Genomic DNA, 57,671 nt, shown 5'->3' with positions numbered 1-57,671 from the left:
GATTTTCTCTACAATCCGCTTCCCTCTTCATGATCATATGCGAAAGAACCACGGCTGGTCTCCAACTCAGGTTCTGCTGAAATTCATGATGATGCAGATTCTTATTTCTATTATCTTATTAGGTATGTTCTTTAAAATCCGATAGTAGAAAAGAACTTAGTGGGGAACTCTGTTTTGTGTAGCATAGAAACGCTAGCAGAACGTTACCCATAAAAAAAACGCGGTAACGAATAAGGCTTTCTTATTCATACCGCGTTCCTGCATTTCTCGGCGGAACAAAACAGAGTTCCCCACGAAAGCATTTTTATTTTACCTATCTGAACATTTCTACAAGTGTCATAGCATCTGCAAGAAGATTTTCCACCTTGCAGTATTCATTAGGCTGATGAGCCTGATCATCAAGAGTACTCCATACGGCAGCATCAATTCCTTCACGGCGAAGTTCTGCAGCAACAGTTCCGCCACCAATACCAATGCACTTAGCATCAATTCCGTGAACCTTTTTAAGTGCTTCGGCAAGTTTTCTTACAACAGGAGCATCTGCAGGACTTGCAGGAGATTCTGATTTCTGAGGAACCTCGTATTCGATTTTTACCCCGTATTTCTTTTCAACTTCAGAACAGATTTCATCAACCTTTTCTTTTACCTGGGCAAGGGTATAACAAGGAAGAATTCTGCAGTCAAAGCAGCTTACATCTTCACCAGGAATAATATTGATGCCGTCTACATTCTTAAGGCGCATTGTCGGCTGGAAGGTTGAATATGGAGGCTCAAAAAGAGGATCCCGCTTATCAAAAACCTTTTCAAGACCGTTAATTTTAAGGGCAAGTTCACTGGCTGCAAGGCAGGCATTTGCTCCGCTGTCCGGGCGGGAACCATGAGTCTGCTTTCCAAATACATGAACTCTAAGCCACATAAGGTTCTTTTCTGCAATTTCGATTGTTTCGCCTTTAGGATCTCCTCCGTCCGGAATCAAAATTAAATCCTGCTTTTTGAAAAGCTCTGTATTTTTCAAAAGCCAGACCATACCAAGGTCACTACCGCATTCTTCATCGGCTGCAAAAAGAAGTTTTACAGTATAAGCCGGAGTAATTTTATTCTTAATAAAGTAGAGGGCAGCAAGAACGCCAGAAACCAGTCCCTGCTGGTTATCTTCTACACCACGTCCATACAAAAGGCCGTCTTTTTCAACACATTCCCATGGATTTGTATTCCAGAGTTTAAGATCGCCGGTAGGAACAACATCCATATGGGCAATACTCCATACTGTGTGCTCATCACTCTGTCCAGGAATTGTTGCAACAAGGTTAGGACGTACACCCGAGCTTACACGGCTGTCCGGTGCGTCATACTGTTCAAGATGTTCAAAACCGTGTAAAAAGAGCCATTTTTTGAGGGCAGCGCATTTTTCGCTTTCTCCGTCTCCACCGTTCTGAGGAGCCATAGCTTTAATTGAAGTTAAAAGTTTTTCAAGTTCAATCGCAAGACCGCGATTTTCATTCATAAAAGTTCTAATATCTGTCATTAATATCCCTTCGTTTTTAGTATTCGTAAAACACTCTCGTTAAGTCTTTTTTCAGAAATTTCACCATTCCGGCAGGCTTCAAGCATTCCGTCCCAGGCTTTGTAGAATTCAGCCGGCATAAGAATGATATCGTTTCCGGCATTAAAGGCCATTACCGCAGCATTGCCAGCACCGTAATGCTTTTTAATTGCCCCCATTCCCAGAGAATCTGTAAGAATAAGTCCCTTATAGCCAAGTTCACCGCGGAGTTTTCCAACAATCATCTCCGTAGAAAGAGATGCAGGAATTTCTTCGCCGGAAACAGCAGGAACCGTAACATGAGCCATCATCACACTGTCTGCCTTCTTTAAGTTCTTTACAAATGGAATAAGCTCACATTGTTTAAGTTCGTCCCAGTTTTTAGCAACGTAAACAAAATCCACGTGGGTATCATCCTTTGTGTCACCATGACCAGGAAAATGCTTTATACAGCCCATAACCTTATGAGAATGAAGTCCATCAAGATAAGCGCCTGCCATATCTGCTACAAGATTCGGGTCACTTCCAAAAGCCCGGTTTCCAATTACCCTGTTTTCAGGATTAGTATTTACATCAGTTACAGGAGCAAAATCCCAGTTAAAACCGTAATCGTAAAGATAAGAGCCAATGTATTGACCAGCCTGACGGGCTTTTTTTATATCTCCTGTCGAACCAATTTCTTCCATTGAATCGACATTTTTAAGCCCCAGAGACTTAGTTTTTGCAAGACGGGTAACCCTGCCACCTTCTTCATCAACAGCCATAAAAGGAGTGATTTTGCAGGCAGATTTAAGCTGGGCATTCAAGGCCTTAAGCTGTTTTTCTGATTTAATATTGCCGCCAAAAATTATAAAGCCGCCAACCGGATATTTTTGAAGATTTTTTTTCTGAGATGCAGGTAAAGATTTCCAGTATTTATAATTTTTTACGCTACCGAATTTCAAATCAAGCTGATCGGGTTGGATCACAAAAAGCTGGCCGACCTTTTCTTCCAGAGTCATTTCAGAAAGAAGCTCTTCTGCAGTTTTTGTGATTTTGCTGTCATAAGAGTTTTCTGACTTTGTATTTAATGTTGCACAAGCGGAAAAAAGAAAAAAACTAGATGATATCAGCAGGAATATATGCTTTTTCATACAGCTGCTTATTAATATCCCTGTTTTTTAGTAATTTTGTTTTCCGGAATCTTATCAAGGCCAATCTGAGCAAGCTTTTTATAAGCGCCAGGAAGCTGTCCCTGTGAATAACCGTAGATATCAAGAAGTTCAGTTAATGTATCATAAGCCTGCTGATACTGCTTTGATTTATAATAAACATTACCAAGCTCGTACTTAGCCTCTACATAAACAGCGGCATTTGTACCATAGCGTTCAAGAACAGTGTTGTAACAAAGTTCAGCCGATTTATAATCACCTGTATCAAGATAATTCTGTCCCATCTGAATAATCTGTGCTGCAGTTAAATCCTGTGGAACACTTTTTAATGATGCGCATGAAAATAAAAGAAAAAGTGATGCAATGCATGTAACGATAAAAATTTTTTTCATAATTTTAGTCTACCCGAAATTTAAACTTTTTTAAACCGTTAAGGTTACATATTTAAAATTACGGAAATAGCTTTGAGAATAGTATGGTCTAATTTTGAGTTTTAGCTAAAAGCGCATTAACAAGTCATTTTTTGTATGTTATTATAAAAGAGATGAAAAAAATTTGTTCTTCAATTGTAATCTTACTCACCATATTTTTGCTGGGCTGTGCTTCAAATTCGACTTCTGCAGCTGAACAGGAAAAGAAAGCAGCTCCGTCATATAAATCAGAAAAAAATAATTCCCGCTTTGACGACTGGAAGTACAAGGGATTCGGCATGCCTCTTCCGGAATGGGTAGAAGCTGCAATTGATGGAAAAACTGATAAGCTTTCCAGGGCTTTAGGGAAAACAGCAGACAAGCTGGAGGTTCTTACAGGCAGCGGAATCAATGTTGACCACTCGGAAGAACAGCTGAAATCACAGATTCCGGAAGGAAAAGAATTAATTGAAGGATTCTGGGTACGAATAAATACAGAATTAAAAAAGACTGATGAGCCGTACATTACGGTTTTAGTATACGAGAAATAAATTTGGAGGTCGTACATATGAAAGTATTAGTAATTGGTGGTGCCGGATATATCGGAAGCCACGTTGTAAAAGAGATGATGGCAGCAGGCCACAAGGTAACTGTATTTGATAACCTTTCTTCAGGATTGCGCGTAAACCTTTTCCCTGAAAATGACTTTATTTATGGAAACATTTTGATTCCAGCTGATTTGGATGCAGCTTTTGCACGCGGCTTTGACGCATTTGTTCACCTTGCAGCATTTAAGGCAGCAGGCGAATCTATGATTGCGCCAGAAAAATACAGCGTAAACAACATCACAGGTACTTTGAACATCATGAACGCAGCTGTTGCCCACAACTGTAAAAAAATGATTTTCTCTTCTTCTGCTGCAACTTTCGGAGAACCACAGTATCTTCCAATGGACGAAAATCATCCTCAGAATCCAATCAACTACTACGGATTCACAAAGCTTGAAATTGAACGCTTTATGGGCTGGTACGATCAGCTTAAGGGAATGCGCTTTGCAGCTCTCCGCTACTTCAACGCAGCAGGTTATGATCCTGAAGGAAAAATCCGCGGTCTTGAACAGAAACCTGAAAATCTTCTTCCACGTATTATGGAAGCAGCCCTTGGCCAGCGCGAACTCAAAGTATTTGGAACTGACTACGACACACGCGACGGAACCTGTATCCGCGATTATGTTCACGTAACAGACCTTGCCCGTGCTCACGTAATGGCTTTGGATTACATTGCAAAGAATGATAAAAGCATTAAATTGAACCTGGGAACAGAAAAGGGAACAACAGTAAAAGAGCTTCTTGACGCTGCCCGCAAAATCACAGGAAAGCCAATTCCTGCAGAAGACGCTCCACGCCGCCCTGGTGACCCTGCAAGCCTTTACACAAGTTCAAAACTTGCAAAAGAATTGCTCGGCTGGGAACCAAAATACAGCGATGTTGATACACTGGTTAAGACAACTTGGGAAGTTTACAAGTAGTATAGACTTTAACTAAAAGTTAGCTCCCGGACAGATAGCATGTGGCAAAACCGCTCGGTACCTCGCTACATGCTATTTTTGTTATGAAATAGTAACGGTAAAAAAATAGACAATTGTATTTTATATTTTTACCGTTACTAATTTTTGCCCCACGCTATCTGCCCTCGCGCCAGTTTCACCTAAACTTTCTAGTTAGATGGCAACAGAATTGTATGAACTTTAATACCTTTCTTTTCTGCTACACCCATTACATATTCTTTAGAATATTTTCCGCTCATACGCGGATAAGGATGCGGTTCTGCATCACCAATCAAAAGAATCTGACGGTCTGAATCCGGTCTCCATTCAAAGAATTCTGCACTTGCATAAAGAGCTTCATAAACAGCTTCAGGAACATCTCCACCTTCGCGGCCATTCATGCTTATAGACTTAAGGTTAGCACTAAAGCTTTCATAATTCTGAGTAAAGGCAAAAAGCTTAACCGGAAGATTCATATACTTGTAGTTGTCGCCGTAGTCACGGTAGAAAAGCAGACCAAAGCGGGCATCAGGACTTTCCCCGAATACCTTGCGGAGTTCAGGTTCAAGGCGGGCCTTCAGCTCATCAATATCATCCTTCATACTGCCTGTAGCATCAACAGCAAGAACCAAATCAAGAGGCTTTGTTTTATCAAATCCATCGATAACGCCCATAATATCTTCTACAATTGTTGCAGGACCTTTTGAATAAATCATTCCGTTATCAATTTCCTTAAAGGCTTCGCTGGCAACAGGGTTATAATCATTTGTAAGAATAACTTCCGGCTCAGGCTCTGGCTCCGGTTCAGGAAGAGGAGCTGGCTTTGGTCTTTTTTTAGTAACCAGATCAAACATATAAGGGTTATCCATATAGTCGCCAGTATAATCTGCATAAGGCTTTTCATAGGTTCTGATATTGATAAAGGTTCCTTTTCCAATTTCAATTTCACCGTGACGAGACCAGGGATATCCGTAAACAAGCTTCGGAGGAATATAAATATGGAAGGCAAGTCCAAAAAAGTCAGTTTCTTCAGGGGTAGAATCTACAAGACTGTAACGGGCATAATCTGTATCAAGCTTTTTTCCGTCCAGAATGCGGATTTCATCACCATTAACAGGATTATATTCAGGCGCACGATAAGCGTAATTATCAATTTTGCCGGCAGGGTCTTTTGTTGTTTCTGTAAGCAAAATCGACCCTACAAAAGGAGATTTTTTGACATAAAGATGATATCCGCCCTTGCTTTCATCAGCCTCTTTTACAAGCCGGATATTTTCCGGAGAAAGCATAAGCTGCTGCTGGCGTTCTGTGTAAATAATTTTCTGCCCGTCCCCCAGATTCTGCTCCTGGGCAGAAAGAGCGGTGATTGAAAATCCAACTGAAATAAACAGACAAAATAACAATTTCTTTATCATCATAGTTATTTTATCGGTTGAAAATACAAAAAAATGATTTATAATTTATAATATGATTTAATAAATACTTATTTTATTAAATCCACTTTAAAAAAGACTGATATTTGACTAAAATAACAGTCCACTCAAAAAACTATGGAAGATTTGGAAGCTCAGAATTTTGAGCAGGTAGACATAAGTACATTTTTCGGCTCAGAAGCAGAGGTCAGTAAAGAAGACTCCAAGGTAGTCATATTTACTAAAAAGCAGCATGACCTGGTAAATGAAATTATACCTATCGTTCAGAAAAACAATAAATCAACCGCAGAAAGCTTTATCAATCGTATTGTAGATCTGGAAGCACTGGCTTCGGCAATTAACCGCTTCCCTTCCCTACTGGAGCGCCACTCAATAATTGGTGACGTAAGAACCCCTACCTCCCTCATTGACTCTTTGATTGACCATATGAACAACGGAGATTCAACCCTTCAGCTTCCTTCAAAGGCAAATCTGGGTAAGGGACTTTTGATTGCAAAAATGCATACACTTTCCAGACTTGGCCGCGAAGCAAAATTTCTGGGAGAGGAAAAACTGGCAAAGGAACTTGAAACCGAAACAATTTCATCAATGTTCTCTCTGCTGGTAGAAGACGTATACCTGAATCTTATTAACGATACAAGTCAGCCTCTTGAGTTCCGCCGCGAATGGGCAATGTCCCTGCTGCTGCTTTGGGAACACTGGAGTGATCAGAATATCGAAGACGTTGCTCCCGTTTTACAGGCAGTATGGACAGCACGTCGCCGGCTTGCGCCTGCTTTCGGAACCATGATGGGAACCTCAGAGCTTATGATGATTTCCATGCAGATGGACGAGCAGTGGATTCACTTTATTAAAGAAAAAATGGGCGAACCTGGCGTTACCCAGGCAATGGAAGAGTTCCTCTTTGGAATTTCTTACGAGCAGATTAAAACGCTTAAAAATACGCTTAAAACACAGGGAATTTCAGCAATCGGACGAGATGAAGTTTCTAAATTCCTTGGTGAGCACGTAAAAGCCGATGCCGGACTGGACTACCGAGACTTCTATTCTCTGTATACAGTACGCCGCGATAATGCGCGCTCACGTGCACGATTTAAGGTAGAAGGCCCCTATAAAACTCTGGAAGATTATTATATCCAGTTTGTAACAGAACAGAACAAGGAGAAACAGAAAAATGACACCTTTGCAAAATGATGGCATTCAGGACAATTCACTTCACCCAAAAAAGGTGCCCTATCACTTTGGCGAAAAACTCCGCCAGGTGCGAGAACATAAGGGCTTTACCCTCAAAGTAGTTGCTCAGCAGGCTGGCGTAAGCGAAAGTCTTGTTTCGCAGATTGAAAGAAATCACGTTTCACCGGCAATCGATACTTTGCTAGCCCTTGCTGACGTTCTGGACATAAATCTTGAATTTTTGTTTGAAGAATACCGCAAGGAGCGCCCTGTAAAAATTATCCGCAGCGGCGAGCGCCCTACTTTGAACGAAGAAGAAATTATTTACGAAGAGATTTCCAAGCCGGATGATGTAGACAAGCAGAATTCCTTTGAATCTTACATGGTTCGTATTCCTGCTAATTCCCACACTCACCGCGGTTCTTACGGACATATCGGAAAGGAAATGGGTTACATTCTTCACGGAAAGGCAAAACTGACTTACGAAAATAAGGAATACATTCTGGAAGAAGGCGACAGTGCCACCTTCTCTTCCGGAGTCCCTCATACTTTGGAAAACATCGGCGAAGATGAGCTTAAGGCCATCTGGATTGTTACTCCACCACAGAGATTTGTAAACTAGGATTAAACTAAAAGAGATAACTCTTCATCATTTAGCTTCCGGTAATCGCCGGGAGCTAATTTTTTATCAAGAAGCAGCTGCCCCATGGCAAGGCGCTTTAAAAAGACAACCTTGTTTCCCGCAGCCGTAAACATTCTTTTTACCTGGTGGTATTTTCCTTCATAAATCGTAAGGATTGCAAAGCGGGCAGGACGACGCAGCATTTGGCAATCCCCCTGCCATAACCGCTGGCAGACTTCCTGGACAGAAGATTTTTCTAAAGCGGAGTCAATTTCCTCCTGAGAAGGAAAGCGTACACGGGCCGGTTCGCAGGTAAAACCCGGGTCATTGTCATCCGGGCCGACAGCAATGCCTTCTTCAAAGCGGCGTGTTACCTCAGCCTGTTCGTCCGTAGAAAACTCACGTTCCAGCATTACAAAATAAGTTTTATCGATATGAGATTTTGGCGAAATCAGGCGGTGAGTAAGACTGCCGTCAGTCGTAAAAAGAAGCAGGCCTTCCGTATCCATATCCAGGCGGCCTACAAGGTGAAGCTTTTCCTGCAGGTAAGGAGTTCTGTATTCCGGCGTAAGAAGGTCAAAGACGGTCTGATGTTCCCCGTCCTTATTGGCACTGACAGTATGGGCAATCTTATTCATCATCAGGGTGATATTTTTTTCGATTGTTACGATTTCGCCGTCTACGCTAAGCTCGTCAACCTCCGGGTCAATTCCAAGACTTGGATCATAAATGCGCTTACCGTTCAAAAGCACTTCTGCAGAACGGAGCAGGCGCTTAATATCCTTACGGGAACCAAAGCCCTGATGAGAAAGAAGTTTATCTATGCGTTCTTTTGGCATAAGGAAAGTATAATAGAAAATTGCAGGCTAGTAAAACTGCGCGAAGGAGTGCAGCGTGGGGCAAAAACACTCTGATTGTTGTGACCGCGTGAGCGGTCAATTCTATAGTTCCTTTGCAACAATCAGCGTGTAGCGCGATATCGCGCGGTTTTAAACCACACTGTGCGACTGGGAGCAGTTTTACGAACTGACATTTTTAAGTATAAGTCTATTTGCGCTCTGCAATAGGCACAAAAGGACGTTCCTCTGAAACGTTCTTGTATGCAGGACGGTAAATACGGCCGCCGCTTACAACTTCCTCAATTCGGTGAGCAGACCATCCGGCAATTCGGGAAATTGCGAAAATAGGAGTAAAGAGCTCGCGAGGAATATTAAGCATTGAATATACAAAACCAGAATACAAGTCAACGTTAGCGCAGACTTTCTTGTCTGAATGGTGAACATCACAGATAATGCCAGGAGCAACACGCTCGATGATGTCGTAAAGTCCGAACTCATCCATGCAGCCCTTTTCTTTTGCCAGCTGTTTAGCCTTTGCCTTCAAAAGCTTTTCACGAGGGTCGCTGATTGTATAAACAGCGTGTCCCATACCGTAAATCAAACCGCTGTGGTCAAAAGCATCCTTCTGGGCAATTTTTCTAAGGTAAGCAGAAACTTCCTGCTCGCTGCCCCAGTCTTTTACGTTTGCCTTGATTTCATCCATCATTTCTACTACGCGGATGTTGGCACCACCATGGCGGCTTCCCTTCAAGGAACCGATTGCGGCTGCCATTGAAGAATAAGTATCTGTATCAGCAGAAGAAACAACGTGAACTGTCAAAGAAGAGTTGTTACCACCACCGTGCTCTGCGTGAATGATAAGGGCCAGGTCGAGTACCTGTGCTTCGAGTGGACTGAATTCCTTGTTAGAACGGATAAGGCGGAGAAAGTTTTCTGCTGTAGAAAGTTCCGGCTTTGGATTGTGAATATACATACTTTCGCCGTCGTAATAGCGGCGTTTTGCCTGATAACCGTATGCCGCAAAAGTTGAGAAGCGGGCAATCAGCTGAACACTCTGCTTGATGATATTTCCAAGACTGCGGTTTTCAGGATCTTCATCATAAGAATAGCTTGCAAGTACACAACGAGCCATCTTATTCATAATGTCCTTTGAAGGAGCCTTCATAATCATGTCTTCGGTAAAGCTTGGAGGCAGGTTGCGGATTTCTCCAATGTAATTTGCAAAGCGGTCAAGCTGATCCTGACTTGGAAGTTCACCAAAAAGAAGAAGATAAGCACACTGCTCGTAACCGAACTGATGATTTTTTTCTGCATCGGCAATAAGGTCTTCAACGTTGTAGCCGCGGTAGACAAGGCGGCCAGGAACTGCAACCTTTTCGCCCTCGCGCATTTCATAACCAACTACATCACCAATTCTGGTAAGACCTACAAGAACACCAGTGCCGTTTGCATTACGGAGACCGCGTTTGACATCAAATTTTGAATATAAATCCGGGTTAATAGGGTCGTTGTGAACAGCAAGACTTTCAAATTTTTTCAGGATTTCTGATTCATCTTTGTAATCAATCATTTTGCGCTCCGTAAACTTTTAATACGTCGAGTCAAGGCACGCTGGCGCTTAAAGCCTTGACTTCGCCGTTTTCAGGATTTGAAATAAACCCTAAATATGCTATTTATGCTTAATTTTGCATAAATATGCAATTTATTTCAAGAGAAATTACATAATTATACAGATTTTACATATCGTGTGCAATTCTTACGGAAAATTACTTACGGAAAAATTTAGTTTACAAACTGATTTTTATATTCGCGCGGAGAAAGCCCTGTTGTCTTTTTAAAGATAAAACTGAAATAATGAGGGTCGCCGAAGCCGCACTCATAGGCAATATCAGAGCCCTTCATATCTGTTTCCTTAAGGAATTTTTTTGCAGCCTCTACCCGGACGTTTGTCAAAAACTCAATAAAAGTTATGCCGCATTCCTGAGAGAAAATCGTACTGAAGTGATTAGGGCTCAGATGTACTTCATCAGCAACAGTAGAAAGACAGGTATCCTGACTGGCGTAATTTTTTTCAATATAAGCCTTTGCCTTGATGATTACGTCTCCGTAGCGGCCCTGAATACGGGAATCACGATAATCCAGAAGACGGGTAAGAATGTCGCGGACATTTTCTATAAAAATCTGCTCATTCTGAACGGATTTTTCTACAAAGCTTCTCTGTAAAATTTCCGGCATGATTTCCTTTACGTCGCCATCCAGCTCTTCAATCAGTTTGGTAACTGCCATAATTACATCTACCAGAAGATAGGAAGCAATTACAGTAAAGCTCTGCGAGTTGTCATTCAAAATATCGCAGTAATGATTAATAATCGTATCAATTTCGTTTTTGCCAGCATACTTCAAGTTATCCACAAGCGGGTCTTTATCCTGAAGGGAAATCTGACCGTCGCTGGAATTTTTTACGTCGTCAGAACTCAAAATTCGGCTCTTGTTCCAGATTCGGGTCATCTGCAGAATCTTATCTGCATCGTTATAGCATTCCGGCAGCTGAGAAAAATGGTCTACCGTCTTACTGATAGAAGAAATTACGTTGCAGTCCAGGCGCTGGGTTACAATATGCTCGATAGCCTCGGCATAGTCAAAGCTTGTGTTATCAATATCATCCTGGGAATTACCCTTCAAGATACAGACATTACGCTCTGGCCCGATAAAAAAGGAAATTACGTCTGTCCAGTTTTTTACCAGGGAAATAAGGCGGCCCTTAGCTTCCTGAATGGCATTTCTGTTCTGATTTTCGCTTCTAAGCTCGTTGATAATTATCTTGTAGTAGTGGGAAATAAAATCCAGTCCCAGAGTTTCAGCCTTCTGCATTGCAGCTGCATGAGGCAGGTTTCCAAGCACAAGGTCTGTTAAGAACTTATTCTTCAAAAGCGCCGCGTTCGATTCCAGCTCTTCCTTAAGCTGAGAAATATCCGAAAGCTGTTTCTTTTCTTTATCCAGATTTGCGGCAACCTTGTTCAGGCTTTTTAATAAATCTTCATGGGTAAAGGGTTTAAGAATGTAGTCTTCAACGCCAATAGAAATTGCTGCTTTTGCATATTCAAATTCATCATGACCAGAAAGAATAATAATTCTGATCCAGGGTTGAATTTTCTTCAGGATGCGGGCAAGTTCAAGCCCATCCATAAAAGGCATTTTGATATCGGTGATAAGAATATCCGGCTTCATTTCGTGAATCATGGAAAGGGCAAGTTCCCCGTCGCTAGCCTCTCCTGCAAAGGTGAACTGTGAATTTTCCCAATCGATTGTACTTCTTATTCCTTCAAGAACAATATGCTCGTCATCAACAATAAAAACGCTGTACATGGGTTAAATCCTCCGCCCCCTAATTTTCCTTCACATCAACCAGGCAGGGAATTGTAAAAGAGACATTTGTACCCTGCATTTTTTCGCTGCTAATCTCAAGACCGCAAGTTTTATCATTATAATACAGAATCAATCTTTTATTAACATTATAGAGGCCATAAACTGAAGCAAGATTCTGACCTTTTTCTTTAGAAAGCTCCTGGCGTACCTGTTCCAGACGTTCAGGGGTAAAACCGGCGCCGTCATCAATTACACAGATGCGGATTTTTGTGTGAGTCTCGTCACTGAACTGGGCAGTAATATTAATATGACCGCGACCCCGTTTATTTTTAATTCCGTGATAAATTGCGTTTTCAATCAGAGGCTGAAGACTGAGCTTTAAAATCATGTAATTATTGAGCCGTTCATCCACAGTAAACTGATAGTTCAAAATTTCACCGTAACGAAGTTTCTGGATTGTAAGGTAGTTCTTTACGTGCTCAATTTCCTGTTCAAGGGTAATCCAGTCGTGGCCGCGGCTTAGGGAAATGCGCATGAAGTTTGAAAAAGCCCTGGTAATCTGAATGACATCGTCTTTTTTTCCGGCTTCAGCCAGCCAGATGATTGTATCGAAGGTATTGTACAAAAAGTGAGGAGTAATCTGAGCCTGAAGCTTTGAAAGCTCTTCCTTCTGAAGGTTTGTCTGCTCTTCAATATTCTGCTTCATCAGAAGATCAATCTGCCGCGCCATAGAGTTGAGGTTTTCTACCAGGTGATTGAATTCTGTGATTTTTGGAGAATCGATATGAGCCTGTAAGTTTCCTGCCGCAAGCTGGGTAGAAAAGTCTTCCATTTTGGAAATCGGCACCCTGATTTTTTTTGAAAGGGTTTTGAAGTTTGTAAAAATAAGAGCCGCAACCCCGATAAAAATCAGCGCCATAAAAGTAAAGATGAATACAGGCGAGTTCTGAATGTAATTGTTGGTTCGTTCTGCAGATTCAATTTCCGAAAGAATGTAATCCTGCATAATCTGGGCAAAAAGATTTGCAATACTGCGTATTTCATCCAGCATATGCTCAGTCTGCTCTACATCCGCGGTACTCTGGGCAATCTGCTGCTCAAAAAAGCCTATGTTGCGGGAGAGAGTCTGACAGGTGCGGTAAGCAAGTCCCAGTTTTGAAGTTGAATTATTATCATCACTTTTCTGAATAAGTTCCAGAACGCTGTCATTTATAATAGAAAGATAAACATTATGTCGGCTTTGATTTACATTATTGCGGCCGGATACGATGTTCCAGAGCTCGTCCGGAATGTCATCGCGGGCAATCTTCATAATTGCGTTGGCGTGGCTTACATTTTTGATGATATTGTTGTAACGGGAACGATTGTACTGCCACATAATCATAGTGTAGATTGTCGGAATCATCATAATCAAAATGATTACGGCATAAGATCTCATAATATAGTGGTAGAGACTTTCCCTTCCGAAGTGTTTTTTGAGTTTGGAAATCATTTAAAAGCCCTTGCCCGCAAATTTAGTAAAAGAGTCAAACTCTGTAAATACTTCGCCGTCAACATAGGTAACCGGCGGAATAGGCTTTCCTTCATGAAGCAGTTTTACAAGTTCACAGAGTTTAGGGCCTGTATTTGGGTTACATTCCACAACGCAGTTAATTGCGCCGTAAGTCAGGGCTTCTATAGATTTACGCTCGCCGTCAATTGTAACGATTGTAACGGTTGTGGCGTGAATATTATTTTCCCGAAGGGCATCAAGTACTCCCCAGGTCATGGCATCATTGTGAGAAAAAATTATATCAATCGGGTTCTGTCCTATTGAAAGTCCGCTGTTAAAAGAAATGATTTTATTTCCAATTTCGTGCCCCTTTGAGCGCAAAAAGTCCCCGCTCTCTGAATGAATTATGCGGAATTTCGGCTCTTTTTGAATTACACTCCTGAAGCCCCGGGCCCGCTCATAAGCAGGAGAAGAATTTTCTGTTCCGGAAATTTCCAGAATATTCAAAGGTTCATCCGGTTTTGAAGTTTTATATTTTTTTACAAGGAATTCCGCAGCCTTTTTTCCTTCAGAAAAGCTGTCTTCGCCAATAAGACCGGCATAAAGTGATTTATCGGCAGTCTTAATCATACGGTCAACGACAATTACAGGAATTCCTGCATCCTTTGCTTCCTGCAGCACATTATCCCAGCCGGTTTCTACAATAGGAACAAAGGCAATAACATCAACCTGAGAAATTATAAAAGAATGAATGGCCTGAAGCTGATTTTCCTGTTTCTGACGGGCATTTTCATAAATAATCTGGATTCCATTCTGAGCCGCTGCCTCAAGAATTGATTCTGTATTACGGATTCTCCATTCGCTTTCAGCTCCAATCTGCGAAAATCCCAGAATTATCTGACTTCCATCCTCTTCACTTTCTGTCTTTTTTTTACAGCCTGCAAGAAAACTGCACAGCACAGCCGATAAAAGAATTATTTTTCCTAACTTTTTTATGCGTGGACCTTCACTCATTCTTTTATTATAAACCGCTTCAGTTAAAAGTGCCAAGAATGAATTGTTATTGTAAGAAAAAAGGGGCTGCTCATTTTTTGAACAGCCCCGGAAGAAGGTTTATGAAAAAATTACATTAGTTTCTGTTTCTGTTCTTAATGATTACGAATACACTCTGCAATACGATGAAGAAACAAAGGATTGCAGAAAGTACGATTCTTGCCCACCAGCTTGAAAGTGTACCCTGGAAGCGGATAAGGCTTTCAATAGTTGCCTTAATCAGAACGCCGAATACAGTTCCAACTACAGTACCAACACCACCGGTAAGCATAGTTCCACCTATGACGGCAGACGAAATTGCTTCCATTTCAAAACCTCGTGCCTGCTCAACGAAGCCCGAAGTTGTGTTCAGACAGAATACAAGACCACCAAGGGAAGCCAGGAAGCCTTCCAGCATATAAGCCATGAACTTTGTCTTTTTAACGTTGATACCCATCAAAAGAGCGGACTGCTCGTTTCCACCAATTGCGAACAAGTTACGTCCAAAACGTGTATATTTAAGCATCCACCAGATAATCACAACTGTAATCAAAGCGATGATTACACTTGGGTGAACAAACGGGAACATCAGAACACCGCGTTTGTTGTGGTAAGGTGCAAACAATACACGAATATCTTTATTGGCAAGACCTAAGAAGAACTTACTCTTGGTAATTGCAATCTGCTGAGAGCTGATAATAGCAGTCAAACCACGGCAGAAGAAGAGTCCTGCAAGGGTGATTACGAAAGGCTGCAATTCCATGTAGGAAATAAGCCAGCCCTGAGCGGCACCAAACAAAACTCCGAAGGCAAGAACAATCAGAATTGCAATACCGGCAGGCATACCCATTTTTTCCATGTAATAAGCCAGAATCATACAGTCAAGACCAACTACAGAACCAACCGAAATATCAATACCGCCGGTAATCATTACAACAGTCATACCCGAAGCAACAATCAAAAGACCTGCGTTATCAATCAGCATGTTAAGGAAGGTCTGCATCTTATTAAAGCCCTGATCGCTGTAAAGAATAAGACCAGCAATATACATAAGAACAAAAAGTCCGATAGTTACCATCAAAAGGAAGTTGCTGGAATCGATTTTAAATCCTTTTTTTACAGCAGCTAAAATTCCGTGTTTTTCGTTTTTGTTTTCCATTTCTCCCCTCCTTATTTAGCAGTAACAGTACCCAAGGAATTGTTAGCAGTCTTGAGCTTTCTCTGAGCCATCCATTTTTTGAATGCCGGAGACTGGAATACAACAATCAGAACAACAACAACGGCCTTGTAAACCGGAAGCTGATCTGCACTAACACCAACTGCATACAAACTTGTTGTAAGCGCCTGAATTGTAATGGCACCGATTACAGAACCTGCAAGATTAAACTTACCACCGCCAAGGCTGTTACCACCAAGGGCAACCGCAAGAATGGCATCAAGTTCCATGTTCAAACCGATGTTGTTAGCATCACAGGAATAGATACGGCTTGAAGCAATCAAACCTGTTACACCAGAACAAAGTCCTGAGAATACATAACAGAAGAAAATAACCATTACAGAATTGATACCAACAAGGCGTCCTGCCTTAGGGTTAATTCCGACTGTCTGAATGTAAGTACTCATGGCAGTTTTTGTCGTAACAAGATAAGTGATTGCAACAAAGGCAACCGCAATAAAGATTGGGGTCGGTATGATACATCCAGGAATAAATCCACCGATATATTTGTAAGACTCCATGCGGACATAGAGAATTACACCGGTTGCAAGCTCTGTAGAGCTGATAAGCTGGGCAATACCACGTCCTGCAGTGTACATAATCAAAGTTGCAACCATAGGCTGAATGTTAAGCCCCGCAACAAGGAAACCGTTTACAGCACCACAAGCAAGGCCAAGAAGCAAACCAAAGAAGATTGCCAGAGCCGGATTCATCATATATCCGTCGTAGCTTGAACCAAGAAGACGTACAATCAAAGCGGCAGAAACTGCTGCAATTGTACCAACCGAAATATCGGTACCCCGCGAGCTGGCAGCAACAAAGGTCATACCAACTGCAAGAATAATAAGTTCGCTTGAACGGTTCAGAATATCAATCAAGAAGCCGTACAAAACGCCGTTATTAATAGAAATTTTAAAAAATCCCGGAGTAATGATTGCGTTAATTATCAGCATCAAAATCAACGCAGTAATCGGCAGCATAAGCTGACTTTTTCGGGCTTTATTCCACAACTGATACAAATTAGCCATTTGCTTTTCCTCCCGCAATTGCAACCATTACATCCTGCTGAGTAAGATTGTCGTTCTTAAGTTCTCCAACCTTTTCACCATCGCGCATTACGCAGAGGCGGTTTACAGTACGGAGCATTTCATCAATTTCAGAACTGATGAAGACAACAGTCAAACCTTCTTTTGCAAGCTGAATTACCAGCTTCTGGATTTCAGTCTTAGTACCAACGTCAATACCGCGGGTAGGCTCATCCAGAATCAGGAATTCAGGGTTGGTTACCAGCCAGCGTCCGATAATTACCTTCTGCTGGTTTCCGCCCGAAAGTGCCTTAATAGGAGTTTCCATGGAAACAGTTTTTACATTCAAAGCCTTAATGTATTTTTCAGTAAGCTCAATCTGCTTAGACATAGGAAGCTTTTTGAAAACACCAGTCTTTGCCTGCAGTGCAATCATCATATTATCGCGGATAGAAAGATCAGCAATGATACTTTCCGCCTTGCGGTCTTCCGGAAGATAAGCCATACCGCGCTTAATAGAATCAAGAGGAGAAAGCGCATTAAGAGGCTTTCCGTTGAATTCCAGAGTTCCCGCATCAGGGTGGTCAGCACCATAAAGTGTGCGGACAAGTTCTGAACGGCCAGAACCAAGCAGACCAGTCAAACCGATAACCTCACCCTTTTTAATGGTAAGCTCAAACGGCTTGATTGTACCCTTATGAGTAAGACCAACCGCCTTCAAAATTACAGGAACATCATCGCGCTCTTCAATAGAGTTATCCGCATGCAGGTTATCAAGTTCTGCAACTTCGTGACCAAGCATGGCCTGAACCAGCTCAAGACGAGGAAGTTCTTTTACAGTGTACTGACCTTCCAGTTCACCGTTTCGCAAAACAGTAATCTTATCGCAGACAGCATAAACCTGCTCCAGGAAGTGAGTTACGAAGATAATACCAACTCCGCGGCTCTTAAGACGGTTCATAACCTTAAAGAGCTCTTCTACTTCCTTATCATCAAGAGAAGAGGTAGGTTCATCAAGAATCAAAACCTTACAGTCAAAGTTTACGGCGCGCGCAATGGCAACCATCTGCTGAATGGCAACTGAATAGTCACCAAGACTTTTTGTTACATCTATATCGCCAAGACCGACTTCTTCAAGAACCTTCCTGGCTTCTTCATTCATTAATTTCCAGTCAATTGCAAAATGTCTTTTCGGCTCGTGACCCGCAAAAATATTTTCAGCAACAGAAATATTCGGACACAAGTTTACTTCCTGATACACAGTACTGATTCCGTTCAGCTGCGATTCCTCAGGAGAATGGTTATTGATTTCCTTTCCTTCAAGAAAAATCTCACCAGCATCTCTGGTATAAATACCAGTCAAAACTTTAATCAATGTTGATTTTCCGGCACCGTTTTCACCCATCAAAGCATGAATTTCACCCTTACAGAGAGTAAAATCAACATTCTGAAGCGCTTTTACACCCGGAAATATCATTGTAATGTTTTTCATTTGAAGCAAAACATCATTTGCCATTTTCTTTTTTTCCCTAAGTAAAAATTCTTAAAAAAAAGGCTGGAGAGTGCAGGTATTTACACCCTGTGCAGCTCCAGCCTTTCCAGCTAAATAACTAACTTATAATTAGTATTTACGTGTTGGAAGTTTTGCAGCAGCATTTTCCTGATCAAATACTTCTTCAACTACGTACTGGATCTTGCTCTTGATTCCTTTAGGACCTTTAGCTTCCAAAGTCTTGATGATTTCATCAACACGTGGACCGTGGAGTGGGTTACATTCTACAGCACAGTTGATTTCACCAGCGATCATCTTGTTGAATGTTTCGTGTACAGCATCGAAACAGATGATGATGATGTCTTTTCCAGGTTTTTTACCAGCAGCTTTGATAGCGTCGATTGCACCCCAAGCCATGTTGTCGTTTTCAGCAAATACTACATCGATTTTTGGAGTAGATTTGAGGATAGACTCCATAACTTCCTGTCCTTTAGACTGTGTGAATTCACCTGTCTGCTGAGCAACAAGTTTCCAGTTTTTGTGAGCAGCAATACCTTCTTCGATACCCTGTGTACGTCCGATCTGAGCAGAAGCACCAATTGTACCCTGAAGGTCTACGATATTAATTTCGTCCTTATCGCGGCCAATCTTCTTGAGGTAACCTTCAAGCCATTTAACGCCGTCGCGTCCTTCCTGAAGGAAGTTTCCGCCTACCCAGCAAAGATAAAGATCATCTACACCAGTCATCTGGCGGTCAGAAAGAATTACAGGGATACCAGCAGCCTTAGCTTCCTGAAGTACTGTTCCCCATCCTGTTTCTACTACAGGAGCAACTACGATGTAGTCAACATCCTGCTGAATAAAGCTACGGATAGCCTTAATCTGATTTTCCTGCTTCTGCTGAGCATCATCAAAAATCAATTTGTAGCCATTAGCTTCTGTGAATGTCTCTTTGAAAGAAGTTGTGTTAGCAAGACGCCAGTCAGATTCAGCACCTACCTGTGCATAACCAACTGTAATGAGCTTCTTAGCAGGAGCCTTCTTTTTTGCTGCGAACATACTGCTTGCAGCTGCAACCATAAGACCTGCGGCAACCAAAGTCTTAACTGTTTTTTTCATATCCATTTCCTCCTAACGATTTGGACAAGTTTTTATTATAATTAAATACTAAACCCGCCTCTGTCAGAAGTACATGTAATTTCTTACGGACTTTGTTCAATTTTTTGGGTGTTTTTTTTCGGAATTATAGAGAAAAGTTTGTATTTTTTACGAAAAGTTATGTTTTTTTCAGCAAAAAGTTAAGATTTTTTTTACAAGGAGGGCGGAGCCCCGCCCTACGGTCGCACTTCGTTGCGCCCTACCCCACCCAGCGGGGGAAGCCCCCGCAACGCCCCCTGCCGATAATCGAAGAAGCGTTAAAAACGACAGTCCATCGCGACTGTCGTTTAGCTTCATCGATAGAAACGGCTCGACAAGCTATGCTTGTCGTCGCGAGCGCACTGCTACAGACTAAATCTCAAGCTGAAAGCCGCACCCCAGATTGTAGAACTGAAGTCATAGCTTCCACTGAAGGTAAGATCAATAACTCCCAGGTCAAAGGCAAAGCCACCCTGAACGACAGGTCTGCATTTAAAGCCGTCAGCGCCGCCAGCGATATTTCTTGGAAGAAGACCACTATTTACAACCTGCGTCATAGTTAATGACGAGTCGCTTAAGACATCAGTCCAGTCAATATTCTTAACATACCAGTCAACCTTAGAATTAGTAAACATAAGTCTGAAGCCCACAAATGGTCTGAAGAAGAGCAGCTTTGTAGAAATCTGACTGTTCAAAGTAAAGTTAGTTGATTTGAAATCAAGACCTGCACAGGCAGAAGAGTTATCAACATTTACGCTGCCCTTTGTATAATAGAAGCCTGCACCAACAGAAAGTTTTGTATCAAGGATATGAGGTTCCCACAAACAGTAGCGGATATCAAATCCAATAGAAAAGAAGTCAAATTTAACATCCTTCAAAGCTTTATCAAGTCCCAGTCTTGAAGAATTAAGACCGCTGAGGGTAAAACCAATATCAAAAGGAAGATTTAAATCAAATACTCTTACGCCACCAAGACGGGCATCAAAAGTAATTGTCGGTAATACAAGTTTTGAAGGAAGTCCTCCCAAATCCATTTTAAATGCTTCGCCCATAGACTTAAACGAACTCATATCAAGAGAGGCAGCTCCGATATTAGCACCAAGACCAAAATGAGGACAGAAGCCTCCGTTTCCAATCTGTACTAAATAGCCAATCCAGGAAGTAGCCCATACATTCTGCTGAATCTGAGAATTAGGCAGAGTATTTTTCAGATCATCACTAAAATTATTCAAGCCATTAACTGCCGTAGTATAAGGAGCAGGAGTTCCCATTGCAGTAGTCATGTTAGTATATGCAGACTTAATTTCAGCTTCATACTTTGTAATATCTGTTTCTGAAACAGAATTGTTAGTAAGTGCAGTCTCAATTGCAGAGCGGTTGTCATTGACAAGTTTTACAAAGTCTGCCGGTACATCATTAAAAGTATGAGTATTTCCGTCGCCCCAGTTAATTGTCACACTATCAGCAAAAAGCGGCAGGCTGGCCAGCATCAAAGCGGCACAAATACCTGAAATAATCTTTTTCATTACTTTTCCTCCAAATATAATAAGAAGTTATATCTGTGTCAGCGTATCAGATTATAACCTCCACTACTGTGCAAGTCAAACAAAAGCTTACAAAGCAGATTTATTTCATTTGTCAATCAAGGGAATTCCTTATATAATTAAATAATTATTTTTTTAGGAGATATAAATGAACAATTTCATTTTTTTAGGCCCACCGGGAGCTGGTAAAGGCTCACTTGCTGTAAAAGTTGCAGAAGACTACAAAATCCCACATATTTCTACTGGTGATATTTTCCGTGCAAATATTAAAAATCAGACTCCACTTGGAGTAAAGGTTAAGGCTATCATCGATTCAGGTTCACTTGTAAGCGATGATTTGACTTGCGAACTTGTAAAAGACCGTCTTTCTCAGCCAGACTGCAAAAACGGCTACATTCTGGATGGATTCCCACGCACAATTCCTCAGGCAGAAATGTTCACAAAGATTTGTGATGATGTAAAAGTTGTAAACTTTGAAATTAAGGACGAAATCGTTATCCGCCGTCTTTCTACACGCCGTGTATGTAAGGCTTGCGGTGCTAACTTCAACGTTCTTACTCTCCCTCCAAAAGTAGAAGGCGTTTGCGACAAATGTGGTGGCGAACTCTACCAGCGCGACGACGACAAGCAGGAATCAATCCTCCACCGCATGGACGTTTACCGCGAGCAGACAGAACCTCTCATCAAGTTCTACCGCGACAAGGGAGCCATCACAGACCTGGATGCTTCTATTGAAACTGACGTTTTGCTTGGAAAATTCAAAGAGATTTTTAAGGCATAATACAGTCTACCAATAAAAAAACAGCTTTCAGTCGAGTTGTTGATTCCAAAACCGCGCGATATCGCGCTACACGCTATTTGTGGTAAAGAAACTATAGAACCTGCCGCTCGCGCGGCAGCCACAAATAGAGTGTTTTTGTAATCCACAACTCTCCTTCGCGCTGTTTTTTTTATTTAACCTTTATCTTCCAAATATATCTTAGAATAATCCTGTAATTACACCGTCGTCATCAACATCAATATTAAGAGCAGCCGGTGCCTTTGGTAATCCTGGCATTGTCATAATATCGCCTGCCAATGCAACAACAAATCCTGCACCAGCATAAAGCTGAACATCGCGAACCGGGAATACAAAGCCTTTTGGAGCTCCAATTAAGCTTGGATCATGGCTGATTGAATTCTGTGTCTTTGCAATGCAGACAGGAAGTTTTCCGTAGCCCTGTTCTTCAAAAGCTTTAAGTTTTTTAAGAGCAGCGCTGTCAAAGTCTACGCGTTCTGCACGGTAAATCTCTTTTGCAATTTTTTCAATTTTCTGAGTAAGAGGAAGTTCATCCACATAAAGATGATGGAAATCTGCCTTTCCGCTGTCAGCAATTTCTGCAACAACTTTTGCAAGTTCGGCAGTTCCGTTTCCACCCTTTTCCCAGCCTTCGCTGAGCACTGCTTTTGCCCCAATTTTTTCGCAAAGTGACTGCAAGAGTTTAATTTCTTCATCGCTGTCGGTAATGAACTTGTTCACAGCAACAACAGAAGGTAATCCGAACTTTGCAATGTTTTCTATATGAGTTTTAAGGTTTTCAAAGCCTTTTTCAAGGGCAGCTGTGTTTGGTGCAGCGAGGTCAGTTTTTGCTACTCCACCATGCATTTTAAGGGCGCGGATTGTTGCAACAATTACAACAGCATCCGGCTTAAGACCTGCAGAACGGCATTTAATATCAAGGAATTTTTCTGCTCCTAGGTCTGCGGCAAAGCCAGCTTCTGTAACAACATAGTCACCGGTTGCAAGGGCACACATAGTTGCATTTACGCTGTTACAGCCATGGGCGATGTTTGCAAAAGGACCTCCGTGAACAAAGGCTGGGTTCTTTTCCAGAGTTTGAACAAGGTTAGGCTTGATTACGTCTTTAAGAAGGGCAGCAACGGCACCTGTACATTTAAGCTGACCAAATGTTACATTTTCACGGGCATAATTCTGGCCAATTACGATGCGGTCAATTCGTTCTTTAAGTTCGCTGATAGTTTTTGAAAGACAGATAATTGCCATGATTTCTGAAGCAACAGCGATTGTAAAATGGTCTTCTCTTGGAACGCCCTGAAGTCTTCCTCCAAGACCAACAATGATGTTGCGGAGTGAACGGTCGTTCAAATCCATACAGCGTTTCCAGCTGATAGTTCTAGGGTCAATTCCAAGCTGGTTACCCTGCTGAATATGGTTATCGATTAATGTTGCAATCAGGTTATTTGCAATAGAAATTGCGTGAATATCACCAGTAAAGTGCAGGTTGATGTCTTCCATAGGAACAATCTGGGCATATCCGCCACCACAGGCACCACCCTTTACGCCAAAACAGGGGCCAAGACTAGGCTCACGCAGGGCTACTACAGTTTTCTTTCCGATTTTATTAAGACCGTCTGCAAGGCCAATACTAACTGTGGATTTTCCTTCGCCTGCAGGAGTAGGAGTAATTGCCGTTACAAGAATAAGCTTTCCAGGTTTTTGGCAAGCCTTTTTTTGCAGGGCTTTTAGTTCTTCAAAAGTGATTTTTGCCTTGTAAGGGCCATAGAGTTCAAGTTTGTCTTCTGCAATTCCAATTTTTGCAGCCACTTCCTTAACAGGAACCATTACATTTTTCTGGGCAATTTCAATATCTGTCATGCATGCATTTTATAGGAAATAAAGCCTTCTTTCAACGAGGAGTCACAGTCACTTTGTTATTTTTTTTCTTGCCGAATCAACGTATTTTTATTATTTTAATATAAAGAAAAATATCGCGGGCTCTGACCAGCTCGCTCAAACAGGAGATATAAAAATGAAAGTTAAACCTTTAGCAGATCGTGTTCTTGTAAAAAATGACAAGGCAGAAACAAAAACAGCAAGCGGACTTATCATTCCGGAAGCTGCTCAGGAAAAAACTCAGACTGCTACTGTTGTAGAAGTAGGTCCTGGAACTGACGATGTAAAAATCACCGTTAAAAAAGGCGACCGCATCATGTACGATAAATATTCTGGAACACAGGTAAAAATCGACGGCGAAGATCACCTCATCCTCAAGATGAGTGACATCATCGCAGTAATCGAATAATTTAATTCATAGAACGTAATTTAGTTCTTAACAAAAATGCCCTTTCGTTTTCGTTATCTATGTTATAAGCGTAGTCAGCCGAGCGGAGGGCATTTTTATTATCCCCTTCCGAAACATATATATTTGCCAGCCTAAAAAATATATCGCTTCTAAGCTTATTGTTTACTTCCCGTCCAGCAGTCTTTCCGTATAAATCCATGGCCCTCTGCTTTTCACCATTAGCAAAGTACATATCACTAAGATTCATACAGGCAGCACTTCCAACCCGAGTAGAAATCTGACCTTCCGAAGTAATTCCCCCGCTTTCAAAAACGCAGAATTCGTAAATTCTCAGAGCTTCAGAAAAGTTCTTTGTCATCGCTGCAAAATATCCGCCGAATTCCGCCATCGGAAGATTAATTTCCTTTACACGCTCTGCAAACTGAACGAAAAATCCTTCCTTATCATTAAAATGATACTTATCATAAATATATTTATAAAAAAGATTATAGGCGTCTTCAGTCTGTTTAGTTCTGAGCAAAAAGTTCACAGCATACTGAACCAGAAGCTCCTTGTATTTTTCGCCTTCAATATAATTGCGCTCAAGAATAGTCCACAAATCGCGGGTCTTTTCTTTTTCAGTAATATGACGGTTTGCCTTATATTCAAGGTCAAGTTTTTCCATTTCAAGATAGGGTTCAGGTCCTTTTTCAAGGCATAAATCAATTCTATAAAGGGCATCGCTCAAAGGAATCTTACGACGGTTATCATATTTTTCCATGGCAAGAGAAGAAATACCTGCCCTTCTTAAAGCCTTAACCTCATCATCTTCTTCCCGCTCAAGGCTGGTCTCATAGGCAAAATCTGCATACAAAATCAGACCAGGCACAAAATCAGGATAATTAGTAACAATATCAAAAAGAAGATCTGCTGTTGCATCAGCATCTTTAAGGCCTTTTGCCCATAAGGCAGAATTTACCATAATCACAGGGATAAGGCTGTCATCCCCCTCTTTTTTAGGCAGGTCAAAAATTACAGGTACAATTTCCTGGCGCACATTTTCCGCACCCTGGAAATCAGAAAGGGCCATAAAGGAATCAGATTCAAGGGCAATCTGAGCAATCTGGCTTACCCGGTAAAGTCCGCTGTTCTGATAATCCTTCAAAAACTGCTTTGATTTTTCAAGAGCATTTATAGAATCATAAAATTCCCCGCCATCGTACAAAACCGTTGCCCAGAAATAAGCATCATCCGCGTCTGCATAAAAAGCAGGATTGAGCGTTGCAGCCTTTTTGAGCTCGCCTGTATAAAGCATGTAAACCGCACAGTTTTTCAGCCACAAAGGATTTTTACTTCCGTTATAGGCATCAAAGAAAATCTGAAAAAATGGTTCCTGAACAAAATAAACAAAGGAATCATCCGAGGACTTATTCTTCAAAGCCTTACGCAGATAGACTTCCGAGTAAAGAGAACCGTATTTTGTATTTTTAAGCTTTTCTGCAAGCTTTTCAGCTTCCTCGAAGCGGCCAGCAGTAATCAGATATTTTGAATAAACAGCAAGAATCTCAGGATTATTTGAATGGCGCTTTACAGCCTTTTTTATAAGCTTTTCAGCAGCATCGTTTTCTGCAAGCTTAAGATAACGCTTGTAAACTCCAAGATAAGACCAGGAATCCACAGCCTTTTTCTGAACCTTTTTCAGCTCCTTAAAAGCCTGCTTTTTCTGATTTTGTGCGATTAAAGAATCAATAATTTCTAAACGGTAGGTTAAAGACTTTTGTTCTGCCTTCATGCGGCAGGCATTCAGACAGAACAAAATTAAAAAGAGAATTGAAAGATTTACAAGTTTTCTAAGACTTTTTTGCTTCATCTTTTCCTATTTTATCAAGCACAGCGTTAATAAATTTATAGGAATCGTCAGTGCCAAAATCTTTTGCAATCTTAACCGCTTCATCAATAACAATCTGCGGTGTTGAACCAGCCTGGAACTTCATTTCGTAAATGCTTGTTCGCAAAATTGCAAGTGTTACCTTATTAATGCGCTCAAGCGACCAGTCCTTAGTAAGATGAGCCTTAATCATGTCATCAATTTCTGAAATATGATCTACAGTACCAGAGGCAATAAGGCTTGCAAAAGTCTGTTCTTCTTTTGAACTTTCCTTTACTTCTGCAACGGCAACTTCAGTTTCCGGATTTGCAGTAAATTCAGAGTCCTTCTGAAGCCATGAAAAATTCAGTAAATCATCCAAAGAACTTTTTGTAGCCTCCCAGGAAAACAAAACCTGGAAAGCAAGTATTCTTCCTTTTCTTCTGGACACTCTAGTTCTCCCAAGAAAGAAGCTTATCAAGTGCAGCATCTTTCTTTTTCATATCTACATTTTCAGGGGTATTTAAAGAATTTGCAAGCTGCTGTGCAGCCATCTGAACATACTGCATCTGCTTCTGCTGTCCAAGGTTACCGCGGATATAATCGTAAACAGTGATTGTTGTATCAGGCTGAACTACATCACCAATTGCAAGCATTTTTGCATCATATTTTTTACCGATTTTGAAAAAGCGGAAATCCTGTGCTGTTTCTTTAATATCTGTAATAAAGCCTTCTTTCTGGCCAAAAAGATCACGCAAGTCTGCAAAAGCATATCCAAGGCGGGCAGCAATTGCTTCTGTCTTCTGCAGGAGCAAGTCACCAGCCTGGAAACCAGAATTTTCTTCCTTAGATTTTGCTACAAGCTGATCATTTGTAATCTTTCCGTCTTTAAGCTGATTTCTCAAATCATTAGCCTTCTGGCGGGCAGCATCAATATTATCACCCTTCTGAACGATAACAAGGAAAGACTTCATCATATCATTCCATACAAAAGAAGCCTTATTGCTGTCATAGAAAGCACGGATTTCTTCATCTGTTGGTGCTACAGCCTGAATTTCAGCCTGCTTTGCCTTTACAACATACTGCTGGATCATAAGCTGATTTTTAAGAGTTGCCTTATAATCAACCTTATTCATTCCAACCTGTTTCTGCAAAAGCTCATCAAGGCTCATACCCTGTGTCTGTTTTACAATATCATCAAGTTCTTTTTCAGAAACATTTACACCAAGCTGCTGGCTCATTCCCTGAACAAAATACTGATCTACAGCAGAATCTGGAATTGAAATACCGTCCTGAACAGCTGCCTGAAGCATCAGTTTTTCTTCAATAATAGTGTTCAAAACCTGCTTGCGCTCATCTACAGTAAGCTTACGGCCAAGCTGCTTTTCGTAAGGAAGAACTCGAGATTTTACCTGTTTAACAGTAACTGTCTCGCTCTTATTTTTATTAAGTTTTACAATTGCCAGAGGCTGCAAATCTGACTGAGCAAAAGCAGCACCAAAGGCAGAAAGCATCATAAAACAAACTAGGGCTAATTTTTTCATTTATATTTCCTTTTTATAGTTTTCTTTTTTAAATAACAAATAAGAGAACATTTAGTTACAAGCCGACAAACGAAAATCGGCCTGCAAAACTACTTGTCCAATGGAAGTCCACCAGAAATTACAGCGCGGATACGGCGAACACCAGCCGAAGAAGACTGTTCCTTCTGAATCTTGAAGTCACCAATCTGAGCAGTGTGCTGAACGTGAGGTCCACCACAAACTTCCTTACTGAACCAGTCAGACTTAACGTCGCGGCCAATTGTGTAAACCTTAACGTCTTCGCCATACTTGTTAGTAAAGAGAGCGCGGGCACCTTCAGCCTTAGCCTTATCCAAAGGCATAACTTCCATAGTAACAGGCAAGTCTTCCTTAATCTTTTCGTTTACGATGTCTTCAACCTTCTGAATTTCTTCCTTAGTCATAGGACGTTCAAAAGTAAAGTCAAAGCGCATACGTTCGTTGTTGATATTTGAGCCTTTCTGAGCAACCTGGTCACCAAGAACGTTTACCAGAGCCTGCTGCAAAAGGTGTGTTGCAGTGTGATATTTTGTTGTAACTTCAGACTGTTCAGCAAGACCACCCTTAGCGGCACCTGCATCAACAGTTTTAGAAGCTTCCTGATGCTTGCGTTCAGCTTCTTTAAAGCCTTCAACGTCAACAGTAAATCCGTTTTCTGCACCAAGCTCCTGAGTAAGCTCAAGAGGATATCCATATGTTTCGTAAAGATTGTAAGCAACCTTACCGCTGATAATCTTCTTAGGATTCTTCATCAGGTTTGGAAGAAGCTTCTGGAATTCTGCTTCACCCTTCTTAAGAGTAAGACGGAATTTAGCTTCCTCAGCAGTAAGTTCGCGGTAAACCTTTTCCTTATTCTGTTCAAGTTCAGGATAAGCTTCCTTAAAGTTACCGATTACAGTTGCAGCAACTTCAGCCATAAAGTCTTTTTCAATACCAAGCTTCATTCCATGGCGAACTGCGCGGCGGATAAGACGGCGAAGAACGTAACCAGCACCAACGCGGTCTGGAGTAACTCCTCTCTGGTCACCAAGGATGAATACAGAAGAACGAGTGTGATCAGCAATAATACGAACTGACTTATCTTTTTCTTCATCAGTGCCGTATGTATAGCCGGAAAGCATTTCAATAGTATGAATAATTGGCTGGAAAACTTCTGTCAAATAAACCGAAGTCTTTCCCTGCAGGATACAGTTAGTACGTTCAAGTCCCATACCTGTATCAACGTTTTTCTTCTCAAGCGGAAGCAAAGTCTTTTCATCAACGCGGTTGTACTGCATGAAAACGTTGTTCCAGATTTCCATCCAGTTTGCGCTGTCAGTTCCCTTGTTAGAACCAACAGGAGGCAGGCCTTCGCCAACCCAGTAGAAAATTTCTGTATCAGGACCACAAGGACCTGTAGGACCAGCTGCCCACCAGTTGTCGCTTGCAGGAAGATAAGCAATTTTATCTTCTGGCATGCCGTTTTCTTTCCAGTAACCAGCAGCTTCTTCATCACGAGGAGCGTTTTCATCACCTGCAAAAACAGTTACAGAAATCTTTTTCGGATCAAGTCCCAGCCATTTTGGGCTAGTCAAAAATTCGTAAGAAAATGCGATTGATTCCTTCTTGAAATAATCGCCCAAAGACCAGTTACCAAGCATTTCAAAACAGGTAAGATGAGCAGGGTCACCTACTTCTTCAATATCGCCGGTACGGATACATTTCTGGTAGTCAGTAAGACGGGTTCCCGCTGGGTGCTTTTCACCAAGAAGATAAGGAACAAGCGGATGCATTCCCGCCATTGTAAACAAAACTGAAGGATCGTTTTCAGGAATCAAAGACTGTCCTGAAATTTCAACATGATTTTTACTTTTAAAAAACTCAATATATTTTGAGCGTAACTCGTTAGCGTTCATAAGGGGTAATTATATTGAATTCTTCTATAAATGTTAATTACCCTGCCTTTTCCAGATGCTTTTCAGGAGGCGAGTCGCCCTTACAAGTCGCAACTCCGGGTTCGCTAACGCTCAGCCTCCTCGGTCGCAAGCTCCCTGCGGTGGCCAAGCCCTGCGTTTCTCCCGCCGTGGGGAGGTTCGAAGTGGGGAGAGAGAACTACCTGAGGGGAAGGGCGCTACGCGGTTACAATTGTAAACGACATAAAACCATGTCATTATCGGGCTTGACCCGATAATCTATTGAGACGCTACGCGATTAAAATTGAAGGAGACAGTAACAGCCGCTTAAGGGGAACTTACATTGTAAAAGGCATTCTGGCGGTTTTACAGTTTCAGGTGCCCCGGGAGCTGGGAGAGGAAACTACAGGTTTTAGTACGGATTCGCCGCGACGGTCGCGCACCTCCTGTGCGCTTCCTCTGCGGCGTCTCCGCTCGCTTCCGGCGGCTTCCTTGCCGCCTCTTCGCCTAGACGGCGCGCTCGCTTCGCTTCGAATCCTGTCGGCCCAGCGTCCTACACGTCTTAAGAACCGTTTAAAAAGCAAAAAACCACCGTAACTTTATTACGATGGTTTTCAAAATTTTAAGACTACGCTGGGCCGACAGGATTCGAACCTGTGGAATGAAGGCACCAAAAGCCTTTGTCTTACCGCTTGACGACGGCCCAATCTCTGATTTAGAGTCCTTGTATTTTACTCCGAATCGCCGCCAGTTTCAACATGTCCGGCATTGAATTCGGCAAGAATTTTGTCCTGCAATTCGTTTCGGAATTCCGGGCTGATAGGATGAGCTACGTCTTTGTATTCACCGTTTGCTGTCTTTCGGCTTGGCATGGCAATAAACAAACCTGTTTTTCCTTCAATAATTTTGACGTTATGCACTACAAAACAATCGTCAAAAGTTACCGTGACGTACGCACGTAATTTTCCTTCATCCTCAACTTTTCTGATCCGTAATTCGGTAATCTGCATTCTGACCTCCGCACAAATTAACCAACACTAAATAGTAGACACAAGTTTACAACACCATGTTTCAGCAAGCGAATTATATGCAAAATCAGCTTGTTGTTTTGAAGTAAACACACCAAATACAGTCGCCCCTGAACCTGACATTTCAGCATAGCAACAGTTAGTTTTTTCCAAAGCACCTATTGCATTCCGGATTTTTTCATACTTATCCGAAATAACAGGTGTAAACGTATTAATAAAAGTCCAATCCTGAACTGATTTATTATAAATAAACTCATATTCAGAAAAGTCAGGACTCTTTATTTTCCTACCTTTTTCAAACGCATCATCAACCAGAGAATAAGCTTCTTTTGTTGAAGAATGAACGCCCGGAAAAATCATTACCAGCCACAAATCTTTACGAGGCTGAATTTGTTTGACCACCTCACCGCGCCCAGAAACAAGCGCACATCCGCTTCCTTTATCATCACAATGCATAAAAAAGAAAACATCACTTCCGGTTTTATCCGCAATGTAATCTTTCTTTTCATCCGAAAGACGGAAGTCCCCTAGTAATTCCATTCCCCTGATAAACGCAGCCGCATCAGACGAACCACCTCCCAATCCACCACCGGACGGGATTCCTTTCTTAATAAAAACCTCTACGCCAAAAAGCTCAGACTCTAAAACTTGGCCAAGTGCTTTATAGGCGGCGGTTATTGTATTAACCTCGGGTAGCTTCATTGAATCACAGGTGACAAAGCATCCTTTTTTTTCAGAACGCTTTATTACAAGTTCATCAGACAAATCTACCGTCTGAAAAATACTTTCAATACAATGAAAACCATCATTCCTTTTAGGAAGCACAGCAAGTCCGAAATTAACCTTAGCAAAGGCTTTGACAGATATTTCCTGCATCATTTTTAAAATTATAACCCATATTATTCAGATGTCAAAAAAAATGATTGAAGCCCCGCAAATATGATGTAAAATTATGCTTAACAAGGACGGAGGTGTAAAAATGCTTACTATAAAAGCACTGGAAGAATTAGGAGTTAACACAAAAGAAGGACTTGAACGCTGCCTGGGAAAGGAAGACTTTTATTTTAAGATGATTGGAATGGGCATAAACAACGAGCATTTTGAAGGATTAAAAAAGGCTCTGGAAAGGAGTGACCTTACAGCTGCCTTTGAAGATGCACATGCCCTTAAGGGAACAATAGGAAACCTTGCGCTTACTCCAGTTTATACTCCGCTTGCAGAACTGACAGAACTTCTTCGTGCTAAACAAAAAGAAGGCTGCAAAGAACTTACAGATAAGGTTTTTACAGAACTGGAAAAGATTAAGGCTCTTTTATAAGACTTTTGACTAGCGGTGTTAAAAGAAAAAAAGGCTGTCCGTGCGGGCAGCCTCTTTCGATTTGTTTGAAAATTGCGAATTACTTAGAGTAGTATTCAACAACCATCTGATCATTAATCTGAACAGGGATGTCTTTACGCTCTGGCAAACTGATCAATTTTCCGCTGAAGTTCTGTTCATCACGTTCCAGGTATGGAAGTGGAGCTTTGTTGTCAGCAAGAAAAGTATCTTTGAACTGTGAGCTTTTGCGAGCTTTTTCTTTCAAAGAAATTGTCTGACCAACTTTTACTTCAAAAGACGGAATATTTACACAATTTCCATCAACAAGAATGTGGCCGTGACTTACCATCTGGTGTGCCATACGGATAGAATTAGCGAAGCCCATGCGGTAAACAAGATTATCAAGTCTTGTTTCGAGCAAAATAAGAAGCTGTTCGCCTGTTTTTCCTGACTTTCTTGAAGCTTTGTCGTAGTATTTTACGAGCTGTCTTTCAAGAATTCCGTAATAAGCCTTTACCTTCTGCTTTTCGATTAAGTGCATTCCGTAGTCAGAAATCTTTTTCTTGCTCTTGAATGCTGGGTCGTTAGCGCGGTCCAAAGCTTTTGGATCTCCACAAACGTTAACCCCTAATCTTCTACATTCCTTAAATCGAGGTGTTCTTCTGGTAGCCATTTGTAACTCCAATATATTTGTTTAGACCTGTATAAATACAGGTAGAATAATAGTTTATAGAATTTTGAAAATGAATTCAATAAGCAGATAAAGCTATTTTTACAAATTTAAGCAAAAAAATCTGCTTCCGGTCGAGGTTCGAAGTTCAAAATCGCGCAATAATGCGCTACACGTTAATTACGGTATAGAAACTATAATAATAGCCGCTTTCACGGCTCTCCGTAATCAAAGTGTTTTTGAACCCCGAACCTCTCCCTTGTGCAGATTTTTTTTCTAACAATGTAATAGTGCATTTTACACACTACACTCCCGCCCGCATTTTTTTCTTACTACGTATTAGAGCCTTCTTAAACTATTATCTTAACAGTCACGATGCGGCGCTGCAGGATATCTTCCGTAATAAATACTGTCTTACCGAACTTGGTTACGTCGCCTACTGAGGGGAGGTGGCCTATGCGTTCCAGGACCCAGCCGCCCAAGGTGTTCATATCATCACTTTCAAGGTTCAGATTCAGGTATTCGTTTACTTCATCAAGTTTAATGTCACCGGGAACCAGGAAGGTGTTATAGGAAATCATCTTGATTTTATCTTCAGCCGGAATGTTATCATAAGTATTTTCATCCGTCATGCGGCCGAATACAGTGCGGATAATATCTTCCATTGTAACAATACCGCTTGTAGCGCCCTGTTCGTTCAATACAACAGCAAACTTATGCTGATTAGTACGGAAATTCTGTAAGACTTCAAGAACACTCAAAGTTCCCGGAATGAAAACTACATCCTTTTTGATTTTCCCAGCATAGCCCGCTTCAGCCTTATCAAAGCCGGTATCTTCATTAAAAAGAATTTCCTTATAATTGATTACGCCGGTTACGTTTTCCCGGCTTTCCTTGTAAACCGTCAGCGTAGAAAAACGCGATTTTTCAAACTGGGCAATCACCTGATTGTAGCTGGCATCTTCACTTACCATGCTTACAAAATAGCGATGTTTCATAATATCGTTTACAGTAAGGTCATTAAACTCAATTATTTTATTGAGCATTTTACGTTCATCTTTTTCTATAGTACCTTCTGTTTCACCAACGTCAATCAGAGTTTTAAGCTCTTCTTCTGTTACGCCGACAGAATCCGGCTTAATGATTTTTTCTACAATTCCAACTACAAGATGGCTCATGCGTTCAAAAAGCCAGACAAGAGGGAAAAGCAGCTTCTGCAGGATAAAAAGAATTGGCGCTGAACGAAGAGTATATTTTTCCGGATTCAGGGCTGCAGCAGTTTTAGGCACAATCTGGGCAAAGGTAGTAATAAAGAAAGCCGTTACAAATGGCGCTATTCCACTTCCCTTGTTTCCTAAAAGTACAATGGCAAAAACTGTAGCAACGGCAGAGGTCAGGGAACTTAAAAAGTTTGTTCCAATAAGAACTACTGTCAAAAGTCTGTCCATATTTCCCTTTAAGCGGGCAACAGTTTTAGCATTACGGCGCTTTTTTTCCAGCATATTTCGAAGTTTTACCCTTGGCAGGGAAAGATAAGCCGTCTCGGAAGAGGTAAAAAAGCCCACGCATTTTATGAGGATTATCAGAATTACAGCGGTTATAATATGTTTAATCATCAATACCCCGCTTATGTCCCTTAAAAATGCGGACACGTTCAATTCTATGTGCCTGAATCTTTACTGCCTGAAAAATCCAGCCTTCATATGCAACGTAATCTCCTGCAGAAGGAATTCGACCTAATTTTTCGCAGATCCAGCCGCCGATTGTTTCATTTATAGTAGAATCAAGTTCAATCCCAAGAGAGGATTTCAGACTCTTTAAAAGTACAAGCCCGTTTATCGTAAAGTCAGCTTTATTTTCTACAGAATCGTAATCAAAAACCTTACCGCGAAGACTCTTATCACCCGGCAGGGCAAAAATCTCGCGGGCAATATCTTTTTCAGTAACAATTCCGTCAGTTCCAGAATATTCATCAATTACAATTGCCATAGACTGACGGTTTTCAAAAAGCATTGTCTGCACCGAAGACATTTTTTTAGTCCCGATAATAAAAAGCGGAGGCCTCATTACATCATAAAGATTAAAACTTTCAGGCTTATCCTTATAAAAAAGAAGGTCTTTCAGATAGATAATGCCAACTATATCATCAATTGATTTTCTGTAAACCGGAAAACGGGTAAAGCCCAGCCGCTGAGAAAGTTCCAGAATATCAGAATAGGAAGTCTGGTCACTTACTGCATGAATTTTTGTACGAGGAACCATGATATCCTGAGCTTCAAGGTCAGAGAATTTGAAAATCTGGTTCATAAAGCGGTTTGCATCTTCTTCTATAATACCGCTCTCTTCACTCAAATCAAAAAATGTACGGATTTCTTCTTCGGTATAGGATTTTTTCTTAGAATCAACCTTTACGCCGCCAAGCCGCAGGGCAATCCTTGCAATGAAGGTTACTACGGTAACAATCGGAGTCATAAGACCGACCACGCATTTTACAAAGCCGCTTAAAAAATAGGCAATGCGGTCAGGACAGCGGGTCGAAATTGTTTTTGGTGTAATTTCACCAAAAATCAGAAGAAGAACCGTTGCAATCAGGGTTGCAAGGCCGACCCCTTTTTCACCAAACATTCCAAGAGCAACCGTTGCAAGAATGGAAGAAACCAGAATGTTTACAATGTCGTTAGAAACTAAAAGGGAATTTATAAGACGTTCGCGGTGCTCCAGAAGCTTTGCAATCCGAAGCGCCCGCTTATTTTTTTTCTTTTTGAGAATTCTCAGGCGCAGCTTGTTCATTCCAAGAATTGAACTTTCCGAAATGGAAAATAGCATGGAAAGAACAATCAGCGCCAGGAGTATGATAATCAGTTTTCTGGAGGAGGCAGGATCATTCATGCGCTAGTTTTTACCGCCTGACTGAGCAGCGTCCGCACCGGCTCCTGCAGCATTCATTTTTGCCTGATAGTCTTTAAAGTAATCAAGATTTTCTTTTACTTTTGGAGCAATGGCAGAATTTGGAGCGGCTGCGAGAGATTTTTCAAGGTAAGTAATAATCATAGGAACGCTTTCCTGACCGCTTGATTTTACCATTACAAGAGCAGCCATGTAGTAAGCCTGCTGTTTTTCTTCAGCACTAAGGAATTTTTCCTTTGCAGCTTTTACATAGGCATTTACAGCACCAGGCGCATCATTGTCGTAGAAACAAACCATTGCATCATACTCTGTGCGGGTAATAAGGTATTTGCTCATCAAACCAGATTTGTTCTTTTTATCAAGATTGATTGCCTCGTTTACAAGATCAATCAGGAAAAAGCGGTATTCCGGCTGAGTTGCTTCAAAAATTTCATCAATTGCAGAAACCTTTTCAAGAGGCTTTCCTGTTTTTGTTTTTGCAATCATCTGGCGAAGGGCATTAAGCTTTACTTCATCAGCCTTGAGAGCTGCCATAAAAGCATCAGCCTTTTCATCCCCCTTCAAAACAAGATGACTTACGTAATAACCGTCTGCAGTAAAGAGATAAACAGCCGGTGTAAACTCAGGATTAATCAGAGCCGCAAAACGTGAGTTTTTCTGCATTACGTCAGCCGCATTTTTAGCTGCCTGCTGATTTTCAGAACTGTCAACTTCGCGAACTACAGTTTTTTCAAAAGCTCCCTGACTAAAATCCATGCCTACAAGCACGTAATCGCCAAGCTGCTTCTGAACTTCTTCCGAGCGGACAGTTTCCATAAAAGAAGCGCTGAGCTCATCTTCACCCTGCTGAGTAATAAAAATCAGAACGCCTTTATCTGATTTTTTTGCCGCAGCAAGACCAGAGTCCATATCTTCATAAAAGCCGTCATTCCCTGAAGCAAAAGCGGGAGCTGCGGCAAAAAGTAGAGCAGAGGTAAAAAGACCTGCTGCCAGTTTTTTCAAAAGTTTATTCATATTCATTCCTAGTTCTTAAAATATGCAACGCCGGCTGCAAAAATATTTTCGCAGGTTGATTCGTCGGCATTTGTAAGTGGATTTCCAACCACGTTTTTGAAGAGGTCTAAGCTTGCGCCGCCTGCTTCCATACCGATTCCGCGCTCGTTGTGTCCCATCTTACCAAGAACGTGACCATCTGGAGAACAGATACCTTCAATTGCGAATGCAGATCCATTAGGGTTATCTGGTTCCGTAATTGCAGGAAGTCCTTTTTCATCAACGTACTGGCTGAATACCTGTCCGTTTTTAAAGAGTTTTTCTGCAGTTGCTTTATCACAAACAAAGCGGCCTTCACCGTGGCTGATTGCAATAAGGTGATTACGTCCGTCTACAACGCTTGGATGCATAGCCCAAGGAGTTGCAGCACTTACGATGCGGGTGCGGACAATGCGGGAAATATGACGGCCGATTCTGTTGTAAGTAAGAGTTGGCATGTCAGGAGTCATGTCGCAGATTTCGCCAGTAACGGCAAGACCTGTTTTTACAAGTGCCTGGAAACCGTTACAGATACCAAGAACAAGACCAGCGCGTTTTTTAAGAAGGTTCATTACTTCTTCGCTGATTTTTCCAGCCTTCAAAACGTTTGCAATGAACTTTGCAGAACCATCAGGTTCGTCACCGGCAGAGAAACCACCAGAAAGGGCGAGAATCTGAGTATCTTTAAGCTCGCGGGCAAGCTCATCAAGCGATTCATTAAGCATTTCCGGATTCTTATTGCGGAGAACAAGAATTTTTGTATTTGCACCTGCAAGGTTGAAGGCGCGGGCCATATCAATTTCACAGTTTGTTCCAGGGAATACAGGAAGCAATACTTTTGGATGAGATTTTGCTTCTACAAAAGCAGGAGCCTTGCGGATATTGCTCAAAGATTTGTGAACTGATTTTGCCCATTCAGGAAGTTCTGGCTGAACTTCTGCACCGCTTACACGTGGGAATACTTCTTTTAATGTGTTTTCCCAGGAAGCAAGACAGTCGGAAAGTGCAATTTCTACAGAAGGATTTGTAATTCCTCCAAGTTCTGCATTCTTTACAGTAATTTTTGCATCAGCACTTGTCTTTCCAAGCTTTGTAAGGGTACCTGCGGCAAAGCCTGCATTTTCAAGAGCTTCGCTTGTTTCTACTACGATATTTCCGTAAGTTGGCACGAAAAGTGATTTTACGCCGTTAGCAGCATCAAGTTCAGCACCAATCATATTACCCATTGCCATTTTTGTTACTGCTTCTGCAATACCACCAGCAGCAACCGGGTACATAGCGCTGATTTTTCCAGCTTTGTTCAATTCGTAAAGAAGGTCGCTGTTTTTAAGGAAGGTTTCATAATCTGGATCAAGTGCGCTTGAATAAGGAACACTTACAAGATAGATAGAGTTTCCGGCCTTTTTGAAGGCACCGCTTACAACATTCTTTGCTTCGTCGTGAGTTACGGCAAAGCTTACCAGTGTATGAGGAACATTGATATCTTCAAATGTACCAGACATTGAGTCTTTACCACCAATTGAAGCACAACCAGATTCAATCTGAGCATTTACAGAACCAAGAAGGGCTGCAGCTGGATAGCCCCAGCGCTTTTCGTTTACTGCGCGGCCAAAGAATTCCTGGAAGCTGAGGCGTGATGTTCTAGCCTTACCACCAATACAAGTGATTTTTGCAAGTGAGCTCAAAACAGCAGTTTTTGCTCCGTGCCATGGAGACCAGTTTCCGACACGAGGGTCAAAGCCGTAAGTCATAAGGCTGGCAGTTGAAGTTTCGCGCGGTGTCATTACAGGAATCTTTGCAGACATACCGGCTTCCGGTGTGTTCTGATATTTTCCTCCATAAGGGAAGAGAACAGTGCTTGCACCAATAGAACCGTCAAAGCGTTCACCAAGTCCGCGCTGAGAACAGCAGGCAAGGTCACTGATATTTTTAAGCCAGGCTTCTGTAAGATGATTTTTTACACAGCCTTCGCACTTTACGCCCTTGTTCAATTCTTCTGAAACTGAATCAAGAGGATTCAAAAGTGGTGATTTTTCTGGTTCTGCAGGGCTTTCAATCAAAGCAGTTGCTTCGTGGTGAGCACCGGCAGCATCAAGGAATTCGCGGCCAATATTCACAATTGTATTACCGCGCCACTTCATTACAAGGCGGTTTGTATCTGTAACTGTAGCAACAACTACAGCGTTAAGGTTTTCTTTTTTAGCTTCGTTGATAAAGCGGTCAACATCAGATTTGCGTACAACTACAGCCATACGTTCCTGGCTTTCAGAAATTGCAAGCTCAGTTCCGTTCAAACCTTCATACTTCTTAGGTACTGCATCAAGGTTGATGTCCAAACCAGGTGCAAGTTCACCAACGGCAACTGAAACACCACCGGCACCAAAGTCGTTACAGCGGCGAATCATCAGGCTTACTTCTTTATTGCGGAAGAGACGCTGAATCTTACGCTCTTCAACAGCGTTACCCTTCTGAACTTCGGCAGCAGCAGTTGTAACAGATTTTACAGTGTGAACTTTAGAAGAACCTGTTGCACCACCAATACCGTCGCGGCCTGTACCACCACCAAGAAGAATGATGATATCACCGGCTTCAGGGCGTTCGCGGATAACTGTATCTACAGGAGCGGCAGCAATTACAGCACCAAGCTCCATGCGTTTTGCAACATAACCTGGATGATAGATTTCTGCTACCTGTCCAGTTGTAAGACCAATCTGGTTTCCGTAGCTGGAGAAGCCCTGAGCTGCTTCGCGGCAGATTTTTACCTGTGGCAATTTTCCTTTAAGAGTTGCAGCCAGAGGAACTGTAGGGTCAGAAGCACCAGTAATACGCATTGACTGGTAAACCCATGAACGGCCGGAAAGAGGGTCACGGATAGCACCACCAAGACAAGTTGCAGCGCCACCAAATGGTTCAATTTCTGTAGGATGGTTATGAGTTTCGTTTTTGAACATCATAAGCCAGCGTTCTGTAGCGCGCGGGTCATCACTTGCCAGAGGCTTACCATTTTCATCAGTTGTGTAATGAACATCAATATAAACTGAGCAGGCATTGTTTTCTTCTGAAACTTCCATATCTTCAAGCTTTCCCTGCTTTTTGAGATACTTCATTCCGATTACAGCCATATCCATCAAACAAACTGGCTTATCTGTGCGGCCTGCATAAAGCTCAGAACGCATGTCGTTATAGCTATCAAGAGATTTTTTAAAGAGGTCTGAATAAGGACCGTCTTCAATCTTGATGTCTTTAAGTTCTGTCAAGAAAGTGGTGTGACGGCAGTGGTCAGACCAGTATGTATCGAGTACGCGGATTTCAGTTTCTGTAGGATCGCGTTTTTCACCAATAAAATAATCCTGAAGGAATTTGATATCGGCATGGTCCATGGCAAGACCCATTTTTACACGGTAATCTTCAAGAGCCTTGTCGTCAAATTTAATAAAGCCCTCAACGACCGGAATATCAGCAGGATCTTCAAGCTGCATTTTCAGGGTTTCGGGCTTTGTTTCGTCAGTAAGTCGTGAATCAACCGGGTTCACAAGATAATTCTGGATTTTTTCAACATCAGATGCAGAAAGTTTGCCTTTCAAAAGAACAATTTTTGCACAGCGAACTACAGGAGGTTCAGAATTAGTCTTTACGCCTGTAAGACCTGCTCGCAGCAAAGAAATACACTGCTCAGCGCTGTCGGCACGCTGGTCGTACTGGCCAGGAAGATATTCCCAGACAATTTCAGTTTCATCCGCAGCTACATCAAGTGTTTCTGTAAAGCACAAATCACTCTGAGGCTCGCTGAAAATGCGTGTTGCGGCAATTTTTGCAACTTCGTCACTAACATTTTCAACATCATAGCGGTTGAAATAACGAACTCCAGTAACACTGGAAATTCCCAAAAAACTGTTGATTTCTGACAAATAGCGGCGGGCTTCGTTTTCAAAACCAGCTCTTCTTTCTACATATAAACGATACATGGAAGCATTATAGTAAAAAACACATATATGGGCAAACCTAAATGAAAGAAAAAATTTATAGTTTTCCTATATATGTCAAATTGACTAAAAAGCCGTTTTTCATTATCATTTACAAACTTAATTTTAAAGAAAAATTATTTTGGAGATATAAAATGGGTACTCTTGGAGTTGTACTTTTAGTTGCATTTGTAATTGTATGTTTTCTTCTGGTTCTTTTGGTTTCTATTCAGGATGACGGAGAAAACGGAATGGGCGGTCTTTTGGGTGGACGCGGAACAGCCGCTTTTGGTGCTCACTCAGCATCAATCCTTACAAAAACAACTTTCGTATTTGTAGTTTTGTTCTTTGGTCTTTCTCTTGGCCTGGCTTTGATCAACAAAAAGCCTTCAGTTGCAAAAGACCTGGTTGAACCAGCAGCTGTAGAAGCAACAGCAGATGATTCAGCAGCAAACGCTGAATGGTGGAAATCTGAAGCTTCTTCAGAAGAAGCAACTTTGAGCGAAGCTGAGTAATTAAAAGCAGAACTTTATAACTTTAAATTTGAAAATTCAATTTTCGGGTTTATAATGAATGAGTAAGTACTTAAGTGCTTACTCATTTTTTTTTGAGGAAGTGGAATTTGCTTACAGATTACATTACCCCCTCAGATATAAATCTGAATCTTGAGAGCACAGACAAAGAAGAAGCTTTTGCAGAGCTTACAGAAATGCTTGTAAAAAAATGCCCGGGACTGAACCGTACTGAATACATGAAGGCGGTAACCGAACGTGAAAACAAGTGTTCTACAGCTGTATTTCCAAAAGTTGCAGTTCCTCATGCTGTTTGCGACAGCGCCTCCAAAACAACAATAGTTGTCGGCATAAGTCATGACGGTATTGAATTTGAGCCTCTTGAATCCGCAGATAATACAAATCCAGTAGTTAATATCATTTTTCAGATTGTCTTTGAACGCGAAAACACAGGAAGTCACCTGAATGTACTTCGCGACATTCTTTATATAGTAAGCAAGCCTGAATTTTACGAAAAAATTCTCACCTTAAAAACTCAAAAAGAGATTTTTGATTTGTTCACTGAACTTGAATACTAGGAGTCAAAATTGGCAGAGCAGAACGAAGAACTTAAAATGATTAATCATCTTCTGGAAGTTGAAAAAGATGCAAACTCCCTGATTTCTGAAGCAATGGAGACTTCCGAAAAAAAGATTTCTGAAGCGCGGGCAAAATACAACGCAGAATACAAAGAGAAGACAGAGAAAATCATTGAAGAACTGAAAAACAACTACGAAGCTTCTATAAAAGAGATATCAGAAGAGCACAATCATATTATTGATGAGTTTAAGGCTTACCTTGAAGCAAAAACTCAGAATTATGAGAATTTTGCAAAGTTCCTGGATAAGAAACTTTTTGAAAAAGCATAAAGAGATTGGATAAAAGGTACAGGCGGGCTTTTAATGGATAATTCGGCAGCACATTCTTACGTTTATGCAAAAGCAAGCGGTCTCTTGGGAAAATCCTTTACAGGAGAAAGGGCTTCTTTGCTATTTAACGTAAAATCGCTTTCTGAATTATGGTCTCTTGTATTCAGAAGTCAGCCTCCCCTCCTTCCCGAAGTTCTTTTAGCAAAACAGATTGAAACAGAAGCATTTAAAAGACTTGTAAGCCAGTACGTTTATTTTTTAAGCCAGTTTGATAAACCCGCAGAAATTCTCAGACTACCCCTCAAGGTTTTTGATGCAAATAATTTAAAAACTGCCGGGGCTGCCCTCTGCGTCGGCAAAAAAGACTGTCCTGAACTTTTTGATATAGGAGACTTTTCAGAATTTAATTTTGATGCCTGGCCTGATATCGAAAAAATCACAGAGGGTTCTGCCTTCAGCTGGTACAATTCTGTTCCGGATATTCACGACCAGCAGAAACACGAATATAAAATCGACATTCAGTGCGTTCATGATTTCTGGAAGGCAATTCATACCCTGCATGGCGATGATTTTGACATTTTGAAAAATCTTTTCAGCACTGAATACATACTTAAAAATCTTGTCTGGGCACTGCGACTAAAAATCAACTATCAGATGAATAATGAAGAAATCATTCAAAATCTGATTTATGTAACAGACGCCCCTACAAAGGATGACCCTATTGCTGCCCCAGCCCTTGCAATTTTAGACAAGGAACTTGATGTCTGGGAACAGTGGGCCGGCTGGCGTTATGCAAATCTTTTAAATCCTCATACACCGGGAGAAATCTGGAATGTAGATCCAGCCTGGGTAGAAGAACAGGGCCGCTTAAAGTTTACAAGGCTTGCCATGCAGGCTTTTCATCAGCGGCCAATGTCAGTTTCATCCATAATCGGATGGTTTAAAGTCAAATCTTTTGAACTTAGTTGTATAAGAACGGCGGTAGAAAGTCTGAGGCTTGGAATAAGCAGTCAGGACGCTATGAATGCCGTAGGTATAAAAGTGAGGTAGCAATGGCAAAAACAGCGGCTATGAGTTTAATAGAACTGATGGTTCTAAAACAGGATGTTTATACAGTTCTCGAATACATCGGAAAAAAAGGTTCTTTCCAGTTTCAGGGAAAGACTTTTAAGGAAAATAATAATTCTGCTGCCGAAGAAGGAATTCTTGATTTTGACGTTCAGTATTATAACGAAATAAAAAAAGCCTGCGCGGTTCTGGATTTTACAGACTTCCCGACAGATCTTTCTGACTATAATGCACCGGGCGAACAGGACAGGGATGAAGCAAATAAATTTTTACTTGCATTTAATGAACTGCAGAAACGCCTTTCAGACGGGGCAGAGGCTTTGGAAAAGGCAAGAGAAGCCTACAAAGAGGCTATGGCTTTTTCAAATCTCCGGGTTTCATATTCTGAACTTGAACAGCTTTCCTTTATCAGTTTGAAGCTGGGAAAAATTCCTGTAGAAAATTACGAGCCTTTACGGGATTCTCTTTTGAACAATGCAGTTTTAGTTCCGCTTGGAGATGATAGATCGCGAATTCTGGTTGCTTCATCTAAAAAGGACGCTTTGCAACTGATACAATTCTAAAGGAATACGGTTTTGCACCTCTTACTATTCCGGAAGATTTTAAGGGCGTTCCGGAAGACATGCTTGCAGGCCTTAGGAAAAATAAGGAAGATGCAGAAAAGCAGATGGCTCTGCTGGAAAAAGAAAAGGCCAATTTTGCAGAAACTCATAAAATCATAATCAAAAGACTTCTGGGCAATTTTGCAATCGGAAAACAGATTACCCAGGTGGAAGCAACCCTGCAGTCCACAGAGCTTGTATACAGAATCACAGGCTGGGTTCCGGAAAAAGATTTTGATACTTATATGAAGGATCTGGACGAAATCACCGAAAGCCGTATTGCCATCAGAAAATACAGTCCTATGGAAGTTCCTTCTGTAATCAGCGGAAAAGAACAGGTTCCTGTAAAACTTGAGCACGGCCGCTTTGTAAAAAGCTTTGAGCGCATGATTTTCAGCTACGGCTCACCTCTTTACGGAACAATTGACCCGACTCCATTTGTTGCAGTCTTCTTTACCATTCTTTTTGGAATTATGTTCGGCGACTGCGGACAGGGTTTAGTATTCCTGCTTGCGGGTATTTTAATGGCACTTAAGGTTATAAAGGTTGGCGGCTGGAACAAGTTTGCCCCGATTTTTATGGCAATCGGTATTACAAGTACCATTATGGGTCTTCTTACCGGCGAATTCTTCTCTGATGAAAAACTGCTGGAACCTTTTGCCCACTGGGTAACAGGATTTTTTGGTCAGCCTCATGCGCCTATCATAAAAATGATGCCTTCCAGCGATCCGTCATCAATTATTGCAATGTTCAGCGTCTTTGGAGTTGCAGTTGCAATCGGTTTTGTAATCAATACAATCGGACTTCTTTTGAACATCGTAAACAACCTGCTTTTAAAACGTTATGACGAAGCGCTTTTTGGTAAAAACGGACTTGCGGGTGCCCTTTTCTTCTGGTATGTGGTAATCATGGTTGTGCGTATCGCCGCCTTCCACCACGCAATTGCCGCTTACGACTGGATTGTAATTGGAATCACCCTCTTTTTTGCAGCTTTTGCCTCTCCTTTTGAACGGGCTATGCGTCATGAAAAGCCTCTGCTGGAAAACGGCTTTGGAACTTACCTTATCAGCGGACTTGTAGAGTTAATAGAAGTAATTTCCGGTTATCTTTCTAATACCGTAAGCTTTGTCCGTGTAGGAGCCTTTGCCCTTTCTCATGCAGTTCTGGACTTTTTGATTCTGACTTTGACAGAGCTTTGCGGCGGAGCGGGCGGACTTGCAATTTTAATTGCAGGAAATGCCATCATCATAGTTCTGGAAGGAATGATTGTTGCAATTCAGGTTATCCGATTGCAGTACTACGAGTTCTTTTCAAAATTCTTCCACGAAACTGGAAGGGAATTCAAACCATTTGTTTTTACTTGTGAATAATGATGCGGAAGGAGCGGTCTGCAGCTTCTGTATCTGAAAATAGAAATTAATTAGCGAGGTATAAAGATGAAGAAAAAGATTTTTGCATTTATGGCAGTTCTTGCATGTGTAAGCGCAGCAATTTTTGCAGAAGAAGCAGGGGAACCAGCAGCAGAAGCAGCCGGATTCCTTTCTGGAGGAATTAAGTACATTGCAGCAGCCGTTGCAGTAGGACTTGCCTGCATTGCCGGTGGTATGGCTGTAGGAAAAATCGGTTCGGCAGCAATGGGTGCAATGAGCGAAAATCCTGAACTTTCGGGAAAGGCACTTCCTTTTGTAGGTCTTGCAGAAGGTATCTGTCTTTGGGGTATGCTCGTTGCAGTATTGATTTTGATTCTGTAGAGCTTTCACGCGAATGAAGTTCTACATAATCGGCGAGCGCGAGCTTGTACTTGCCTTCAAACTGACAGGCGTAGACGGAACAATTGCCGAAAACCGTAACGATGTCCTTAATGCCTTCAACCGCATTACAGGAAAAGGCGGAACGGCAAATATTCCGACCGGCGAAATTCCAAAAGTTCTTATACTTACGGAGCAGGCCGCCAGTCAGATTGAAGAAGAAGAGCTTGCGTGGCAAAAAACAGGAAATTTTCCTCTGATTGTTGAAATTCCGGGTCTTAATGGACACGTAAAAGGCAGGAAGATGCTTAGTGATGCCATTAAGCAGGCAGTTGGAGTGGAAGTTTAACTAAAGGCATAAATTCAGGATTTTGAGATGGAAGAATTAAGGTCTACAGAAATTCTCGACAGAGAAATTCAATCTGACGCACGAAAAAAAGCAGAGAATATACTCAAAAAGGCAGATAAGAGCTGCGAAGATATTCTTAATTCTGTTGAAAAGGCGATTAACGAAGCGCGTAAGGCAAAAGAAGATTTATACAAGAGAAAAATTGATGCCTTCAAAAAAAATCAGGACTCTTCTATTCCTCTGGAAAAGGAGCGTTTTGAAGTCTCATTTGTTCAGAAATCAATTATTGAAAATATAAATAAATATCTGGAAGCTTTGGGTCAGGAAAAGCGCATGGAGCTTGTACTTGCCCGGCTAGAAAAATCTGAAGAAGCAGCTTTGCTTGCAGAAAAGAAACTTAACGCATTTGTCTACGGTTTTGATTCCGCAAAGATGCAGAAAAAGCTTTCAAAGCTCTTTGGAAAAAATCTTTTGAAATGCGAAAGCACAGATTTTGGAAGAGTTTCGGTAGAAGATGATTTAATTTCACTAAAAGAAGGCGTAATTCTTGAAAGTGATGATAAAAACTGCCGCATAAGACTTACTTTAAGCGAACTTGTAAATCAGCTTTTTGAAAATCATCGCGAAGAACTTTGCACTGCTCTCTTTGGAGCCGGAGGTTTAGCATGATAGAAGGTAAAATAACCCGCATTTCCGGTCCGATTGTTTATGCAGAAGGCCTTGACGGCTGCGGACTTTACGACGTAGTTGATGTTGGAGAAAAACGCTTAATCGGTGAAATTATCCGCCAGAACAAGGGTAACGCAACAATTCAGGTTTATGAGGAAGACACAGGTCTTTGCATGGGAGAAAAGGTTGTCTGCACTCAGCGTCCGCTTTCCCTGCGTCTTGGACCAGGCCTTGTAGGAAACATTTACGATGGTATTCAGCGTCCTCTTAAGGATATGTATGATGCATCAGGAGCCTTTCTGCTTCCTGGTGAGCGAACAGAACCTCTGGACGTAAAAAAGGTCTGGCATTTTGAAGCGGCAGAAGGTCTTGAAAAAGGCACTGCCATAAAGCCGGGCTTTGTTTTAGGAAGCGTAAAGGAAACTGAGTCAATTACACAAAAGATTATGGTTCCAAGCGATATCCGTGGACGCAGCCTTAAAACCTTCAAAGGCAGCGGCGACTACACCGTAGACGATGTAATTGCCACAACCGAATTTGATGAAGAAATCCGTCTTGCTCATTACTGGGCAGTGCGAAAACCTCGTCCATACACACAAAAGCTTGGTGTCAGTGAACCGCTCATTACCGGTCAGCGGGTAATTGATGTCTTCTTTCCTCTTTCTAAGGGAGGTACGGCAGCAATTCCTGGAGGCTTTGGTACAGGAAAAACCATGACCCAGCACGCCATTGCAAAATGGTGCGATGCAGATTTAATTGTTTACATCGGCTGCGGTGAACGCGGTAATGAAATGACAGAAGTTTTGTCCGAGTTCCCGGAACTGATTGACCCTCGCACCGGACGCTCGATTATGGAGCGCACAATTTTGATTGCAAACACCTCTAACATGCCGGTTGCGGCGCGTGAAGTTTCACTTTATTCAGGAATTACCCTTGCTGAGTATTTCCGCGATATGGGAATGCACGTTGCAATTATGGCTGACTCTACTTCACGCTGGGCAGAAGCCTTACGTGAACTTTCGGGCCGAATGGAAGAGATGCCGGCAGAGGAAGGTTTCCCGGCATACTTACCTACCCGCCTTGCTTCTTTTTACGAGAGAGCTGGCCGTGTAATCAGCCTTGAAGGGCAGGAAGGAAGCGTTTCCATTATCGGTGCGGTTTCGCCTCCGGGCGGCGACTTTTCTGAACCGGTTACCCAGCATACAAAACGCTTTATCCGCTGTTTCTGGGCCCTTGACCGCGAGCTTGCAAATGCCCGCCACTACCCTGCAATCGGCTGGATTGATTCCTATTCCGAATATGCAGACGAAGTTAAGGACTGGTGGGAAATCAACAATCCGCTTTGGGGCACTTTGCGTCTTGAAGCAATCAATCTTCTTAAGACAGAAAACCGCCTTCAGCAGATTGTCCGTCTGATTGGACCTGATGCCCTGCCAGACAGTGAGCGCCTTGTACTCAAGGTTGCTGATATGATTAAAAACGGCTTCTTACAGCAGAATGCCTACGATGATATAGACAAATACTGCTCTACAGAAAAGCAGATTGCAATTCTGGAACTGATAATGGACTACTTTAAGCTTGCTCTGGCCTGCATTAAGGCAGGAGCACCGCTTGTAAAGGTAGCATCGCTTCCTGTTTGTGATGAAATTGTGCGAATCAAAATGGTTTACGCAAATGATGAGATGGACAAGATTCAGAAAGTCCAGGATGCACTTCACGCCCAGATTGGTGAAGTTGAGCGCACTTATTCGGCAAGAACTGCCGCTGTATAAAGGGGGAGCTATCGAATGAAAGGTGTTGAATACAGAGGCGTTACTTCGGTTGACGGCCCGATTATAGTGTTAAAAAGAACTGAAAATGTCTTTTACAATGAAACAGTCTGCGTCCGCGACCGAAAGGGAGAAAAGAGAACAGGTAAAATTGTAGACATCAGCGACAAGGCAGTTGTAGTTCAGATTTTCGGTTCAACAACAGGTCTTGATCTGGATGAAACCTCTTTTGAATTTTTACAGGAACCATTGGAACTTAGAGTCGGCGACGGTCTTCTGGGCCGTGTATTTAACGGACTTGGAGAGCCAATAGACGGATATCCTGCAATCATCTCTGATAAAAAGATGAACGTAAACGGAAACCCGATTAATCCCTATGCCCGAATCTATCCGAGGGACTTTATTCAGACAGGAATTTCTGCAATTGACGGAATGAACTCTCTGGTACGAGGTCAGAAGCTTCCAATTTTCAGCGGAAACGGTCTTCCTCATAACAAACTTGCGGCTCAGATTATCCGCCAGGCTAAGCTGCGAAACAGTGATGAAAAATTCGTAATGGTATTTGCCGGAATGGGTATTAAATACGACGTTGCAAAATTCTTCGTAGACACTTTTGAAGAGTCGGGAGTTTTGTCTAACGTAGTTATGTTCCAGAGTCTTGCTGACGCTCCTTCCATCGAACGAATTATTACTCCGCGATGTGCGCTTACCGCTGCAGAATATCTTGCTTTTGAAAAAGGCATGCACGTTCTTGTCGTAATGACAGATATGACAAACTACTGCGAAGCCCTGCGAGAAATTTCTACAACCCGTGGTGAAGTTCCAGGACGTAAAGGCTATCCTGGTTACCTTTATTCCGACCTGGCAGAACTTTACGAAAGAGCCGGAAAAATAAAAGGCAGCGAAGGTTCAATCACTCAGATTCCAATCCTTACAATGCCGAATGATGATATTTCGCACCCAATCCCAGACCTTACAGGTTACATCACCGAAGGCCAGATTGTACTTGACCGTGAAATGAGTCAGAAGGGACTTTACCCGCCTGTAAGCGGACTTCCTTCACTTTCCCGACTTATGAAAGACGGTATTGGCCCTGATATGACCCGGGAAGATCACGCAAACGTTTCGAGCCAGCTTTTTGCTTCATATTCAAAAGTAAAATCTATCAGAAACCTTGCGGCAATTATCGGTGAAGAAGAACTCAGTCCTCTCGACCGTCAGTACCTTAAATTCGGTGATAAACTGGAAAAAGAATTCTTCGGGCAGGACGAATACGAAGACAGAACAATTGAACAGACTCTGGATTTAGGCTGGAAACTTCTGGCAGGACTTCCCCGCGAAGAACTTACCCGAATTAAACCTGAATTTATTGAAAAATACTTACCGGGAGCTCAATGAAACTTAATATTGCACCGACAAAATCAAATCTCCTCGCAATGAAAGAACAGCTGGCAGTTTCTACCAACGGTTACGAGCTGCTGGAAGAAAAGCGCGAAATTCTTGTACGCGAGCTGATGCATCTTGTTGAACAGGTAAAACTTCTGGAAAAGGATATTGAAAAGGTGACCGAAAAGGCTTATCCGGCACTCAGGCGCATGCTGATGCTGGACGGAGCAGATCAGATTGAACGTATTTCTCACGCAGTTCATTATGATTTTGAAATGACGGAAAAAAAGGTAACAGTTGGAGGCATGTCCTTTTCTTCAATAGATGTAAATATGCCGAAAAAGGAGCTTTTTTATTCCTTCAACGGAACTTATGCAAACACCGACGCGGTTATCAACCGTTTTTTTGAGCTGCTTTCACTTTTAACTCAGATGGCTTCTATCCGAACAATTGTGTGGCGGCTTGCAGAAGAAGTAAAGAAGACCCAGAGGCGTGTAAATGCTCTGGATAAAATGATTATTCCTCAGACGACAGAAACCAAGGCTTATATAGAAAGCGTACTTGAAGAGCGCGAACGCGATAATACCTTTGTACTTAAAGCGCTGAAAAAGAAGGCAGAAAGAAATCAGGGATAAATAGAAAGAGGTAGCAGATGGCGAAAAGTTTTTTTAAGAAAATTCTGGTGGCGGTAAACGGAAAACAGTCTTCAATTGTAACGGCCATGTATGCAATCATGATGGCTAAGACCTACAATCTTGACCTGCGTTTTGTTTTTGTAATTGATACTGCAACCATTAAGTTTCTTTCTATAAATAAACTGATTATTTCTGATGATCTGGAAGAGCGTCTGGAGGCAGACGGCAAGCGCTATCTGGAATATGTAGAAATGCTTGCTTCCTCTAAGGGAGTAAAGTGCGAAAAGGATTTGCGCAAGGGCGGAGTTTTCTCTGAAGTTGTAAACTCGGCACAGGAATTCGGCGCAGACCTGATTTTAATCGGCGGAAATATGCGTGAAGTTGATAAGGGCGGAATTAAGCACAATCTTTTGACCAGCGCAGAAAACGGAATTCTTTCTAATGCAAAGTGCCCGGTTATGATTGTCCAGAAGCCTAATATTGAAGCAGAGTTTAAAATCTTCTGATGGCGATAAAAATGCCGTCTGAAATGGCAGTTCACCTATCGCCATCTGCTTTTACTTCGCAAAAGCCTTGCAATCTTGTATAATTTTCATTCGTGACTGATTATTACAAAATACTTGGTGTCCGCCAGAATGCGACCTTAAGCGAAATTAAGCGCGCCTACCGTGAAAAAGCAAAACTTCTCCACCCTGATTTAACAGGCGACGTAACTCTCCGTCCTGAATTTGAAAAAGTAGTTACAGCCTACAGGGTTCTTTCGGATGCACGCCAGCGCACAATTTTTGACGAATCCTTCTTCATGCGATTTGGACGCAACTACCACCACAGAGATACTTTTGACTATTATACCTGGCTTAGCGAACGGGAAGATGAAGAAAGCCGTTCAAAGCTGATTTTTTACACCCTCATGCACCAGAAGGAAGATGAGGCTGTTGCAGAGTTTAAACGCATGCAGATGAATCACGCAGATTTTTCGCTGAAAAAATGGTTTTCCCGCGAAGATTTTATGGATTACGGTTACATTCTGGCAGAAGAGCTTGTAATCCGGGCTGAATATTACGATGCATTTTTGCTTTTGGAACAGATAATTAAGATGGAATATTCTTTTAATTATTTTAAGATTTTCTTTCCGGAAGTAATGGATTTTACCCTTGAAATATTAAAGAAAAACATAGACGGCATTATAAACGACGAGCTTGCCCTGGATGTTTACGAACGAGCCCTTGATTTAGGCTTTGGAAAGGCCGCCGACAGATTCTTTTTACAGAAAATGTCGGAGGAATATCTGCGCATAGGCGACGAAGCGACAGCAGAAATCTGTTTTAACGCTTCTCAAGCATAAGCTGTAGGATTTTATTTCAATACGCTCTGGCCGTTGTAGTCCAGATCGGTAAGAACTTCGGTGTGGTCTTCAAAAACAGCAACGGTGTGCTCTTCGTGGCAGGAAATGCTTCCGTCTGCTGTAAGAACAGTCCAGCCGTCAGCGGCAGTTTCTACGTCGGCAGTTCCCATATTAATCATAGGTTCAAGGGCAAGCACCATACCAGGAACAATGCGGGGATTTCCACCGCGGCTAGGACAGTTTGGAACGCTAGGGTCTTCGTGAACATCAATTCCAACTCCATGTCCGCAGTAATCGTAAACTACGCCGTAACCATTGGCAGTGGCAATATTGTAAACGGCATTTGAAATGTCGCTGATTCGGTTACCTACAACGCAGGCTTTGATTGCAGCATCAAGACACTCTGCGGTTACCTTCTGAAGCTTACGAACTTCAGGTTTTACATTTCCAATCAAAAGAGAATGAGTTGTATCGCTGATATAACCGTTCAAATCAATTCCAACATCAAGACTTACAAGGTCACCGTCCTTTACGATGCGTTTTTTAGAAGGGATTCCGTGGATAACTTCATTATTAACGCTGATACATACTGCACCTGGAAAATCTTCACGAGCCCAGGCCGGCTTTCCACCGTGACCAATAATATAATTCTTAAAAAGATTGTCGATATCCTTTGTGCTCATTCCCGCGTGAATTTTTGGAATAAGCTCGTTAAACATATCTGCTGTAAGATGGCAGGCTTTTCTAATTCCATCAATCTGTTCTTCGTTCTTAATATAAATCATGATTTGCCTCTTGTGTTATATTAGCATAACAGCGTTTTTTTTGTAACTAAATTTGAAAATTAATATTATATTTATAGAAACTAACTTTGCGAGGTAAATATGAATAAATACACAAAACAAATTTTGACAGCGGGAGTTTCGCTGGTATTTGCAGCCGGCTTATTTGCGGCTCCTGCCAAAACTGCGGCTCAGACTGAAGCTTTGAAAGTTGTGGAAGCATTTCAGACAACCTTCCGTTCTATAAGCGACACTCTTCTGCCTTCAGTTGTAGAAGTTGATGTAACTGAAAAAAAGACCTACACAGATCCTTTCCAGGGCTTTTCAAGTCCATTTGAATTCTTTTTTGGTCGCCCAGAACCGGAAAATGACAAAAAAGACAACAAGGATAACAAAAAGCGTGAACGTGAATACGAGCAGAAAGGTCTTGGTTCCGGCGTAATTGTTCGCCGCACAGGAAACACTCTTTATGTTCTTACAAATAACCACGTTGCGGGCGCTGCTACAAAAATCAACATTAAATTGAACGATGGCCGTTCTTTTGAAGCAAAACTTGTCGGCGCTGATGAACGCATTGATGTTGCTCTTGTTTCTTTTGAATCTGATGATAAGTCTATTCCAGTTGCAACACTTGGTGATTCTGATTCTGTAATGCCTGGTGATATCTGTATGGCCTTTGGTGCCCCTCTTGGATACGCTCAGTCGGTTACACAGGGTATTGTAAGTGCTACCGGCCGTGCCGAAGCTCATATGTCCAGCATCAGCGACTATATTCAGACAGATGCAGCTATCAACCAGGGAAACTCTGGTGGTCCACTCGTAAACATCTACGGCGAAGTAATCGGTATCAACACATGGATTGCTTCTCAGTCTGGTGGTTCACAGGGTTTGGGCTTTGCAATTCCAATTAACAACATTAAAAACTCAATTGATGCCTTTATTAAAGACGGAAAAATTACTTACGGCTGGGTTGGTGTAAGTCTTCTTGAACTTACAGATGAATACAAAAAGCAGCTTGGTGTTGAAGGAATTGAAGGTGCCTTTGCAGCGGAAGTTTATTCTAACGCTCCAGCCTTCAAGGGCGGACTTAAACCTGGTGACTACATTGTTGAATTGAACGGAAAACCTGTTAAGACTGTAAATCAGCTTGTACGCGAAGTTGGAAGTCTTCCTACAGGAAGCACAGCAACCTTTACTGTAATCCGCGGCGGAAAACGTCTTCCTATGATTAATGTAAAAGTTGAAGAGCGTCTTAAGGATGTTTCTAACCTTAACAACAAGCTCTGGCCAGGCTTTATCGCGGCTCCTTTGACTGATGACATTAAAGAAGACCTTAAGATTGATGATAAGAAACTTAAAGGTGTTGTGGTAACTGCTGTTCAGGAAAAATCTCCTGCAGCTGCACTCAGACTGCAGAATGGTGATGTAATTACTGCTGTAAACGGAAAGGCTGTAAAAGATGTTTCTGAGTTCTATGCAGAACTTGCAAATGCCCAGAAGTCTGTAAACTTTGATGTATATTCGAATGGCGGTACTATTACAACTGGTACTTATAAGTTCTAAACGGAAATGCTTTCGCGGGGAACCTTAATTTGCTCCGCCGAGAAATGCAGGAACGCGGTATGAATAAGCTAGTCTTGTTCATTACCGCGTTTTTTTTATGGGCAGCGCTCTGATAGCGTTTCTATGCTACGCAAATCAAGAACCCCCGCTACGCATTTCCGCTTCGACCATAAAAAAAAGCACCTCCGTTATGGAAGTGCCTTTCGTATTATCTACCTAATGAGTGAATTAGAGTACACAGATAGGTACACAGGCTGCGATTTGCCCTAAGAGTGCGAGTGAGCGAGCACTCACGCAGCCTGCCGTTTCGCCCCCGCGAAACGGATCCTGCAATTATAGACTAAAGCACGCAAATTGGAACGAAAGTCTCAGCCTTCAAAGAAGCACCACCAATCAAACCACCGTCGATATCTGGCTGTGCGAGGAGCTCTGGAGCGTTAGAAGCTTTCATAGATCCACCATACTGGATGATTACTTCGTCAGCAACCTTCTGGTTGTAAAGTTTTGCGATATAACCGCGGATGAACTTGTGGATAGCCTGAGCATCAGCTGGAGTAGCAGTTTTACCTGTACCGATAGCCCAAACTGGTTCGTAAGCGATTGTTACGTTTTTCATCTGTTCTTCTGTAACACCAGCAAGACCTGCAGAAAGCTGGAATGCACAAACCTGTTCAGCTTCGCCAGCTTCGCGTTCGCTCAAAAGTTCACCAATACAAAGATCAACTTCAAGACCGTCTTTCAAAGCCTTGCGAACCTTTTTGTTGATAAGTTCATCAGATTCACCAATTTCGTGGCGGCGTTCTGAGTGACCAAGGATTACACACTGACATCCGATGTCTTTAAGCATTGTTGTAGAAACTTCACCTGTGTGAGCTCCGTTATCTGTTGCGGCACAGTCCTGTGCTGCCAAAATGATGTTGCTTCCCTTAACAACCTGAGCAACTGCATCAAGGTAAACAAAAGGAACACCAATCATGTATTTGTTAGTTTTTCCTTTAAGCTGCTCAACGAGGTCTTTTGCCAAAGCAACAGCTTCTGCTTTAGAAGTGTTCATCTTCCAGTTTCCAGCAATGTAATGTGTACGTGCCATTTTATATCTCCTATTAGCGCAAAGGCGTTTTACCCGCCCCGCAAAAATTTTCTGCTTTAATAATAATACATCGCGGAATAAAAAGAAAGACCGCGGCAAAGGAGGGAAACCGCGGTCTTAAAAAGGAAAAATTAAAAAAGGTTTAGTAAATGAAAAATCAATTGTTGGTTTTCATATATATAACCAAGTCTGTAAGAAATGGTTACACCGTGTTATAATATTTTTATGGCAAAAAAAGTTTTTCGTGCGCCGGAAGAATTGGGCGTTTTTTTTTAAGTCTGAACTTGCTAAAAAAGACAGCGTATTTGTATTCCCGACTGATGTTGTAAAAAACTCCTGGATTGACTGGTGCGTAATGCATCCGGAAGAAAGCGGCACTGATGCAGTTCCCCTTGAACGCTTTATGGCCTGGGATACTTTTAAAGGCGAGGCAGTAAGGGCTAAAGAAGAGGGAAAGTCCAGCATACCGGCAATCTTAAGAAAGTTTTTTGTTAATTCCTTGATTTCGGAAAATGCACAAAGCCCAGAAGAGTCTACTCTTTTCAAAAAAATAATAAATCCCCAGTATAAAAAAGAAGCGTCCTCCTTTACAGACTGGATTGCAAAAATGCTTCCAAGCCTGAAACTCTGGAATGATAAAATCACAAAGGCAAAATCTTCTGGTTACAAACTGGACGAGGAAGACGAAGATTTTCAGACCCTTTACCAACGATATTCTGAATTTCTTAAAAAGCACGACTTTTTTGAGCCAAGCTGGATTGTTCCTGATTTTATCTGTCAGGGAAAATCATATGTAATTTTTTATCCAGAAATTCTTGAAGACTATGCTGATTATATAGAAGTTTTTGAAAATACAGAGGGGCTTACCCTTGTACTATTGCCGGATACTGAAGCAGGACAAAAAGAGATATTATGTAACAAATATTCAGATTCACGGAAGGAACTTCGCCGTACTATTCTTGAAATCAGGAAACTTGCGGCAGGAGAGAATCCTTCTGCCCGCTGGGATCAAATTACTCTCAATGTACCTGATCTGGAAAACTACCGCCCCTATCTTGAAAGGGAGCTTACAAGATACTGCGTGCCTTTTGTAATCCGCGCAGGTTTTCCTCTTATAAAAAACACCGCCGGTCAGATTTTTAAGGAAATTCAGGACTGCTATAATTCCGATTTTTCTTATGATTCAGTCCGTGCCTTTGTTCTTGATGAATATATTCCCTGGTCAGAAAAATATAAGGAAGATCGCCAGAATCTTATCCGGGCGGGAAGTGAACTCAGATGCCTCTGTGGTTTTACGGAAAAAGAAAAGGGTGGCAAAAACTTTCATTTTGACAGCTGGGAAGAAGCCCTTAGTGACAGTGGAAATAAAACTGCTTCAGAAAAAGCCTTTTACCTTGGAATCAAAAAAGATATAAAGGCAATATGCAGGGCAGGTTCTTTTAAGGCTATTGAACAGGCCTGGATGGATTTCAGAAACAAATATCTGAATCTTGATGAATTTTCTGAACTTGCAGATGCAATAATTGGCCGTTGTATTACAGAATTAAAGAAACTCATAGAAATAGAAGAAAAATATTGCAATGAGACTAATTCCCCTCTGAAAATCAGTAATAGCTATGATTTTTTTGTAAACGAACTTTCCAATAAAACTTATACCCCTCAGAATAAAAAAGCCGGAGTTCAGATTTTTCCTTACAAGGTTACCGCCGGGGCTGCCTTTAATCACCAGTTTATAATTGACGCAAGCCAGAATAACCTGGAAATCCAGTATAAAAGGCTGGGCTTTTTAACTTCCCAAAAAAGACACAGGTTTGGTCTTGAAGATGATGATAAAAGCTTTAATGCCTCAAAAGCCTTTGTCCGCCTTTACGACGGATTAAATGATGATAAGACAAAATATTTCTCTTATGCAGAAGAGTCTTTTTCGGGCTTTGCAATCTGCCATAATTCACTGAAAGAAGAAAAAGCTGCAAACGACCAGCTTGATAATGAGGATTTTATCCTGGCCGAAAAAAATTATATGCTGGGAAGAAAGCCGGAAGAAAAGTTAAAACTTTCAGCATCACAAAAAGAAGAAATAAAAAACTGGCAGTTTTATAATAGCCCTCTAGAAGATGATAATTACAGTCCGTCTTCTATTCTGGAAGAAAAAATAAAAAATGTCCTCATCACAAAGCGGGATAAGAATCAGCAAAATTCGGAAGGTAAAATTGTCCTTACCCAGACTGACATGAAAAACTTCTTCCCCTGCCCCCGCAAATGGATTTTCTCCAACGTAATCAGATTGAAGGAAGATTCTCTGGATACAGATTTGATGCAGCCTTTTGACATGGGTAACATAAATCATAAAATTCTTGAACTATTTATGAAAAGCTACCTTGTGTCTAAGAAGCCCCTGCCTTTTTCGATAAAAGGTGCTTTTGAAAATGAGGCAGAAATTTTTGAGGCCGTAAAAGAATTTACCAGGCAGGTAATTAATGATGCTTCAGAAGATTATTCAAAAAGTCCGCTTACCCGCAAAATGCTTGAAGCACAGCTGGATTCAATAGCAAACCACATTATGGATTTTCTTCACATCTTCTTACAGCCTAATATGCCACCGGAAAAAATCAATACAAGAAGTAAAACGGAAGGCTACGGCGGCTGCTACGTAAAGGGAGTTGAAAAGGACTTTTCTCTGCCAGAGGCCGGAGAAAATTACAGTTATTATGGAAAATTAGACCTTCTTCTGTCTCCGTCTTTGCAAAACACCGACGCAGAAGGCTCAATTATCATAGACTACAAAAACTCGAAAATTCCAGCCGGGAAAAACATAGTTCTTGATGACCAGGGAAAACTTGGTGACTTTCAGATGCCAATGTACATAAGCCTTGTCTGCAAGGGAAAGGATGATGACTCTGTAAGCGTTGCACGTTTTTATTCCC

At 41.7% G+C, this 57,671-nt stretch carries 52 protein-coding genes and 1 tRNA gene (1 of these 53 running past the window's edge); 24 read left to right on the top strand and 29 right to left on the bottom strand.

Going from position 1 to position 57,671, the window contains the following annotated elements:
* Positions 1-145, top strand: partial view of a hypothetical protein gene (locus tag MSI_RS04270; RefSeq protein WP_009104056.1) — the end only. The gene continues 932 nt to the left of window position 1, outside the view; only the last 145 of its 1,077 coding nucleotides appear in the window; its start codon lies beyond the left edge, outside the window; the stop codon is at positions 143-145.
* 168 nt (positions 146-313) lie between these two features.
* Here MSI_RS04270 and MSI_RS04265 read toward each other — a convergent pair whose 3' ends face one another.
* From MSI_RS04265 to MSI_RS04255, 3 genes are read right to left on the bottom strand one after another with little or no spacing between them, the layout of a single operon-like run.
* Positions 314-1,525 carry a M20 family metallo-hydrolase gene (locus MSI_RS04265; protein WP_009104054.1) on the bottom strand — a complete coding sequence of 404 codons (1,212 nt, stop codon included), beginning with the start codon at positions 1,523-1,525 and terminating at the stop codon, positions 314-316.
* Positions 1,525-2,676 (bottom strand): glycoside hydrolase family 3 protein, encoded by a 1,152-nt coding sequence (locus MSI_RS04260; protein ID WP_009104052.1) that lies wholly within the window; start codon positions 2,674-2,676, stop codon positions 1,525-1,527. Before MSI_RS04260 ends, MSI_RS04265 begins: the two co-directional genes overlap by 1 nt.
* 11 nt (positions 2,677-2,687) lie before the next feature.
* A complete protein-coding gene (locus MSI_RS04255; protein ID WP_009104050.1) occupies positions 2,688-3,086 on the bottom strand; it encodes a hypothetical protein in 399 nt (132 codons plus the stop codon).
* A 152-nt stretch (positions 3,087-3,238) separates the two neighbouring features.
* Between MSI_RS04255 and MSI_RS04250 the strand changes: the two genes are divergently transcribed.
* Positions 3,239-3,655 carry a hypothetical protein gene (locus MSI_RS04250; protein ID WP_009104048.1) on the top strand — a complete coding sequence of 139 codons (417 nt, stop codon included), beginning with the start codon at positions 3,239-3,241 and terminating at the stop codon, positions 3,653-3,655.
* A gap of 17 nt (positions 3,656-3,672) precedes the next feature.
* On the top strand, positions 3,673-4,632 hold the full coding sequence (gene galE / locus MSI_RS04245) for a UDP-glucose 4-epimerase GalE (protein ID WP_009104046.1): 960 nt from the start codon (positions 3,673-3,675) through the stop codon (positions 4,630-4,632).
* A gap of 188 nt (positions 4,633-4,820) precedes the next feature.
* On the opposite strand, the gene MSI_RS04240 is transcribed toward galE, so the two are convergent.
* Positions 4,821-6,068, bottom strand: coding sequence for a vWA domain-containing protein (locus tag MSI_RS04240; protein ID WP_009104044.1), 1,248 nt, complete (start codon positions 6,066-6,068; stop codon positions 4,821-4,823).
* Between the two features lie 132 nt (positions 6,069-6,200).
* Here MSI_RS04240 and MSI_RS04235 point away from each other — a divergent pair, with 132 nt between their 5' ends.
* Together MSI_RS04235 and MSI_RS04230 are read left to right on the top strand one after the other, a co-directional pair.
* Complete coding sequence (locus MSI_RS04235) at positions 6,201-7,277, top strand: hypothetical protein (protein ID WP_009104043.1); 1,077 nt, start codon at positions 6,201-6,203, stop codon at positions 7,275-7,277.
* Positions 7,258-7,878, top strand: a complete 621-nt coding sequence (locus MSI_RS04230; protein ID WP_009104042.1) for a helix-turn-helix domain-containing protein — start codon at positions 7,258-7,260, stop codon at positions 7,876-7,878. Before MSI_RS04235 ends, MSI_RS04230 begins: the two co-directional genes overlap by 20 nt.
* Before the next feature lie 2 nt (positions 7,879-7,880).
* Here the strand turns inward: MSI_RS04230 and MSI_RS04225 are convergent, their stop codons facing one another.
* The 10 genes from MSI_RS04225 to MSI_RS04180 form a co-directional block, all read right to left on the bottom strand.
* Complete coding sequence (locus MSI_RS04225; RefSeq protein ID WP_009104041.1) at positions 7,881-8,717, bottom strand: pseudouridine synthase; 837 nt, start codon at positions 8,715-8,717, stop codon at positions 7,881-7,883.
* A 208-nt stretch (positions 8,718-8,925) separates the two neighbouring features.
* Positions 8,926-10,287, bottom strand: coding sequence for a citrate/2-methylcitrate synthase (locus tag MSI_RS04220; RefSeq protein ID WP_009104040.1), 1,362 nt, complete (start codon positions 10,285-10,287; stop codon positions 8,926-8,928).
* A gap of 212 nt (positions 10,288-10,499) precedes the next feature.
* Positions 10,500-12,083: a response regulator gene (locus MSI_RS04215; protein ID WP_009104039.1), complete on the bottom strand. Its 1,584-nt coding sequence runs from the start codon at positions 12,081-12,083 to the stop codon at positions 10,500-10,502.
* Positions 12,084-12,102: 19 nt separating this feature from the next.
* Positions 12,103-13,575 carry a sensor histidine kinase gene (locus tag MSI_RS04210; protein ID WP_009104038.1) on the bottom strand — a complete coding sequence of 491 codons (1,473 nt, stop codon included), beginning with the start codon at positions 13,573-13,575 and terminating at the stop codon, positions 12,103-12,105.
* The gene (locus tag MSI_RS04205; RefSeq protein WP_009104037.1) at positions 13,576-14,589 is read right to left on the bottom strand and encodes an ABC transporter substrate-binding protein; all 1,014 of its coding nucleotides are present in this window, start codon (positions 14,587-14,589) and stop codon (positions 13,576-13,578) included. It abuts the gene before it with no gap.
* 115 nt (positions 14,590-14,704) lie between these two features.
* Positions 14,705-15,766 carry an ABC transporter permease gene (locus tag MSI_RS04200; protein ID WP_009104036.1) on the bottom strand — a complete coding sequence of 354 codons (1,062 nt, stop codon included), beginning with the start codon at positions 15,764-15,766 and terminating at the stop codon, positions 14,705-14,707.
* Positions 15,767-15,777: 11 nt separating this feature from the next.
* Complete coding sequence (locus MSI_RS04195) at positions 15,778-16,851, bottom strand: ABC transporter permease (RefSeq protein WP_009104035.1); 1,074 nt, start codon at positions 16,849-16,851, stop codon at positions 15,778-15,780.
* Positions 16,844-18,364 (bottom strand): sugar ABC transporter ATP-binding protein, encoded by a 1,521-nt coding sequence (locus MSI_RS04190; RefSeq protein ID WP_009104034.1) that lies wholly within the window; start codon positions 18,362-18,364, stop codon positions 16,844-16,846. Before MSI_RS04190 ends, MSI_RS04195 begins: the two co-directional genes overlap by 8 nt.
* Before the next feature lie 105 nt (positions 18,365-18,469).
* The gene (locus MSI_RS04185; protein ID WP_009104033.1) at positions 18,470-19,459 is read right to left on the bottom strand and encodes an ABC transporter substrate-binding protein; all 990 of its coding nucleotides are present in this window, start codon (positions 19,457-19,459) and stop codon (positions 18,470-18,472) included.
* A gap of 383 nt (positions 19,460-19,842) precedes the next feature.
* Positions 19,843-21,003, bottom strand: coding sequence for a hypothetical protein (locus MSI_RS04180; RefSeq protein ID WP_009104032.1), 1,161 nt, complete (start codon positions 21,001-21,003; stop codon positions 19,843-19,845).
* 166 nt (positions 21,004-21,169) lie between these two features.
* On the opposite strand from MSI_RS04180, the gene MSI_RS04175 reads away from it, so the two are divergent.
* Complete coding sequence (locus MSI_RS04175) at positions 21,170-21,802, top strand: adenylate kinase (protein WP_009104031.1); 633 nt, start codon at positions 21,170-21,172, stop codon at positions 21,800-21,802.
* Between the two features lie 198 nt (positions 21,803-22,000).
* On the opposite strand, the gene MSI_RS04170 is transcribed toward MSI_RS04175, so the two are convergent.
* On the bottom strand, positions 22,001-23,677 hold the full coding sequence (locus MSI_RS04170; protein WP_009104030.1) for a formate--tetrahydrofolate ligase: 1,677 nt from the start codon (positions 23,675-23,677) through the stop codon (positions 22,001-22,003).
* Between the two features lie 154 nt (positions 23,678-23,831).
* Here MSI_RS04170 and MSI_RS04165 point away from each other — a divergent pair, with 154 nt between their 5' ends.
* Positions 23,832-24,104: a co-chaperone GroES gene (locus MSI_RS04165; protein WP_009104028.1), complete on the top strand. Its 273-nt coding sequence runs from the start codon at positions 23,832-23,834 to the stop codon at positions 24,102-24,104.
* Position 24,105: 1 nt separating this feature from the next.
* Here the strand turns inward: MSI_RS04165 and MSI_RS04160 are convergent, their stop codons facing one another.
* From MSI_RS04160 to ispE, 7 genes are all read right to left on the bottom strand, one after another.
* Positions 24,106-25,953, bottom strand: a complete 1,848-nt coding sequence (locus MSI_RS04160) for a M48 family metallopeptidase (RefSeq protein ID WP_009104026.1) — start codon at positions 25,951-25,953, stop codon at positions 24,106-24,108.
* Entirely contained in the window at positions 25,934-26,401 is a 468-nt protein-coding gene (gene nusB, locus MSI_RS04155) for a transcription antitermination factor NusB (protein WP_009104025.1), read from the bottom strand. Before nusB ends, MSI_RS04160 begins: the two co-directional genes overlap by 20 nt.
* Position 26,402: 1 nt before the next feature.
* Positions 26,403-27,494, bottom strand: coding sequence for a peptidyl-prolyl cis-trans isomerase (locus MSI_RS04150; protein WP_009104024.1), 1,092 nt, complete (start codon positions 27,492-27,494; stop codon positions 26,403-26,405).
* 89 nt (positions 27,495-27,583) lie between these two features.
* Positions 27,584-29,407 carry an alanine--tRNA ligase gene (locus MSI_RS04145; RefSeq protein ID WP_009104023.1) on the bottom strand — a complete coding sequence of 608 codons (1,824 nt, stop codon included), beginning with the start codon at positions 29,405-29,407 and terminating at the stop codon, positions 27,584-27,586.
* 630 nt (positions 29,408-30,037) lie between these two features.
* Positions 30,038-30,110 (bottom strand) — tRNA-Gln (locus MSI_RS04140).
* 25 nt (positions 30,111-30,135) lie between these two features.
* Positions 30,136-30,414, bottom strand: coding sequence for a septation regulator SpoVG (spoVG, locus tag MSI_RS04135; RefSeq protein ID WP_009104022.1), 279 nt, complete (start codon positions 30,412-30,414; stop codon positions 30,136-30,138).
* 27 nt (positions 30,415-30,441) lie between these two features.
* On the bottom strand, positions 30,442-31,311 hold the full coding sequence (gene ispE, locus MSI_RS04130; RefSeq protein WP_009104021.1) for a 4-(cytidine 5'-diphospho)-2-C-methyl-D-erythritol kinase: 870 nt from the start codon (positions 31,309-31,311) through the stop codon (positions 30,442-30,444).
* 100 nt (positions 31,312-31,411) lie between these two features.
* On the opposite strand from ispE, the gene MSI_RS04125 reads away from it, so the two are divergent.
* Positions 31,412-31,750, top strand: a complete 339-nt coding sequence (locus MSI_RS04125) for an Hpt domain-containing protein (RefSeq protein WP_009104020.1) — start codon at positions 31,412-31,414, stop codon at positions 31,748-31,750.
* A 79-nt stretch (positions 31,751-31,829) separates the two neighbouring features.
* Here the strand turns inward: MSI_RS04125 and rpsD are convergent, their stop codons facing one another.
* From rpsD to MSI_RS04100, 5 genes are all read right to left on the bottom strand, one after another.
* On the bottom strand, positions 31,830-32,423 hold the full coding sequence (gene rpsD, locus MSI_RS04120; RefSeq protein WP_009104019.1) for a 30S ribosomal protein S4: 594 nt from the start codon (positions 32,421-32,423) through the stop codon (positions 31,830-31,832).
* A 347-nt stretch (positions 32,424-32,770) separates the two neighbouring features.
* Complete coding sequence (locus tag MSI_RS04115) at positions 32,771-34,036, bottom strand: hemolysin family protein (protein WP_009104018.1); 1,266 nt, start codon at positions 34,034-34,036, stop codon at positions 32,771-32,773.
* Positions 34,029-35,309 (bottom strand): hemolysin family protein, encoded by a 1,281-nt coding sequence (locus MSI_RS04110; protein ID WP_009104016.1) that lies wholly within the window; start codon positions 35,307-35,309, stop codon positions 34,029-34,031. The genes MSI_RS04115 and MSI_RS04110 overlap by 8 nt, the downstream gene beginning before the upstream one ends.
* 3 nt (positions 35,310-35,312) lie before the next feature.
* Positions 35,313-36,341, bottom strand: a complete 1,029-nt coding sequence (locus tag MSI_RS04105) for a hypothetical protein (RefSeq protein ID WP_009104014.1) — start codon at positions 36,339-36,341, stop codon at positions 35,313-35,315.
* An 8-nt stretch (positions 36,342-36,349) separates the two neighbouring features.
* Positions 36,350-40,324, bottom strand: a complete 3,975-nt coding sequence (locus MSI_RS04100) for a phosphoribosylformylglycinamidine synthase (protein ID WP_009104013.1) — start codon at positions 40,322-40,324, stop codon at positions 36,350-36,352.
* 152 nt (positions 40,325-40,476) lie between these two features.
* Between MSI_RS04100 and secG the strand changes: the two genes are divergently transcribed.
* The 14 genes from secG to MSI_RS04035 all read left to right on the top strand — a co-directional run bounded on the left by secG (position 40,477) and on the right by MSI_RS04035 (position 51,312).
* Positions 40,477-40,836, top strand: a complete 360-nt coding sequence (secG, locus tag MSI_RS04095) for a preprotein translocase subunit SecG (protein WP_009104011.1) — start codon at positions 40,477-40,479, stop codon at positions 40,834-40,836.
* 107 nt (positions 40,837-40,943) lie between these two features.
* On the top strand, positions 40,944-41,411 hold the full coding sequence (locus MSI_RS04090) for a PTS sugar transporter subunit IIA (RefSeq protein WP_009104009.1): 468 nt from the start codon (positions 40,944-40,946) through the stop codon (positions 41,409-41,411).
* Positions 41,412-41,420: 9 nt separating this feature from the next.
* Positions 41,421-41,741 carry a hypothetical protein gene (locus tag MSI_RS04085; RefSeq protein ID WP_009104008.1) on the top strand — a complete coding sequence of 107 codons (321 nt, stop codon included), beginning with the start codon at positions 41,421-41,423 and terminating at the stop codon, positions 41,739-41,741.
* A gap of 33 nt (positions 41,742-41,774) precedes the next feature.
* A complete protein-coding gene (locus tag MSI_RS04080) occupies positions 41,775-42,791 on the top strand; it encodes a V-type ATPase subunit (protein ID WP_009104006.1) in 1,017 nt (338 codons plus the stop codon).
* Positions 42,792-42,793: 2 nt separating this feature from the next.
* A complete protein-coding gene (locus MSI_RS14995; protein WP_009104004.1) occupies positions 42,794-43,372 on the top strand; it encodes a hypothetical protein in 579 nt (192 codons plus the stop codon).
* 59 nt (positions 43,373-43,431) lie between these two features.
* Positions 43,432-44,781 (top strand): V-type ATP synthase subunit I, encoded by a 1,350-nt coding sequence (locus MSI_RS04075; protein WP_009104003.1) that lies wholly within the window; start codon positions 43,432-43,434, stop codon positions 44,779-44,781.
* Between the two features lie 66 nt (positions 44,782-44,847).
* Complete coding sequence (locus tag MSI_RS04070) at positions 44,848-45,162, top strand: ATP synthase subunit C (protein ID WP_009104000.1); 315 nt, start codon at positions 44,848-44,850, stop codon at positions 45,160-45,162.
* 13 nt (positions 45,163-45,175) lie between these two features.
* A complete protein-coding gene (locus MSI_RS04065; RefSeq protein WP_009103999.1) occupies positions 45,176-45,508 on the top strand; it encodes a V-type ATP synthase subunit F in 333 nt (110 codons plus the stop codon).
* A 27-nt stretch (positions 45,509-45,535) separates the two neighbouring features.
* Entirely contained in the window at positions 45,536-46,177 is a 642-nt protein-coding gene (locus MSI_RS04060) for an ATP synthase E (protein ID WP_009103997.1), read from the top strand.
* A complete protein-coding gene (locus tag MSI_RS04055) occupies positions 46,174-47,949 on the top strand; it encodes a V-type ATP synthase subunit A (protein WP_009103995.1) in 1,776 nt (591 codons plus the stop codon). Before MSI_RS04060 ends, MSI_RS04055 begins: the two co-directional genes overlap by 4 nt.
* 15 nt (positions 47,950-47,964) lie before the next feature.
* Complete coding sequence (locus MSI_RS04050; protein ID WP_009103993.1) at positions 47,965-49,344, top strand: V-type ATP synthase subunit B; 1,380 nt, start codon at positions 47,965-47,967, stop codon at positions 49,342-49,344.
* A complete protein-coding gene (locus MSI_RS04045; protein WP_009103990.1) occupies positions 49,341-49,967 on the top strand; it encodes a V-type ATP synthase subunit D in 627 nt (208 codons plus the stop codon). Before MSI_RS04050 ends, MSI_RS04045 begins: the two co-directional genes overlap by 4 nt.
* A gap of 17 nt (positions 49,968-49,984) precedes the next feature.
* Complete coding sequence (locus MSI_RS04040) at positions 49,985-50,473, top strand: universal stress protein (RefSeq protein ID WP_009103988.1); 489 nt, start codon at positions 49,985-49,987, stop codon at positions 50,471-50,473.
* Positions 50,474-50,565: 92 nt separating this feature from the next.
* The gene (locus MSI_RS04035) at positions 50,566-51,312 is read left to right on the top strand and encodes a J domain-containing protein (RefSeq protein WP_009103985.1); all 747 of its coding nucleotides are present in this window, start codon (positions 50,566-50,568) and stop codon (positions 51,310-51,312) included.
* An 11-nt stretch (positions 51,313-51,323) separates the two neighbouring features.
* Here MSI_RS04035 and map read toward each other — a convergent pair whose 3' ends face one another.
* Positions 51,324-52,097: a type I methionyl aminopeptidase gene (map, locus tag MSI_RS04030; protein WP_009103983.1), complete on the bottom strand. Its 774-nt coding sequence runs from the start codon at positions 52,095-52,097 to the stop codon at positions 51,324-51,326.
* A gap of 99 nt (positions 52,098-52,196) precedes the next feature.
* Between map and MSI_RS04025 the strand changes: the two genes are divergently transcribed.
* Positions 52,197-53,657, top strand: coding sequence for a Do family serine endopeptidase (locus tag MSI_RS04025; protein WP_009103981.1), 1,461 nt, complete (start codon positions 52,197-52,199; stop codon positions 53,655-53,657).
* Between the two features lie 340 nt (positions 53,658-53,997).
* On the opposite strand, the gene tpiA is transcribed toward MSI_RS04025, so the two are convergent.
* On the bottom strand, positions 53,998-54,747 hold the full coding sequence (gene tpiA, locus MSI_RS04020; RefSeq protein ID WP_009103979.1) for a triose-phosphate isomerase: 750 nt from the start codon (positions 54,745-54,747) through the stop codon (positions 53,998-54,000).
* A gap of 244 nt (positions 54,748-54,991) precedes the next feature.
* On the opposite strand from tpiA, the gene MSI_RS04015 reads away from it, so the two are divergent.
* Positions 54,992-57,671 (top strand): PD-(D/E)XK nuclease family protein (locus MSI_RS04015; RefSeq protein WP_039924211.1); only part of this gene is annotated, 2,680 nt, incomplete at its 3' end.

It is taken from the genome of Treponema sp. JC4 (assembly GCF_000260795.1).
Lineage (GTDB): Bacteria > Spirochaetota > Spirochaetia > Treponematales > Treponemataceae > Treponema_D.
This window is presented reverse-complemented; position numbering and strand designations above follow the sequence as displayed.

Bases quoted from the DNA above. Each gene is read 5' to 3' on its own strand.
- MSI_RS04190 (WP_009104034.1), bottom strand. From the start codon at position 18,364: ATGGCAAATGATGTTTTGCTTCAAATGAAAAACATTACAATGATATTT.
- MSI_RS04150 (WP_009104024.1), bottom strand. From the start codon at position 27,494: ATGAAAAAATTAGCCCTAGTTTGTTTTATGATGCTTTCTGCCTTTGGT.
- MSI_RS04160 (WP_009104026.1), bottom strand. From the start codon at position 25,953: ATGAAGCAAAAAAGTCTTAGAAAACTTGTAAATCTTTCAATTCTCTTT.
- MSI_RS04260 (WP_009104052.1), bottom strand. From the start codon at position 2,676: ATGAAAAAGCATATATTCCTGCTGATATCATCTAGTTTTTTTCTTTTT.
- tpiA (WP_009103979.1), bottom strand. From the start codon at position 54,747: ATGGCACGTACACATTACATTGCTGGAAACTGGAAGATGAACACTTCT.
- MSI_RS04110 (WP_009104016.1), bottom strand. From the start codon at position 35,309: ATGAATGATCCTGCCTCCTCCAGAAAACTGATTATCATACTCCTGGCG.
- galE (WP_009104046.1), top strand. From the start codon at position 3,673: ATGAAAGTATTAGTAATTGGTGGTGCCGGATATATCGGAAGCCACGTT.
- MSI_RS04250 (WP_009104048.1), top strand. From the start codon at position 3,239: ATGAAAAAAATTTGTTCTTCAATTGTAATCTTACTCACCATATTTTTG.
- MSI_RS04265 (WP_009104054.1), bottom strand. From the start codon at position 1,525: ATGACAGATATTAGAACTTTTATGAATGAAAATCGCGGTCTTGCGATT.
- MSI_RS04115 (WP_009104018.1), bottom strand. From the start codon at position 34,036: ATGATTAAACATATTATAACCGCTGTAATTCTGATAATCCTCATAAAA.
- MSI_RS04145 (WP_009104023.1), bottom strand. From the start codon at position 29,407: ATGAACGCTAACGAGTTACGCTCAAAATATATTGAGTTTTTTAAAAGT.
- ispE (WP_009104021.1), bottom strand. From the start codon at position 31,311: ATGATGCAGGAAATATCTGTCAAAGCCTTTGCTAAGGTTAATTTCGGA.
- MSI_RS04185 (WP_009104033.1), bottom strand. From the start codon at position 19,459: ATGAAAAAAACAGTTAAGACTTTGGTTGCCGCAGGTCTTATGGTTGCA.
- MSI_RS04070 (WP_009104000.1), top strand. From the start codon at position 44,848: ATGAAGAAAAAGATTTTTGCATTTATGGCAGTTCTTGCATGTGTAAGC.
- MSI_RS04225 (WP_009104041.1), bottom strand. From the start codon at position 8,717: ATGCCAAAAGAACGCATAGATAAACTTCTTTCTCATCAGGGCTTTGGT.
- MSI_RS04235 (WP_009104043.1), top strand. From the start codon at position 6,201: ATGGAAGATTTGGAAGCTCAGAATTTTGAGCAGGTAGACATAAGTACA.
- rpsD (WP_009104019.1), bottom strand. From the start codon at position 32,423: ATGGCTACCAGAAGAACACCTCGATTTAAGGAATGTAGAAGATTAGGG.
- MSI_RS04240 (WP_009104044.1), bottom strand. From the start codon at position 6,068: ATGATGATAAAGAAATTGTTATTTTGTCTGTTTATTTCAGTTGGATTT.
- MSI_RS04025 (WP_009103981.1), top strand. From the start codon at position 52,197: ATGAATAAATACACAAAACAAATTTTGACAGCGGGAGTTTCGCTGGTA.
- MSI_RS04065 (WP_009103999.1), top strand. From the start codon at position 45,176: ATGAAGTTCTACATAATCGGCGAGCGCGAGCTTGTACTTGCCTTCAAA.
- MSI_RS04230 (WP_009104042.1), top strand. From the start codon at position 7,258: ATGACACCTTTGCAAAATGATGGCATTCAGGACAATTCACTTCACCCA.
- MSI_RS04105 (WP_009104014.1), bottom strand. From the start codon at position 36,341: ATGAATAAACTTTTGAAAAAACTGGCAGCAGGTCTTTTTACCTCTGCT.
- MSI_RS04040 (WP_009103988.1), top strand. From the start codon at position 49,985: ATGGCGAAAAGTTTTTTTAAGAAAATTCTGGTGGCGGTAAACGGAAAA.
- MSI_RS04080 (WP_009104006.1), top strand. From the start codon at position 41,775: ATGGATAATTCGGCAGCACATTCTTACGTTTATGCAAAAGCAAGCGGT.
- MSI_RS04125 (WP_009104020.1), top strand. From the start codon at position 31,412: ATGCTTACTATAAAAGCACTGGAAGAATTAGGAGTTAACACAAAAGAA.
- MSI_RS04045 (WP_009103990.1), top strand. From the start codon at position 49,341: ATGAAACTTAATATTGCACCGACAAAATCAAATCTCCTCGCAATGAAA.
- MSI_RS04170 (WP_009104030.1), bottom strand. From the start codon at position 23,677: ATGACAGATATTGAAATTGCCCAGAAAAATGTAATGGTTCCTGTTAAG.
- MSI_RS04180 (WP_009104032.1), bottom strand. From the start codon at position 21,003: ATGAAAAAGATTATTTCAGGTATTTGTGCCGCTTTGATGCTGGCCAGC.
- map (WP_009103983.1), bottom strand. From the start codon at position 52,097: ATGATTTATATTAAGAACGAAGAACAGATTGATGGAATTAGAAAAGCC.
- MSI_RS04220 (WP_009104040.1), bottom strand. From the start codon at position 10,287: ATGATTGATTACAAAGATGAATCAGAAATCCTGAAAAAATTTGAAAGT.
- MSI_RS04050 (WP_009103993.1), top strand. From the start codon at position 47,965: ATGAAAGGTGTTGAATACAGAGGCGTTACTTCGGTTGACGGCCCGATT.
- MSI_RS04195 (WP_009104035.1), bottom strand. From the start codon at position 16,851: ATGGCTAATTTGTATCAGTTGTGGAATAAAGCCCGAAAAAGTCAGCTT.
- secG (WP_009104011.1), top strand. From the start codon at position 40,477: ATGGGTACTCTTGGAGTTGTACTTTTAGTTGCATTTGTAATTGTATGT.
- MSI_RS04255 (WP_009104050.1), bottom strand. From the start codon at position 3,086: ATGAAAAAAATTTTTATCGTTACATGCATTGCATCACTTTTTCTTTTA.
- MSI_RS04215 (WP_009104039.1), bottom strand. From the start codon at position 12,083: ATGTACAGCGTTTTTATTGTTGATGACGAGCATATTGTTCTTGAAGGA.
- MSI_RS04200 (WP_009104036.1), bottom strand. From the start codon at position 15,766: ATGGAAAACAAAAACGAAAAACACGGAATTTTAGCTGCTGTAAAAAAA.
- MSI_RS04205 (WP_009104037.1), bottom strand. From the start codon at position 14,589: ATGAGTGAAGGTCCACGCATAAAAAAGTTAGGAAAAATAATTCTTTTA.
- MSI_RS04060 (WP_009103997.1), top strand. From the start codon at position 45,536: ATGGAAGAATTAAGGTCTACAGAAATTCTCGACAGAGAAATTCAATCT.
- MSI_RS04165 (WP_009104028.1), top strand. From the start codon at position 23,832: ATGAAAGTTAAACCTTTAGCAGATCGTGTTCTTGTAAAAAATGACAAG.
- MSI_RS04175 (WP_009104031.1), top strand. From the start codon at position 21,170: ATGAACAATTTCATTTTTTTAGGCCCACCGGGAGCTGGTAAAGGCTCA.
- MSI_RS04075 (WP_009104003.1), top strand. From the start codon at position 43,432: ATGCTTGCAGGCCTTAGGAAAAATAAGGAAGATGCAGAAAAGCAGATG.
- MSI_RS04055 (WP_009103995.1), top strand. From the start codon at position 46,174: ATGATAGAAGGTAAAATAACCCGCATTTCCGGTCCGATTGTTTATGCA.
- spoVG (WP_009104022.1), bottom strand. From the start codon at position 30,414: ATGCAGATTACCGAATTACGGATCAGAAAAGTTGAGGATGAAGGAAAA.
- MSI_RS04100 (WP_009104013.1), bottom strand. From the start codon at position 40,324: ATGTATCGTTTATATGTAGAAAGAAGAGCTGGTTTTGAAAACGAAGCC.
- MSI_RS04210 (WP_009104038.1), bottom strand. From the start codon at position 13,575: ATGATTTCCAAACTCAAAAAACACTTCGGAAGGGAAAGTCTCTACCAC.
- MSI_RS14995 (WP_009104004.1), top strand. From the start codon at position 42,794: ATGGCAAAAACAGCGGCTATGAGTTTAATAGAACTGATGGTTCTAAAA.